General features: G+C 73.5%; 62 protein-coding genes, 1 pseudogene and 1 riboswitch (1 of these 64 running past the window's edge). Of the genes and pseudogenes, 24 read left to right on the plus strand and 39 right to left on the minus strand.

The genetic code is table 11. The features are described 5' to 3' along the window. Positions 1-67 precede the first annotated feature (67 nt). The 4 genes from dusB to I8N68_RS27145 all read right to left on the minus strand — a co-directional run bounded on the left by dusB (position 68) and on the right by I8N68_RS27145 (position 3723). A complete protein-coding gene (dusB, locus tag I8N68_RS27130; protein ID WP_200215336.1) occupies positions 68-1240 on the minus strand; it encodes a tRNA dihydrouridine synthase DusB in 1173 nt (390 codons plus the stop codon). Positions 1241-1303: 63 nt separating this feature from the next. After that, positions 1304-2683 carry a glycine--tRNA ligase gene (locus tag I8N68_RS27135; protein WP_200215337.1) on the minus strand — a complete coding sequence of 460 codons (1380 nt, stop codon included), beginning with the start codon at positions 2681-2683 and terminating at the stop codon, positions 1304-1306. Between the two features lie 112 nt (positions 2684-2795). Continuing rightward, positions 2796-3356 (minus strand): Rv0361 family membrane protein, encoded by a 561-nt coding sequence (locus I8N68_RS27140; protein ID WP_234040687.1) that lies wholly within the window; start codon positions 3354-3356, stop codon positions 2796-2798. Between the two features lie 25 nt (positions 3357-3381). Further along, a complete protein-coding gene (locus tag I8N68_RS27145; RefSeq protein WP_200215338.1) occupies positions 3382-3723 on the minus strand; it encodes an antibiotic biosynthesis monooxygenase family protein in 342 nt (113 codons plus the stop codon). Positions 3724-3750: 27 nt separating this feature from the next. On the opposite strand from I8N68_RS27145, the gene I8N68_RS27150 reads away from it, so the two are divergent. The 8 genes from I8N68_RS27150 to I8N68_RS27185 are packed head-to-tail and all read left to right on the plus strand — an operon-like array spanning position 3751 to position 8194. Next, the gene (locus tag I8N68_RS27150; RefSeq protein WP_200215339.1) at positions 3751-4008 is read left to right on the plus strand and encodes a DUF6703 family protein; all 258 of its coding nucleotides are present in this window, start codon (positions 3751-3753) and stop codon (positions 4006-4008) included. A gap of 54 nt (positions 4009-4062) precedes the next feature. Further along, positions 4063-5007: a metal ABC transporter substrate-binding protein gene (locus I8N68_RS27155; RefSeq protein ID WP_200215340.1), complete on the plus strand. Its 945-nt coding sequence runs from the start codon at positions 4063-4065 to the stop codon at positions 5005-5007. After that, positions 5004-5765 carry a metal ABC transporter ATP-binding protein gene (locus I8N68_RS27160; RefSeq protein ID WP_200215341.1) on the plus strand — a complete coding sequence of 254 codons (762 nt, stop codon included), beginning with the start codon at positions 5004-5006 and terminating at the stop codon, positions 5763-5765. Before I8N68_RS27155 ends, I8N68_RS27160 begins: the two co-directional genes overlap by 4 nt. A gap of 1 nt (position 5766) precedes the next feature. Beyond that, the gene (locus tag I8N68_RS27165) at positions 5767-6633 is read left to right on the plus strand and encodes a metal ABC transporter permease (RefSeq protein WP_200215342.1); all 867 of its coding nucleotides are present in this window, start codon (positions 5767-5769) and stop codon (positions 6631-6633) included. A gap of 43 nt (positions 6634-6676) precedes the next feature. Then, a complete protein-coding gene (locus tag I8N68_RS27170) occupies positions 6677-6976 on the plus strand; it encodes an ArsR/SmtB family transcription factor (RefSeq protein WP_200215343.1) in 300 nt (99 codons plus the stop codon). Further along, complete coding sequence (locus I8N68_RS27175; protein ID WP_200215344.1) at positions 6973-7365, plus strand: Fur family transcriptional regulator; 393 nt, start codon at positions 6973-6975, stop codon at positions 7363-7365. The genes I8N68_RS27170 and I8N68_RS27175 overlap by 4 nt, the downstream gene beginning before the upstream one ends. Before the next feature lie 46 nt (positions 7366-7411). After that, the gene (locus I8N68_RS27180) at positions 7412-8017 is read left to right on the plus strand and encodes a hypothetical protein (RefSeq protein WP_200215345.1); all 606 of its coding nucleotides are present in this window, start codon (positions 7412-7414) and stop codon (positions 8015-8017) included. A gap of 9 nt (positions 8018-8026) precedes the next feature. Next, positions 8027-8194, plus strand: coding sequence for a hypothetical protein (locus I8N68_RS27185; RefSeq protein ID WP_200215346.1), 168 nt, complete (start codon positions 8027-8029; stop codon positions 8192-8194). A 627-nt stretch (positions 8195-8821) separates the two neighbouring features. Here I8N68_RS27185 and I8N68_RS27190 read toward each other — a convergent pair. The 5 genes from I8N68_RS27190 to I8N68_RS27210 all read right to left on the minus strand — a co-directional run bounded on the left by I8N68_RS27190 (position 8822) and on the right by I8N68_RS27210 (position 14006). Further along, positions 8822-10771, minus strand: a complete 1950-nt coding sequence (locus I8N68_RS27190; protein ID WP_200215407.1) for an acyl-CoA dehydrogenase family protein — start codon at positions 10769-10771, stop codon at positions 8822-8824. A 261-nt stretch (positions 10772-11032) separates the two neighbouring features. Next, positions 11033-11536, minus strand: a complete 504-nt coding sequence (locus I8N68_RS27195; RefSeq protein ID WP_200215347.1) for a DUF6328 family protein — start codon at positions 11534-11536, stop codon at positions 11033-11035. A 90-nt stretch (positions 11537-11626) separates the two neighbouring features. Next, a complete protein-coding gene (locus tag I8N68_RS27200; RefSeq protein ID WP_200215348.1) occupies positions 11627-12376 on the minus strand; it encodes a sugar isomerase domain-containing protein in 750 nt (249 codons plus the stop codon). Then, the gene (locus tag I8N68_RS27205) at positions 12373-13185 is read right to left on the minus strand and encodes an AAC(3) family N-acetyltransferase (RefSeq protein ID WP_307812995.1); all 813 of its coding nucleotides are present in this window, start codon (positions 13183-13185) and stop codon (positions 12373-12375) included. Before I8N68_RS27205 ends, I8N68_RS27200 begins: the two co-directional genes overlap by 4 nt. After that, a complete protein-coding gene (locus I8N68_RS27210) occupies positions 13182-14006 on the minus strand; it encodes an alpha/beta fold hydrolase (protein ID WP_200215349.1) in 825 nt (274 codons plus the stop codon). The genes I8N68_RS27205 and I8N68_RS27210 overlap by 4 nt, the downstream gene beginning before the upstream one ends. Before the next feature lie 85 nt (positions 14007-14091). Further along, positions 14092-14197: riboswitch (TPP riboswitch) on the plus strand. Between the two features lie 70 nt (positions 14198-14267). Between I8N68_RS27210 and I8N68_RS27215 the strand changes: the two genes are divergently transcribed. The 3 genes from I8N68_RS27215 (at position 14268) to I8N68_RS27225 (ending at position 17230) form a co-directional block, all read left to right on the plus strand. Further along, on the plus strand, positions 14268-14849 hold the full coding sequence (locus tag I8N68_RS27215; protein ID WP_200215350.1) for an ECF transporter S component: 582 nt from the start codon (positions 14268-14270) through the stop codon (positions 14847-14849). Between the two features lie 109 nt (positions 14850-14958). Continuing rightward, on the plus strand, positions 14959-16374 hold the full coding sequence (locus I8N68_RS27220; RefSeq protein ID WP_200215351.1) for an ABC transporter ATP-binding protein: 1416 nt from the start codon (positions 14959-14961) through the stop codon (positions 16372-16374). A 55-nt stretch (positions 16375-16429) separates the two neighbouring features. Then, positions 16430-17230: an energy-coupling factor transporter transmembrane component T family protein gene (locus I8N68_RS27225; RefSeq protein ID WP_200215352.1), complete on the plus strand. Its 801-nt coding sequence runs from the start codon at positions 16430-16432 to the stop codon at positions 17228-17230. A gap of 91 nt (positions 17231-17321) precedes the next feature. Here the strand turns inward: I8N68_RS27225 and I8N68_RS27230 are convergent, their stop codons facing one another. Further along, the gene (locus I8N68_RS27230; RefSeq protein WP_200215353.1) at positions 17322-17591 is read right to left on the minus strand and encodes a hypothetical protein; all 270 of its coding nucleotides are present in this window, start codon (positions 17589-17591) and stop codon (positions 17322-17324) included. A 277-nt stretch (positions 17592-17868) separates the two neighbouring features. Here I8N68_RS27230 and I8N68_RS27235 point away from each other — a divergent pair, with 277 nt between their 5' ends. Together I8N68_RS27235 and gnd are read left to right on the plus strand one after the other, a co-directional pair. Beyond that, positions 17869-18165: an MTH1187 family thiamine-binding protein gene (locus I8N68_RS27235; RefSeq protein ID WP_200215354.1), complete on the plus strand. Its 297-nt coding sequence runs from the start codon at positions 17869-17871 to the stop codon at positions 18163-18165. A 194-nt stretch (positions 18166-18359) separates the two neighbouring features. After that, positions 18360-19802 (plus strand): NADP-dependent phosphogluconate dehydrogenase, encoded by a 1443-nt coding sequence (gene gnd, locus I8N68_RS27240; protein WP_200215355.1) that lies wholly within the window; start codon positions 18360-18362, stop codon positions 19800-19802. Between the two features lie 85 nt (positions 19803-19887). Here the strand turns inward: gnd and I8N68_RS27245 are convergent, their stop codons facing one another. The 5 genes from I8N68_RS27245 to recO form a co-directional block, all read right to left on the minus strand. Then, positions 19888-20655 (minus strand): pirin family protein, encoded by a 768-nt coding sequence (locus I8N68_RS27245; protein WP_200215356.1) that lies wholly within the window; start codon positions 20653-20655, stop codon positions 19888-19890. Continuing rightward, on the minus strand, positions 20652-20873 hold the full coding sequence (locus I8N68_RS27250) for a thioredoxin reductase (protein WP_234040688.1): 222 nt from the start codon (positions 20871-20873) through the stop codon (positions 20652-20654). Before I8N68_RS27250 ends, I8N68_RS27245 begins: the two co-directional genes overlap by 4 nt. 137 nt (positions 20874-21010) lie before the next feature. Next, complete coding sequence (locus tag I8N68_RS27255; protein ID WP_091664863.1) at positions 21011-21196, minus strand: hypothetical protein; 186 nt, start codon at positions 21194-21196, stop codon at positions 21011-21013. A gap of 68 nt (positions 21197-21264) precedes the next feature. Next, the gene (locus I8N68_RS27260) at positions 21265-22041 is read right to left on the minus strand and encodes an isoprenyl transferase (RefSeq protein WP_200215360.1); all 777 of its coding nucleotides are present in this window, start codon (positions 22039-22041) and stop codon (positions 21265-21267) included. Between the two features lie 32 nt (positions 22042-22073). After that, a complete protein-coding gene (recO, locus tag I8N68_RS27265) occupies positions 22074-22916 on the minus strand; it encodes a DNA repair protein RecO (protein WP_200215362.1) in 843 nt (280 codons plus the stop codon). Between the two features lie 101 nt (positions 22917-23017). Here recO and I8N68_RS27270 point away from each other — a divergent pair, with 101 nt between their 5' ends. Further along, complete coding sequence (locus I8N68_RS27270) at positions 23018-23824, plus strand: DUF4097 family beta strand repeat-containing protein (RefSeq protein ID WP_200215364.1); 807 nt, start codon at positions 23018-23020, stop codon at positions 23822-23824. On the opposite strand, the gene I8N68_RS27275 is transcribed toward I8N68_RS27270, so the two are convergent. From I8N68_RS27275 to I8N68_RS27310, 8 genes are all read right to left on the minus strand, one after another. After that, positions 23805-25049 (minus strand): acyltransferase family protein, encoded by a 1245-nt coding sequence (locus I8N68_RS27275; RefSeq protein WP_200215365.1) that lies wholly within the window; start codon positions 25047-25049, stop codon positions 23805-23807. The genes I8N68_RS27270 and I8N68_RS27275 overlap by 20 nt on opposite strands. Before the next feature lie 180 nt (positions 25050-25229). Further along, entirely contained in the window at positions 25230-26138 is a 909-nt protein-coding gene (era, locus tag I8N68_RS27280; protein ID WP_200215366.1) for a GTPase Era, read from the minus strand. After that, positions 26135-26521, minus strand: a complete 387-nt coding sequence (locus I8N68_RS27285) for a cytidine deaminase-like protein (RefSeq protein WP_200215367.1) — start codon at positions 26519-26521, stop codon at positions 26135-26137. Before I8N68_RS27285 ends, era begins: the two co-directional genes overlap by 4 nt. After that, positions 26514-27923, minus strand: coding sequence for a hemolysin family protein (locus I8N68_RS27290; RefSeq protein ID WP_200215410.1), 1410 nt, complete (start codon positions 27921-27923; stop codon positions 26514-26516). Before I8N68_RS27290 ends, I8N68_RS27285 begins: the two co-directional genes overlap by 8 nt. Next, the gene (ybeY, locus tag I8N68_RS27295) at positions 27899-28372 is read right to left on the minus strand and encodes an rRNA maturation RNase YbeY (RefSeq protein ID WP_200215368.1); all 474 of its coding nucleotides are present in this window, start codon (positions 28370-28372) and stop codon (positions 27899-27901) included. Before ybeY ends, I8N68_RS27290 begins: the two co-directional genes overlap by 25 nt. A gap of 18 nt (positions 28373-28390) precedes the next feature. After that, positions 28391-29449 carry a PhoH family protein gene (locus tag I8N68_RS27300; protein WP_200215369.1) on the minus strand — a complete coding sequence of 353 codons (1059 nt, stop codon included), beginning with the start codon at positions 29447-29449 and terminating at the stop codon, positions 28391-28393. A 135-nt stretch (positions 29450-29584) separates the two neighbouring features. Continuing rightward, positions 29585-30973, minus strand: a complete 1389-nt coding sequence (locus I8N68_RS27305; protein ID WP_200215370.1) for a serine hydrolase domain-containing protein — start codon at positions 30971-30973, stop codon at positions 29585-29587. A 20-nt stretch (positions 30974-30993) separates the two neighbouring features. After that, positions 30994-31344 carry a histidine triad nucleotide-binding protein gene (locus I8N68_RS27310; protein WP_200215371.1) on the minus strand — a complete coding sequence of 117 codons (351 nt, stop codon included), beginning with the start codon at positions 31342-31344 and terminating at the stop codon, positions 30994-30996. 69 nt (positions 31345-31413) lie between these two features. Between I8N68_RS27310 and I8N68_RS27315 the strand changes: the two genes are divergently transcribed. Beyond that, on the plus strand, positions 31414-32175 hold the full coding sequence (locus tag I8N68_RS27315) for an SDR family NAD(P)-dependent oxidoreductase (protein WP_200215372.1): 762 nt from the start codon (positions 31414-31416) through the stop codon (positions 32173-32175). Between the two features lie 103 nt (positions 32176-32278). On the opposite strand, the gene I8N68_RS27320 is transcribed toward I8N68_RS27315, so the two are convergent. The 3 genes from I8N68_RS27320 to hrcA all read right to left on the minus strand — a co-directional run bounded on the left by I8N68_RS27320 (position 32279) and on the right by hrcA (position 35256). Continuing rightward, entirely contained in the window at positions 32279-33013 is a 735-nt protein-coding gene (locus tag I8N68_RS27320) for a 16S rRNA (uracil(1498)-N(3))-methyltransferase (protein WP_200215373.1), read from the minus strand. Between the two features lies 1 nt (position 33014). Then, a complete protein-coding gene (gene dnaJ / locus I8N68_RS27325; RefSeq protein WP_200215411.1) occupies positions 33015-34160 on the minus strand; it encodes a molecular chaperone DnaJ in 1146 nt (381 codons plus the stop codon). A 73-nt stretch (positions 34161-34233) separates the two neighbouring features. Continuing rightward, positions 34234-35256 (minus strand): heat-inducible transcriptional repressor HrcA, encoded by a 1023-nt coding sequence (hrcA, locus tag I8N68_RS27330; RefSeq protein WP_200215374.1) that lies wholly within the window; start codon positions 35254-35256, stop codon positions 34234-34236. Between the two features lie 230 nt (positions 35257-35486). Here hrcA and I8N68_RS27335 point away from each other — a divergent pair, with 230 nt between their 5' ends. Then, a complete protein-coding gene (locus tag I8N68_RS27335) occupies positions 35487-36128 on the plus strand; it encodes a DUF4870 domain-containing protein (protein ID WP_200215375.1) in 642 nt (213 codons plus the stop codon). Between the two features lie 43 nt (positions 36129-36171). Here I8N68_RS27335 and hemW read toward each other — a convergent pair whose 3' ends face one another. After that, positions 36172-37395, minus strand: coding sequence for a radical SAM family heme chaperone HemW (gene hemW, locus I8N68_RS27340; protein ID WP_200215376.1), 1224 nt, complete (start codon positions 37393-37395; stop codon positions 36172-36174). 19 nt (positions 37396-37414) lie between these two features. On the opposite strand from hemW, the gene I8N68_RS27345 reads away from it, so the two are divergent. Beyond that, positions 37415-38224, plus strand: coding sequence for an enoyl-CoA hydratase-related protein (locus tag I8N68_RS27345; RefSeq protein WP_200215377.1), 810 nt, complete (start codon positions 37415-37417; stop codon positions 38222-38224). 117 nt (positions 38225-38341) lie between these two features. Further along, positions 38342-39205 carry a hypothetical protein gene (locus tag I8N68_RS27350; protein WP_200215378.1) on the plus strand — a complete coding sequence of 288 codons (864 nt, stop codon included), beginning with the start codon at positions 38342-38344 and terminating at the stop codon, positions 39203-39205. Positions 39206-39229: 24 nt separating this feature from the next. Here the strand turns inward: I8N68_RS27350 and I8N68_RS27355 are convergent, their stop codons facing one another. The 8 genes from I8N68_RS27355 to I8N68_RS27390 all read right to left on the minus strand — a co-directional run bounded on the left by I8N68_RS27355 (position 39230) and on the right by I8N68_RS27390 (position 46899). Next, positions 39230-39874, minus strand: a complete 645-nt coding sequence (locus I8N68_RS27355) for an MOSC domain-containing protein (RefSeq protein WP_200215379.1) — start codon at positions 39872-39874, stop codon at positions 39230-39232. A gap of 44 nt (positions 39875-39918) precedes the next feature. Further along, positions 39919-40749, minus strand: a complete 831-nt coding sequence (locus I8N68_RS27360; RefSeq protein WP_200215380.1) for a carbohydrate ABC transporter permease — start codon at positions 40747-40749, stop codon at positions 39919-39921. After that, positions 40746-41732 (minus strand): carbohydrate ABC transporter permease, encoded by a 987-nt coding sequence (locus I8N68_RS27365; protein ID WP_200215381.1) that lies wholly within the window; start codon positions 41730-41732, stop codon positions 40746-40748. Before I8N68_RS27365 ends, I8N68_RS27360 begins: the two co-directional genes overlap by 4 nt. Continuing rightward, positions 41729-43021 carry a sugar ABC transporter substrate-binding protein gene (locus I8N68_RS27370; RefSeq protein ID WP_200215382.1) on the minus strand — a complete coding sequence of 431 codons (1293 nt, stop codon included), beginning with the start codon at positions 43019-43021 and terminating at the stop codon, positions 41729-41731. The genes I8N68_RS27365 and I8N68_RS27370 overlap by 4 nt, the downstream gene beginning before the upstream one ends. A 215-nt stretch (positions 43022-43236) precedes the next feature. Continuing rightward, positions 43237-43521 carry a GlsB/YeaQ/YmgE family stress response membrane protein gene (locus I8N68_RS27375; RefSeq protein ID WP_200215383.1) on the minus strand — a complete coding sequence of 95 codons (285 nt, stop codon included), beginning with the start codon at positions 43519-43521 and terminating at the stop codon, positions 43237-43239. Between the two features lie 210 nt (positions 43522-43731). Further along, entirely contained in the window at positions 43732-44019 is a 288-nt protein-coding gene (locus tag I8N68_RS27380; protein WP_130339075.1) for a GlsB/YeaQ/YmgE family stress response membrane protein, read from the minus strand. Positions 44020-44325: 306 nt separating this feature from the next. Continuing rightward, positions 44326-46203 (minus strand): translation elongation factor 4, encoded by a 1878-nt coding sequence (lepA, locus tag I8N68_RS27385; protein ID WP_200215384.1) that lies wholly within the window; start codon positions 46201-46203, stop codon positions 44326-44328. A 159-nt stretch (positions 46204-46362) separates the two neighbouring features. Next, positions 46363-46899 carry a DUF4240 domain-containing protein gene (locus tag I8N68_RS27390; RefSeq protein WP_200215385.1) on the minus strand — a complete coding sequence of 179 codons (537 nt, stop codon included), beginning with the start codon at positions 46897-46899 and terminating at the stop codon, positions 46363-46365. Positions 46900-46977: 78 nt separating this feature from the next. On the opposite strand from I8N68_RS27390, the gene I8N68_RS27395 reads away from it, so the two are divergent. Then, positions 46978-47988: a phosphotransferase gene (locus tag I8N68_RS27395; RefSeq protein WP_200215386.1), complete on the plus strand. Its 1011-nt coding sequence runs from the start codon at positions 46978-46980 to the stop codon at positions 47986-47988. A 117-nt stretch (positions 47989-48105) separates the two neighbouring features. Continuing rightward, entirely contained in the window at positions 48106-48372 is a 267-nt protein-coding gene (gene rpsT, locus I8N68_RS27400) for a 30S ribosomal protein S20 (protein ID WP_200215387.1), read from the plus strand. 111 nt (positions 48373-48483) lie between these two features. On the opposite strand, the gene I8N68_RS27405 is transcribed toward rpsT, so the two are convergent. Both I8N68_RS27405 and holA read right to left on the minus strand, forming a co-directional pair. Continuing rightward, positions 48484-48981: a hypothetical protein gene (locus tag I8N68_RS27405; protein ID WP_307812996.1), complete on the minus strand. Its 498-nt coding sequence runs from the start codon at positions 48979-48981 to the stop codon at positions 48484-48486. Next, positions 48978-49958, minus strand: a complete 981-nt coding sequence (holA, locus tag I8N68_RS27410; RefSeq protein WP_200215388.1) for a DNA polymerase III subunit delta — start codon at positions 49956-49958, stop codon at positions 48978-48980. The genes I8N68_RS27405 and holA overlap by 4 nt, the downstream gene beginning before the upstream one ends. A 436-nt stretch (positions 49959-50394) precedes the next feature. Between holA and I8N68_RS27415 the strand changes: the two genes are divergently transcribed. Beyond that, a complete protein-coding gene (locus I8N68_RS27415; RefSeq protein WP_200215389.1) occupies positions 50395-51501 on the plus strand; it encodes a hypothetical protein in 1107 nt (368 codons plus the stop codon). 47 nt (positions 51502-51548) lie between these two features. On the opposite strand, the gene I8N68_RS27420 is transcribed toward I8N68_RS27415, so the two are convergent. Both I8N68_RS27420 and I8N68_RS27425 read right to left on the minus strand, forming a co-directional pair. Next, positions 51549-51758, minus strand: a complete 210-nt coding sequence (locus I8N68_RS27420) for a helix-turn-helix transcriptional regulator (RefSeq protein WP_200215390.1) — start codon at positions 51756-51758, stop codon at positions 51549-51551. 16 nt (positions 51759-51774) lie between these two features. Continuing rightward, positions 51775-53364: pseudogene (locus I8N68_RS27425) on the minus strand (ComEC/Rec2 family competence protein); the annotation flags it as partial. Positions 53365-53461: 97 nt separating this feature from the next. On the opposite strand from I8N68_RS27425, the gene I8N68_RS27430 reads away from it, so the two are divergent. The 3 genes in view from I8N68_RS27430 to I8N68_RS27440 are tightly spaced (at most 11 nt apart) and all read left to right on the plus strand, a layout consistent with a single transcriptional unit that may run on beyond the window. Beyond that, positions 53462-54043 carry a helix-turn-helix domain-containing protein gene (locus I8N68_RS27430; RefSeq protein WP_234040690.1) on the plus strand — a complete coding sequence of 194 codons (582 nt, stop codon included), beginning with the start codon at positions 53462-53464 and terminating at the stop codon, positions 54041-54043. Beyond that, positions 54040-54207, plus strand: a complete 168-nt coding sequence (locus tag I8N68_RS27435) for a hypothetical protein (RefSeq protein WP_200215392.1) — start codon at positions 54040-54042, stop codon at positions 54205-54207. The genes I8N68_RS27430 and I8N68_RS27435 overlap by 4 nt, the downstream gene beginning before the upstream one ends. Before the next feature lie 11 nt (positions 54208-54218). Next, positions 54219-54965 carry the 5' portion of a DUF2637 domain-containing protein gene (locus I8N68_RS27440; RefSeq protein WP_200215393.1) on the plus strand. 6 nt of this gene lie beyond the right edge of the window, so the window shows 747 of its 753 coding nt (coding positions 1-747); the start codon lies at positions 54219-54221; the stop codon falls past the right edge of the window.

The following is a 54965-nucleotide window of genomic DNA, read 5'->3' on the forward strand; positions in this document are numbered from 1 at the left end:
GCCTCCTGACCCAACCGGAAGGGCCGGCCCCATACGGGGCCGGCCCTTTCGTCGTCTCGGTAGCCGATCAGCCGCCGGAGTCGTCCAGCTCGGCGCCGTCGGGCACGGTGTCGTCGTCCCGGCTGGCCAGCCAGCCGTCGGGCAGGAAGACCTTGCCCGGGGAGTTGGTCCGGCCGCGCGGCTGACCGAGGGTGGCCACCGGGAAGGGCTCGGCCGGGTCGAGCTTGCCGAGCAGGTCGTCGAGCTGGGCCAGGCTCTCGATCATGGCCAGGGAGCGACGGAGCTCGCTGCCGACCGGGAAGCCCTTGAGGTACCAGGCGACGTGCTTGCGGAAGTCGGTGCAGCCGTCCCGCTCCCCCCGCGCCGGGTTGCGCGCCCCGGCGACAAACTGGTCGACCAGCAGTTCGGCGTGCCGGCGCATGGTCAGCGCCACCTCGCCGAGGGTGGGCAGCCGCCGCTCCGGCCGGCCGTGGAACGCGGCCTCCAGGTCGGCGAAGAGCCACGGCCGGCCCAGGCAGCCTCGCCCGATCACCACGCCGTCCACGCCGGTGTGCGCGACCATCCGCAGCGCGTCGTCGGCCTCCCAGATGTCGCCGTTGCCCAGCACCGGCACGTCGAGCGCCTGCTTGAGGGTGGCGATCGCGTCCCAGTCGGCGGTGCCCGAGTAGCGCTGCGCCGCCGTACGCCCGTGCAGGGCCACCGCCGCGACGCCGGCGTCCTGGGCGGCGAGCCCGGCCTCGACGTACGTCAGGTGGTCGTCGTCGATGCCCTTGCGCATCTTCACCGTGACCGGCACCCCGGCCGGCGACGCGGCGTCCACCGCGGCCTTCACCAGCCGGGCGAAGAGCCGGCGCCGCCAGGGCAGCGCCGATCCGCCGCCGCGCCGGGTCACCTTCGGCACCGGGCAGCCGAAGTTCAGGTCGATGTGGTCGGCGAGGTCCCGCTCCACCACGATCCGCACGGCGGCGGCGGTGATCTCCGGGTCGGTGCCGTAGAGCTGGAGGCTGCGCGGCTGCTCGTCGGCGCCGAAGGCGATCATGCGCAGGGTCTTCGGGTTCCGTTCGACCAGCGCCCGGGTGGTGATCATCTCGCAGACGTAGATGCCGCCGCCCTGCTCGCGGCAGAGCCGGCGGAAGCCGACGTTGGTGATCCCGGCCATCGGCGCCAGCACCACCGGCGGCCACACCTCGTGCCGCCCGAGGGTCAACGGGCGCAGCGCGGGCAGGGTCGGGGCAGTCACCGGACAAGTGTACGGGGCCCTGACCGGCACTCCTCCCGCGCCGGTCAGGGCCCCGTCGGCGACTCAGCAGCCGGGCAGGCGCTCGATCAGGTAGCGCTCGACCTGGTCGAGCGCGACGCGCTCCTGCGCCATGGTGTCCCGGTTCCGCACGGTCACCGCGTTGTCGTCCAGGGTGTCGAAGTCGACCGTCACGCAGAACGGGGTGCCGATCTCGTCCTGCCGGCGGTAGCGGCGGCCGATCGCCTGCGAGTCGTCGAACTCGACCACCCAGCGCTTGCGCAGGTCGGCGGCGAGACCCTTGGCCTTCGGCGACAGCGCCTCGTTGCGGGACAGCGGCAGCACCGCGACCTTCACCGGGGCCAGCCGCGGGTCGAAGCGCATCACCGTCCGCTTGTCGACGCCGCCCTTGGTGTTCGGGGCCTCGTCCTCGTCGTACGCCTCGAGCAGGAAGGCGAGCACCGCGCGGGTCAGGCCGGCGGCCGGCTCGATCACGTACGGCATCCAGCGCTCGCCCTTGGTCTGGTCGAAGTACGACAGGTCGACGCCGGAGTGCTTGCTGTGCGTCGACAGGTCGAAGTCGGTCCGGTTGGCGATGCCCTCCAGCTCGGCGAACTCGGTGCCGCCGAACTGGAACCGGTACTCGATGTCGACGGTGCGCTTCGAGTAGTGGGAGAGCTTCTCCTTCGGGTGCTCGTAGAAGCGCAGGTTCTCCGCGGACAGGCCGAGGTCGAGGTACCAGTTCCAGCGCTCGGAGAGCCAGTACTCGTGCCACTGCTCGTCGGAGCCCGGCTCGACGAAGAACTCCATCTCCATCTGCTCGAACTCGCGCGTGCGGAAGATGAAGTTGCCCGGGGTGATCTCGTTGCGGAACGACTTGCCGGTCTGCGCGATGCCGAACGGCGGCTTCTTGCGGGCGACCGTCTCCACGTTCTTGTAGTTGACGAAGATGCCCTGGGCGGTCTCCGGGCGCAGGTAGTGCAGGCCCTCGTCGCTCTCCACCGGGCCCAGGTAGGTCTTCATCAGGCCGTTGAACATCTTCGGCTCGGTGAAGGTGCCCTTGTTGCCGCAGTTGGGGCAGTTCAGCTCCGACAGCGAGGTCAGCGGCTTGCCGTGCTTCTCGGCGTACGCCTCCTCCAGGTGGTCGGCGCGGAACCGCTTGTGGCAGAACTGGCACTCGGTCAGCGGGTCGACGAACTCGGCGATGTGGCCCGACGCCTCCCAGACCTTGCGGGCCAGGATGACCGCGGAATCCAGGCCGACCACGTCGTCGCGCTGCTGAACCATGTTCTTCCACCACTGCCGGCGGACGTTCTCCTTGAGCTCCACGCCGAGCGGACCGTAGTCCCACGCCGACCGGGTGCCCCCGTAGATCTCGCTGGAGGGGAAGACGAAGCCTCGGCGCTTGGCGAGGCTGACGACGGCGTCGATACGGTCGGCTGGCATGTTTCCTCCTACGCCGGCTGGCGGTCGGCGGGGGCGATATGGATGGAACGGTCAGTTCGGGACAACGGTACGACCACCGCAGGCCCGAGCCCAGCAGAATACCGGGGGCGGGTCAGCTCACCCCGCAGACCTCCATGCCGCCGGTCTGCGGATCCGCCGCCAGGGTCACCTGCTGGGCCTCCCGCCGCCCGCTGCCGAGGGTGACGTCCACCGGCACGGTGAGGGTCTGGGCGTCGACCTTGCCCACCCGGTAGCCGGAGATCGTCGGCTCGGCGGCCACCCGCTCCTCGAACTCCGGCCGGGACTCGCGCCGCTGGGCGTCGTCGCAGAGCGTGTCGTACGCCCGGGACCAGTCCTTCTCCACCAGGGCGTGGTAGTAGTCGTCGGTCACCGTCCGGCCCTGCTCCTCGATCGCCTGGACGTTGCTGACCGCGAGGCCGACGACGGCCGCACCGCCCCCGCCGCAGCAGAGCAGCACGGCGAGCGCCCCGACGCCGAGGCCGAGCCAGAGCCGGGTCCGGCCGCCCTCGGTGGGCGGGGCGGCGAAGGGCGGCGCCACCCCCGGGCCGGCCGGAACCCCGGGCTCGGCCGGCGAACCGGGCACCGGCGGCGCGCCACCGGCGCCGGGCCGCACGGGGTGAGGGGGCGGGGCTGCCGGTCCGGGAGCGGTCATACGCCAGAGGGTAGTGCCCCGAAGGTCAGCGGTAAGGACCCGCGGCCCGATCACTGGCGACGACGACGATCTCCCCGTCCGGCGCGGCACTGGCCAGCGTCTCGTACGCCGACGGCTCGTCGACCGACTCGGCGAGCAGGGGCACCGCCGCGATCTTGACGTCGAAGCCACCCAGCGCCCGCCGGTACGCCCCGACCGACTCCCACTCGGTGAGCAGGCACCAGTGCGTCGGGTCGTCCAGCGCGCGCAGTAGTTCTCCGCGCAGATAGCCGGGGCGGTTGGCGAGCGCCGTGAGGGCGGCGTGGGCCCGCTCGGTGAAGTCGGGCGCGACCTCGGCGTCGACCACGAACCGGTTGGTCACCAGCACCGGCGTCCTCCTCGTAGAGTCTGTGGGATGCAGCGTACGCAGAGCCCCCTGCTCGCCCGCCTGGCCCGGGTCAATCCGACGACAGTGTTCCTGGCCACGCTCGTCCTGGTGCTGGTGGCGCTCTTCGCGCCGGGCCCGGTGGGCGGCCTGCTGTTGCTGGTGCTGGCCGCGGTGCTGGTGTGGCTGATGGTCACCACCTGGCCGGTGCAGGCGGCGGCCACGCGGGTGATCCGGCTGGTGATGCTGACCCTGCTGATCGCGGTGGCCCTGGCCAAGCTGCTGTGACATGCAATCATGCGTTTTTGACAATCAATTTCGTTATCGCGGACAGTTGCTGACATGACCATCCGCTCCGCTCCGCGCGTCCTCGCCGCCGCCACCGCCGCGCTGCTCACCCTGGGCGGCCTCGCCGCCTGCTCCGACGACGCTCCGGCCGGCGCCGACCCGGACCGGGTCGACGTGGTGGCCGCCTTCTATCCGCTGCAGTTCCTCGCCCAGCGGATCGGCGGCGACGCGGTCCGGGTCACCAACCTGGCCAAGCCCGGCGCCGAGCCGCACGACCTGGAGCTCAACCCGCGCCAGGTCGGACAGGTCAGCGACGCGGAGCTGATCGTCTACCTCAAGGGTTTCCAGCCGGCGGTGGACGAGGCGGTCGACCAGAACGGCGGCGATCGGGGATTCGACGTGGCAGGCGTGCAGCCGCTACGCGACGCGGCGGCCGGCGGGCACGAGCACGAGGGCGAGGCCGGCCACGAGGAGGAGAAGACGGGCGGTAAGGACCCGCACGTCTGGCTCGACCCGACCCGGCTGGCCACCATCGGCGACCGGCTCGCCGAGCGGCTCGGCACGGCCGACCCGGACCGGGCCGCCGACTTCACCGCGCGGGCCAGGACGCTCCGGGCCGAGCTGGGGCAGCTCGACGCCGACTACGCGCAGGGGCTGAAGACCTGCCAGCGCCGGGAGATCGTGGTCAGCCACACCGCGTTCGGCTACCTCGCCGAGCGCTACCAGCTCGAACAGGTCGGCATCACCGGCCTCACCCCGGACACCGAGCCCGCCCCGCAGCGCCTCGCCGAGGTGGCACGGGAGGCCCGGGAGCACCGGGCCACCACCATCTTCTTCGAGACGCTGGTCAGCCCGAAGGTCGCCGAGACGGTGGCCCGCGAGGTCGGGGCGAAGACCGCCGTGCTCGACCCGATCGAGGGCGGCCCGGCCGGCGGCGACTACCTCTCGGCGATGCGCGCCAACCTCCAGACCCTGCGAACCGCGTTGGACTGCTCATGAACGCACCCGTGATCCAGGTCGACCACGCCGCCGTCGGCTACGACGGCCGCCCCGTGCTGCGGGACGTCTCGCTCACCGTCACCGCCGGGGAGGTGGTCGCCGTGCTCGGCGCCAACGGCTCCGGCAAGTCCACCCTGATCCGCGCGGTGCTCGGGCTGGTGCCGCTGGTGTCCGGGTCGGTCACCCTCTTCGGCACCCCGCAGCGCCGCTTCCGCCAGTGGCGCCGGATCGGGTACGTCCCGCAGCGCCTCGGCGCCGGCAGCGGCGTACCGGCCACGGTGGGCGAGGTGGTGGCCTCGGGGCGGCTGGCGCGCCGGGGCGTACTGCGGCCCGCCGGGCGCGCCGACCGCGAGGCGGTGGCCGCCGCGCTGCGGGCCGTCGGGCTCGCCGACCGGGCCGATGACCCGGTGGCCACCCTCTCCGGCGGCCAGCAGCAGCGCACCCTGATCGCCCGGGCCCTGGCCGGGGAACCCGAGCTGCTGGTCCTGGACGAGCCGACCGCGGGGGTCGACGCAGCCAGCCAGGAGGCGTTCGCCGAGGCGCTGCGCGGCTTCCTGGCCGGCGGCGGGACGGTGCTGCTGGTGGCCCACGAACTGGGCCCGCTGCGGTCGCTGATCAGCCGGGCGATCGTCGTGCACGAGGGAGGCATCTGCCACGACGGCGCGGTGCCGGAGCCGGCCGGGCACCACGCGGAGCCCGATCACGAGCACGTGCACCCGCACTGCGACGAGGAGCCCGCCGGGCTGTGGAGCATCTGACATGGACCTCTTCCAGTACGACTTCATGCTGCGCGCCCTGGTCGGCGCGCTGGTCATCGGGCTGGCCGCGCCGGCGCTCGGCATCTACCTGGTGCAGCGGCGGCTGGCGCTGATCGGCGACGGGATCGGGCACGTGGCGCTCACCGGCGTCGGCGCCGGGTTGCTGCTGAACCGCTCCCCGGTGCTGGTGGCGGTGATCGCGGCGACCCTGGGCGCGATCGTCATCGAGCTGGTCCGCTCCCGCGGCCGTACCTCCGGCGACCTGGCCCTGGCGCTGCTGTTCTACGGCGGCATCGCCGGCGGCGTGATGCTGGTCGGGCTCTCCGACGCCGGCAGCGCCTCGCTCAACTCGTACCTGTTCGGGTCGCTCACCACCACGTCGCCGGCCGACCTGACCACGATCCTGGTGCTCGGCGCGGCGATCCTGGTCCTGATGCTGGCGCTGCGCCCGGCGCTCTTCGCGGTCTGCCACGACGAGGAGTACGCCCGGGTGTCCGGGCTGCCGGTCCGGGCGCTCAACCTGCTGCTCGCGGTCACCACCGCGGTGACCGTGACGATCGCCATGCGGGCGGTCGGGGTGCTGCTGATCAGCGCGCTGATGGTGGTGCCGGTGGCCACCGCCCAGCAGGTCACCCGTGGGTTCCGCAGCACCATGGCGGCCGCCATGGTGCTCGGGCTCTTCGCCGCCGGGGCGGGCGTGTGGGTCGCCGCCACCGCCGACACCGCGCCGGGCGCCTCGGTGGTGCTGCTGGCCATCGCCTCGTTCCTGGTGGTCGCGCTGGCCGCCGCGGCCTGGCGGGCGCTGCGCCGACGTACCACTCCGGCGACCGTACCGGCCTACGAGCCGCACGAGGTGGTGCTCCGGTGAGCCGCCCCCGGCCGGTCCTGCTGGCATTGGTTACCGTTACGGGGTGACGGGCACAAACGGGTACGACGCCTTCGAGGGCGCGGGTGACCTGCTGCGTGCGCTGTCCGCGCCGATCCGGCTGGCGATCGTGACCGAGCTGGCGCAGGGCGAGCGGTGCGTGCACGAGCTGGTGGAGAAGCTGGGCGCCCCGCAGCCGCTGGTCTCCCAGCATCTGCGGGTGCTCCGCGGCGCCGGCGTGGTCCGCGGCTCCCGGCGCGGCCGGGAGATCGCGTACGCCCTGGTGGACGAGCACGTCGCGCACATCGCTGCGGACGCGGTCAGCCACGCCGGGGAGGGACCATGACCGAGGGGTCGCTGCGGAACACCCGGCAGCGCAGTGCGGTGAGCGCGCTGCTGGCCGAGGTGGACGGCTTCCACAGCGCGCAGGACCTGTACGCGATGCTGCGCCAGCGGGGCGAGCGGGTCGGCCTGACCACCGTCTACCGGACGCTGCAGGGGTTGGCCGACGCCGGCGAGATCGACGTGATGCGCCCGCCCGGCGGCGAGCACCTGTACCGGCGGTGCAGCGAGGGACACCACCACCACCTGGTCTGCCGGGCCTGCGGGCGGACGGTGGAGGTGGCCGGGCCGGCGGTGGAGAACTGGGCGGAACGGGTCGCGGCGCAGCACGGGTACGCCGAGGTCAGCCACACCCTGGAGATCTTCGGGACCTGCCCGGCCTGCGCCGGCTGAAAATCGCCCCGTGCCTCGACGGCCGGACCGTGGCACGCTGTCCGGCGTGAAGATCTACGCCGACCGTTTTCCGATCGCCCTCCGCCAACTCCTCACGGATCTGCTCGTGGTCGTCTGGGTCTACGCGGCGATCCGCTTCGCGCTCTGGCTGCACGACCTGGTGCAGAAGCTCGCCGTACCCGGACGGAAGCTGGAGGGGGCCGGCAGCGGCCTTGCCGACAACCTGGCCGACGCCGGCGGCAAGGTCGGCCGGGTGCCGCTGGTCGGCGACGAGCTGACCGCACCCTTCAACCGGGCGGCGGAAGCCGCCCGGTCGGTCGCCGAGGCGGGCCGCGACCAGCAGGAACTGGTCGGCCAGTTGGCCCTCGCGCTGAGCATCGCGGTGCTGGTCTTCCCGCTCGGCCTGGTGCTCTTCGGTTGGCTGCCGCTGCGGGTCCGCTGGATGCGCCGGGCCGGCGCGGCGAAGGCGCTCGCGACCCTCCCCGCCGGCCGGGACCTGCTGGCGCTGCGGGCCCTCGCCGGCCAGCCGATCGGTCGGTTGACCCGGATCGGGCCCGACGTGGCCGAGGCGTGGCGCCGCGGCGACGATGCCACCGTCGACGCGCTCGCCGCGCTGGAGCTGCGCAGACTCGGGCTCCGGGCCGGCCGCTAAGGTGGGGCGGTGCTGTACTTCCTGATCGTCGTCGCCGTGCTGCTGCTGGCGTACGCGGGCGTCCTGGTGAGCTTCGTCCGCCGGGGCCGCAAGATCCCACCGCAGGCGTACCTGGTGCTGGCCGGTCTCAACGGCGTCATCCTGGCCGCGGTGCTGGCCTGGGCCATCGCCCGCTGACCCCGGCCGTCCGGGTCTCCGCTCCCGCCTTCCGGCGCCCGACCTCCGGCGCTGCACGCCTCGCGCCCGACTCCCGGTACCGCAAACCTGCCCCGGGCGCTGCCCGCCGGCTGACGGGCTCCGGCGGCTGGCGGCCGACGGACTCCGGCGGTTGGCTGCTGGCAGCTCTGGCGGCTGGTAGCCCGATGGCTGGCGGCTGCCGGCTGGCGGCTGGCGGGCTGGCGGCTCCCACGGCTCCCACGGCATATTCCGGCTGAGCGATATACCTGGTAGTCATATTTATGCCTCTCCGGCATATCGCTCGGTGCGGTATCACTCGGGCCAGCACGAGCCGGCGGCGCTCGGTACCGGCCTCTCGGCGAGCAGTAGGCAGCAGCCGGCGGCGGGAAGCAGTAAGGGGTAGCGGGTAGCGGCCGGCGACGGGGAGCAGCGGGCGGCGCCGGGGACCAGTAGGCAGCGGGCCGCGGTGGCGGGCGGCGCGGACGGCGGCGGGCGGCGCGGACGGCGGCGGGCGGCGGGGCCGGTGGCTCGTCGGGGCAGGCGGCGGCGGACGGCCCACGGCGGGACACGCCCGCCGCGGGCCGGTGCCAGCTGTCGCCGGGAGTCCGGCGGATCAGCGCGCCGAGATCAGTGCGCCGGCGGGATGCGGCGGCGGACGTCCGGCTCAGTGGACGGGCCGGGGGTCCAGCGGGCCACCCACGGAGCGTCCGCCGGCGGGGTGGCCACGCCCTCCTCGACGGCGGCGTACCGGCCGGCGAGGATCCGCTTCGCCGCCGCCACGTCGACCGAGTCGGTGTTGGACCAGAGCCCGGTGAACAGCTCCTCCACCCGCAGCCGGGCCTGCCGGCAGAACAGGTCGGCCAGCTCCACGTTCTCCGGGCGGGTGTCCCGCTCGGCGTACGCCCGGACGCAGACCGCGGACATCGCGAACAATTCCGCGCCGATGTCCACCACACGACCCAGGAACGCCTGCTTGCGCTCCATCTTGCCCTGCCAGCGGGACATCGCGTAGAACGTCGACCGGGCCAGCTTGCGCGAGGTCCGCTCGACGTGCCGCAGGTGCCCGGCGAGCGGGCCGAACTCGGCGTACGCCCCGGGGGCCTGGCCCTTGCCGACGGCAAGGGTGGGCAGCCACCGCGCGTAGAAGGCGCCGGCTCGCACCCCGGCCTTCGCCTTGCGGCCGAGCCCGGCGTCCGGGTCGATGATGTCGCCGGCCACCGAGAGGTGCGCGTCGACGGCCTCGCGGGCGATCAGCAGGTGCATGATCTCGGTGGAGCCCTCGAAGATCCGGTTGATGCGCAGGTCGCGCAGGATCTGCTCGGCCGCGGCGGGGCGCTCGCCCCGGGCGGCGAGGGAGTCGGCGGTCTCGTAGCCCCGGCCGCCCCGAATCTGGATCAGCTCGTCGACGATCTTCCAGGCCATCTCGCTGGCGTAGAGCTTGACCAGCGCCGCCTCGATCCGGATGTCGTTGCGGTCGTCGTCGGCGAGCAGGCAGCAGAGGTCGAGCATGCTCTCCATGCCGTACGTGGTGGCGGCGATGAAGGCGAGCTTCTTCGCGACCGCCTCGTGCTCGCCGACCGGCCGGCCCCACTGGACCCGGTCGGCGGCCCACTCGCGGGCCACGTTGAGCGACCACTTGCCCGCCCCGACGCACATGGCCGGCAGCGACAGCCGTCCGGTGTTCAGCGTGGTCAGGGCGATCTTCAGCCCCTTGCCCTCGCCGCCGATCACGTTCGCCTTCGGCACGAAGACGTCGTGGAACCGGGTCAGGCTGTTCTCCAGGCCGCGCAGGCCGACGAAGGCGTTGCGGCGTTCGACGGTGATGCCGTCGCTGTCGCCCTCCACCACGAAGGCCGTGATCCCGCCGCGCCGACCCTCGGCCGCCGGCACCCGGGCCATCACCACCAGCAGGGTGGCGACGGTGCCGTTGGTGGCCCAGAGCTTCACGCCGTTGAGCCGGTAGCCCGTGCCGTCGGGGGTGGGCTCGGCGGTGGTGGCCAGCCGGGCCGGGTCGGAGCCGACGTCCGGCTCGGTGAGCAGGAACGCGGAGACCTCCCCGCCCGCGAGCCGGGGCAGGAACCGTTGCTTCTGCTCGGCGGTGCCGAACATCTTGAGCGGCTGCGGCACGCCGATCGACTGGTGGGCGGAGAGCAGCGCCCCGATGGCCGGGCTGATCGAGCCGGCCCGCATCAGCGCCCGGCAGTAGTGCAGGTTGCTCAGCCCCAGCCCGCCGTACTTCCGGTCGATCTTCATGCCGAAGGCGCCGAGCCGGGCCAGGCCGTGGAAGACCTCGTCCGGGATGGACGCGTCGCGCTCGATGGCCGCGCCGTCCACCTCGGAGTCCAGGTACGCCCCGAACGCGCCGAGGAACTCCTCGGCCCGCGCGACGTCGTCCGGGTCGGATCGGGGCCAGGGATTGATCAGGTCGAGCCGGAACCGGCCGAGGAACAGCTCCTTGCCGAAGCTGGGCCGGTCCCAGGCCGATTCCCGGGCCGCCTCGGCGACCTGGCGCGCCTCCTTCTCCGAGACCTGCCCCGCCTCGGCGACCAGCGGCGCCGCGCCACCCGCCTCGCCGATCGCGGCCGCCGTACCGGCCGCCTCGCCGGCAGCCGCGGCGGGCCCGGTGTCGGGGTCGTCGATCGGCGCCTCCCGGCCGGTGGGGCCGCCCGCTCCGGCGGCGCCCGTTCCGTCGGGTCGGCTGTTCTGTGTCGTGGTCACGGCTGCCCCCTCGAACCTCGGTCCGGCTGCGTCAACGTGCGCGACGGATACGACGCTACCCCCGGGTGTTACCCAGGGGTAGCCTTCTTCGCACGTCCGATTTGGCGGGACGCCAGTGGGTCAGTCGCCGGTCAGCACCCGCGGGTCGTCGTCATCGTCGTCGATCTCGTCCTCGCCCCAGTTGCGCCGGACGAACGGCAGGATCACCCAGAACACGAGGAACCAGAGCGCGGTCAGCGCGGTGAGCACGATGGCCATCGCCCGGCTGAGCACGAAGTCGGTGATCAACAGCACGGCGCTGACCATCGAGATCAGCATGAAGGCCAGACCGCCGCTGGCCATCCGGTGGGCGAACCGGACCAGCTCCGGCTTGCGCCCCTGCCGGAACAACGCCCGGTGGAAGGCGACCGGCGAGATGATCATCGCGGTGGCGGCGGCCGCCGACAGCAGCGCCACGATGTAGACGTCCTTCTGGAACTCCGTGGTCCGGGTGAAACCGTTGCTGAAGGGCAGGGTGAGCAGGAAGGCGAAGAGGATCTGCACTCCCGTCTGCGCCACCCGCAGCTCCTGGAGCAGATCGGCGAAGTTGCGCTGCCAGCGCTGCTTCTCGGTTTCCTTCGACACGCGGCTACCTCCGGATGAGACGCTACTGCCGGCGGGCAGCGCCCGTCGGCAGCAACGCCAGTGCCCGAGGTGGGTGAGCGCGAAACCGCCTCACGCCCCCCGGCGGATCCGGCCGGCGTACCGGGCCTCCAGCTCGGCGTTGTGCTCGTCGCCGCCGGCGATGTTGGCCGACAGGTAGACCGGGGGCCGCTCCCCCGCCGCCAGCAGCCGGGCCACCACCTCCGCCACGATCTGCTGGGCCAGCAGCGCGGCGGTGATCGAGGAGACCGCGCCGACCGCGCCGCCGCCGGGCAGCGGCAGGGTGGCGTCGCCGTACGGGGCACCGTTGTCGAGCACCACGTCGGCGAAGTCGGCGAGCTTGCGCCCGGACGGGTGGCGGGAGGTCATCCGCCCCGAATGTTCCGCCGAGGTGATCGCCACCAGGCCGTGCCCGTGCTCCTTGGCCAGGGCGGCGAACTCGACCATCGCCCCGTTCACGCCCGAGTTGGAGGCGAGCACGAAGACGTCCTGCGGGCGTACCGGGGCCAGCTCGTAGAGGCGGTGCGCCACCGCCGGCTCGCGTTCCAGCTTCGGGCCGAGGACGTCGACCGGCGCGCCGCCGTGCAGCACCAGGTCGCGCAGCGCGATCCGGTTGGTCGGCACCAGCCCGCCGGCCCGCCCGGCGATCTCCATCGCGAGGGCCTCGGAGTGCCCGGTGCCGAACGCGTGGATTACCCCGTCGGCGCGCAACGACCCGGCGATCAGGTCCGCGGCCCGCCCCACCACCTCGCGCTGGGTGGCGGCCACCCGGCCGATCGCCTCGGTCACCACCGCCAGGTACGCCTCGGCGCTCACCGTCATGCTTCCTCCGTCCGTCGGTTACGGGCCAGCCAGTCCACCGCGAAGTCGACCGCCGCCCGCTGCCTCATCAACCGGCCCGTGCCGTCGCCGACCGGCCCCTGCCGCACCGCGCCGGTGGCCTCGAGGTCGTCGCCGAGCCGGGCCAGGTCGGTCTCGTCCAGGTCCACGTCGTCCCACCACACCCAGTCCCGGCCGCCGTCACCGGTCAGCACGGCCGCGCCGCAGCGCTGCCGGGGCGGCGCCGGCTGCCGGTACTCGGCCAGGTGCAGCGAGGTGTTCGAGCCGTGGTCGATGCCGAGCAGCAGCACGTCGGCGTCGAGGTCGTACAGCCGGGCCAGCGGAGAGGTCTCGCCCAGCATGTCGGTCAGGGCATGGTCGGCGACGACGCGGTCGGCGGCCGGGCCGAGCGCGGCGAAGGAGAGCTGCGGGTGGTCGCTGCGCCGCGCCCCGGGCCAGGTGCGCACCTGCTCGGCCAGCGCGCCCATGAACCGGCTCGGCGTCCGCGCCGGGTCGAAGCCGGGCAGCTCCGCCCGGATCACCGGCCACCAGTCCGCCGGCACCGGCGGGTTGTTCCAGCCGGCCGGGTCGCTGTTCTCCGGGGTGTGGGTGGGCACGACGACCGTCCCGTCCGGCCCGAGCACGTCGCGCAGGGCCAGCACCACCGCCTCCGGGCCGCCGCAGAGGAAGCCCAACGGGCGCAGCGCCGCGTGCACCAGGACCACCCCGCCGGGGCGTACGCCGAGGTCGCGGAGCTGCGCGGCGAGCGACGCGCGGGTGTGTGGCCGGGGCGTCGCGGGCGTCGCGATCACCCGCCGACCCAGGCCAGGATGGCCTCGGCCAGCGGGGCGGGTGCCTCGTCGGGGATCCAATGGGTGACGCCGGGGAGCGCGACGAAGCGGTACTCGCCGCTGACGTGGGCCGCGCACGCCTCGGCGGCGGGCCGGCCGATCGCGACGTCCTTCTCGCTCCAGACGAAGGTGGTCGGCACGCCGACCGGGCCGACGGCCTTCATGTCGCCCCCCGACATCGCCCGGTACCAGTTCAGCGCGGCGGTCAGCGCGCCCGGCTCGCGCATCGGGTCGGCGTAGCGGGCCACCCGCGCCGCGTCGCCCACCCCACCGAGCAGCTTGCGCAGCGCGGCGGCGTTGAGGGCGAGCAGCACCTTCTCGGCCTTGCCGGGCTTGCGGAACAGCGCGATGTAGGACGACCGGGCCTTCTGCCGGGGGTCGGTGGCGAGCGCGTGCCCCATCGCGGCCGGGTGCGGCACCGAGACCGCGGTGAGGGTGCGCACCCGCTCCGGGTGCGCGGCGGCCAGACCCCACGCCACGATCGACCCCCAGTCGTGCCCCACCACGTGGGCGGACGCCACCCCCAGCGCGTCGAGCACGCCGGCCGCGTCGGCCACCAGCTCCGGGATCCGGTACGCCTCGACCGCCGCCGGCCGCGCGCCGGGCGAGTATCCCCGCTGGTCCAGCGCGTACGTGCGCAGCCCGGCGGCGTGCAGCGCGGGCACCACGTCGTCCCACTCGCCGGCGTGCTGAGGGAACCCGTGCAGCAGCAGGACGGGCACGCCGTCCGCCGGACCGCCGGTGCGTACCTCGAACGTCAGACCTCGCGCGTCGACCCGCATGATCGTCACCCTACCCAGCCGCCGGGACGGCGACCGCCTGCTGGGCCGGGGGCCCGGGTGGTGCTAGCGTCTGCCGAGACAACTTCACATCCGACAGGGGAGCGCACAGCGCTGAGAGTGCGGGCACCGCCCGCAGACCCTCGAACCTGATCTGGGTAATGCCAGCGCAGGGAGTTCGGTCGACCTCCAGCCGCGCCGCCGTCCGGTGACACCGGGCGCGGCGTGCGTCTTCTCCTGGTTCGCACTGGACTGGGAGCAACCATGGACAACACCGCCAACCGGTGGCGCACCATCGACATCGTCATCGCCTCCGTGCTCGGGGTGGCCTTCGGCGTCATCTTCTGGGCCTGGGGCCTGCTGTGGAACGGGCCGGCGGACGCCATCCCGCTGCCCGGCCGGGCCGTCCTGTACGGCGTCTGGCTGGTGCCGGCCGTGCTTGGCGCGCTGATCATCCGCAAGCCCGGCGCCGCGTTCTTCACGCTCACCTTCGCCGCCCTGGTCTCCGTGGCGCTCGGCAGCAGCTGGGGCTGGACGCTGGTGGTGCAGGGCCCGCTGGAGGCGGCGGCGGCGGAACTCGCCTTCGCGGCGTTCGGGTACCGCAACTTCCGGCTGCCGGTGGCGCTGCTGGCCGGCACGCTCGCCGGCCTCGCCGCGTCGATCTACGACGTCTTCATCTGGTACCCGGGCACCGCGTGGGGCAGCTTCCGGCTCCCCTACATCCTGATCACCGCCGTCAGCTCCCTGCTCGTGGCCGGCCTCGGCAGCGTCGCCCTCACCCGCGCCCTCGCGGGCACCGGCGTTCTCGACCGCTTCCCCGCCGGCCGCGAACGCGCCACCGTCTGACCGCCACCGCGCACCCGGATTCCGCGTTGATCATGAAGGTGTTGTCGTCCGGCGCGGCGTGCCGCGACAACAACTTCATGATCGATGAACCGGGAGGGGGTGAGGGCCGGTGGGTGCCGTGACGCTGCGGGGGTTCGGGTGGCGGCACGCCGGGCGGAAAGCCTGGGCGGTGCGGGGGGTGGACCTGCGCGTCGAGGCCGGCGAGCGGGTGCTGCTGCTCGGGGCCTCCGGGGCGGGGAAGAGCACCCTGCTGGCGGCGCTGGCCGGGCTGCTGCCCGGGGACTCCGGCGAGCAGGAGGGCACCGTCGAGATCGACGGGCTCGACCCGCGCAAGGCCCGGGAACGGGTCGGCATCGTCTTCCAGGACCCCGAGACCCAGCTGGTGATGGCGCGTTGCGGCGACGACGTCGCGTTCGGGCTGGAGAACCGCGGCGTACCGGCCGACGAGATCTGGCCCCGGGTGGACGAGGCGCTGCACCGGGTCGGGTTCCCGTACCACCGGGACCGCCCCACCGCCGCGCTCTCCGGCGGCGAGCAGCAGCGCCTCGCCCTGGCCGGGGCGCTGGCCCTGCGGCCGGCGCTGCTGCTGCTCGACGAGCCCACCGCCAACCTCGACCCGGCCGGCGCGACGCTGGTCCGGCAAGCCGTCGCGGGCGCCCTGGACGCCGACACCACGCTGATCCTGGTCGAGCACCGGGTCGCCGAGGCGCTGCCGCTGGTCGACCGGGTGGTCGTCCTCGAACCGGGCGGCGGCGTGCGCGCGGACGGCCCGCCCGCCGCGGTCTTCGCCGCGCACGGCGACGCCCTCGCCGCGGACGGGGTCTGGGTGCCGGGCCGCACCGTGCCGCCCCGGCACGCGACCGCGCCGGCCGGCGACCTGCTGCTCACCGCCGACCGGCTCGGCCTGCCACCCCGGTCGGCCCCCACGGACCTGTCCGTACGCGCCGGCGAGGCGCTCGCCGTCCTCGGCCCGAACGGCGCCGGCAAGTCCACCCTCGCCCTGCTCCTCGGCGGGCTGCTCCGCCCCGGCACCGGCACGGTCACCGCCAGCACCATCCTGGCCGGCCGGGACTCGGGCACTCCCCCGCACCGCTGGCGGGCGCCCGCCCTGGCCCGCCGGATCGGCTCGGTCTTTCAGGACCCGGAACACCAGTTCGTCACCGGCACCGTCTTCGACGAGCTGGCCCTCGGTCCGCGCCGGACGGGCCAGTCGGAGGCGGCGGTCAAGACCACCGTGGACGCGCTGCTCGACCGGCTCCGGCTGGCGAAGCTGGCCGGCGCGAACCCGTACACCCTCTCCGGGGGCGAGGCGCGGCGGCTGAGCGTGGCGACCGCCCTGGCCACCGCGCCCCGCCTGCTGATCTGCGACGAACCCACCTTCGGCCAGGACCGGCGGACCTGGCGGGAGCTGGTCGACCTCTTCGCCGAGGTGCGCGACGCCGGCCACGGCGTCGTCACGGTCACCCACGACCCGGACTTCGTCGCCGCGCTCGCCGACCGCACGCTCAGCCTGGAGCGCCCGTGACCGCCAGCGCCGCACCCCGGACCGGCACCGACCACACCGGCACCCGGGAGCGCCCGTGATCGTGGTGGAGCCGGTCGCGGCGTCCGGCGCCCCGCTGGCCCGGCGCAACCCGGTGGCGAAGCTGGTCGCCGCGTTGGTCTTCTCGCTCGCCCTGATCGCCACCCTCGACCCGGTGGCGCCGGCGCTGGCGATCGCGGTCGAGCTGGCCGTGCTGCCACTGTTCGGCATCCGGTACCGGGTGCTGGCCCGGCGGGCCTGGCCGCTGCTGGCCAGCGCCGCCGGCATCCTGATCACCCTGGTGCTCTTCGCCGCCGACCGGTCCGGTCGGGTGCTGGTCGAGGCCGGGCCGGTGCTGGTCACCTCCGGGGTGCTGCTCACCGCCCTGGGCCTGGTGCTCCGGACGATCGCAGTGGCGCTGCCCGGCGTGATCGTCTTCGCCACCACCGACCCGACCGACCTGGCCGACGCGCTGATCCAGAACGCCAGGGCACCGGCCCGCTTCGCCATCGGCGCGCTGGCCGCGTTCCGGCTGGTCCCGCTGCTCGGTCAGGAGTGGCAGATGATCAGCATGGCCCGCCGGGCCCGGGGCGTGGACGCCGGCCGGAACCCGCTGGCCAAGCTGCGGCTCTTCGTCTCGACCGCGTTCGCGCTGCTGGTCGGCGCGATCCGCCGAGGCACCCGGTTGGCGGTGGCGATGGACGCCCGCGGCTTCGACGCGGGCACCCCCCGGACCACCGCCCGCCGGCAGCGCTTCACCACCGCCGATGCGCTGCTGATCGCGGGGGCCGCGGTGCTGGGCGGCGGCGCGCTGGCGGCCAGCATCCTGCTGGGCACCTTCCGCCCGCTGATCGGCTGAGACCCCGGCCCGATCGAGGGCTCTGTCGAACAGACCCCCGCCTTCGGGTGCGGTTGTCGTCGCGCCAGCGACGACAACCGCACCGGTCTGGTCAGCTCCGGCGGAAGGCGTACCGGCGGGTCTGGCCCGCGCGCTGGGAACGGCCGGCGAACCGCGGGTCGCGGCCCGGCGGCGGGCCGGCCTTCGGCGGCGGCGGGGTCTCGACCACCGGGAGCACCGGCGGGGCGACCGGGGCGACCCCGAGGGTGTCGAGGTCGGGCGGGCCCGGCTCGAGGGTGTCGAGGTCGGGCGGGGCCGCCGCCACGGTGGACGGCCGCGCCGTGGGCTTACGGGACTTCTTGGGACTGCGCTTGGCGGGCATACGCTGCCTCCTTCGGCCGGGGACCGGCTGCTGGGGACCGGCCGCGGCACCGCGATCCGGTCGGACGAGCACCGAAACGGGTCCGCTCGGGCGACGGGTCCGGCCAGGAAGGGGCGCCGCGGTTGCGGCGGCGGGAGAAGGCGGACACCCGGGAGCGGACAGGCCCGCGGCCGGAGGCGGCGGACCAGGCTCTTCGCTGGGGCGTCAGTTACGCATGCCCGCACGCTAACCGACCGGTGGGCCGACCCGCACCCGATTTACTGGCACGATCGGCGACATGCTGATCGCGTTCTCGATCACCCCGCTCGGCGTGGGTGAGTCCGTCGGCGACCTGGTCGCCGACGCCGTCCGGGTGGTCCGGGAGTCCGGACTGCCCAACCGGACCGACGCCATGTTCACCACGGTGGAGGGCGAGTGGGACGAGGTGATGGCGGTGGTGAAGGCGGCCGTCGACACCGTCGCCGCCCGCGCGCCCCGGGTCAGCCTGGTGCTCAAGGCCGACCTGCGACCCGGGGTCACCGACGCGATGACCGCGAAGGTCGCCCACGTCGAGGCCCGCCTCGCCGAGGGCTGACCGCCCGGTGGCCCAGCCGCGCCGCCGCCCCGCCGGACCCGGGCGCCGACCGGATCGGTCAGCGCCCGCGCGACGCGCGGCCCGCCACCACGACGTGCGGTAGCCCGCTCACCCGGCGTCGACGACCCGGCCCGGCCCGCCCCCGACCGCGATACGGTCGCAGGACGGGCAGCCGACGAGAGGTGGCGGTACGGATGGCACAGCAGGCGACGGCGCAGATCGGCGTGACCGGGCTGGCGGTGATGGGCCGCAACCTGGCCCGGAACCTGGCCCGCAACGGCTTCACCGTGGCGGTGCACAACCGCTCGCCGGAGCGCACCCGCAGCCTGATGGCCGAGCACGGCGACGAGGGCGCGTTCGTGCCGTCCGAGTCCGTCGCCGACTTCGTCGCCTCGCTGGAGCGGCCCCGCGCGGTGATCGTCATGGTGAAGGCGGGCGCGCCCACCGACGCGGTGATCGACGAGCTGGTGCCGCTGCTCGAGGCCGGCGACATCGTCGTCGACTGCGGCAACGCCCACTTCGCCGACACCCGCCGCCGGGAGGAGGCGCTGCGCGGACACGGCCTGCACTTCGTCGGCACCGGCGTCTCCGGCGGCGAGGAGGGCGCGCTGCGCGGCCCGAGCATCATGCCGGGGGGCTCGGCCGAGTCCTATCAGAAGCTCGGCCCGATGTTCGAGAAGATCGCCGCGCAGGTCGAGGGCACCCCGTGCTGCCGGCACATCGGCCCGGACGGCGCCGGCCACTTCGTCAAGATGGTCCACAACGGCATCGAGTACGCCGACATGCAGCTCATCGCCGAGGCGTACGACCTGTTGCGGGCCGGGCTGTCGGCGGGCCCGGCGGAGATCGCGGAGATCTTCCGGGAGTGGAACGGCGGCGAACTGGAGTCGTTCCTCATCGAGATCACCGCCGACGTGCTGGCACACACCGACGCGGCCACCGGCAAGCCGTTCGTGGACGTGGTGCTCGACCAGGCCGAGCAGAAGGGCACCGGTCGCTGGACCGTGCAGAGCGCCCTCGACCTGGGCATCCCGATCACCGGCATCGCCGAGGCGACCTTCGCCCGGTCGCTGTCCGGCCACGCCGACCAGCGCGAGGCCGCCCGCCGCGCCTTCGCCGACGCGGGCGAGAAGTGGCAGGTCGACGACCGGGAGACGTTCGTCGAGGACGTCCGGCGCGCGCTGCTGGCCAGCAAGATCGTCGCGTACGCGCAGGGCTTCGACCACATCCGGGCGGGCAGCCGGGAGTACGACTGGGACATCGACCTGGGTGGTACCGCCACCATCTGGCGGGGCGGCTGCATCATCCGGGCCCGCTTCCTGGACCGGATCCGGGAGGCGTACGACGCCGAGCCGGACCTGTCGACGCTGCTGGTGGCGCCGTGGTTCGCCGACCGGGTGCGCGACGGGGTGCCCGGCTGGCGGCGGGTGGTGGCCGACGCGGCTCGGGCCGGCGTACCCACCCCGGGGTTCTCCTCGTCGCTGGCCTACTTCGACGCGCTGCGTGCGGAGCGGCTGCCGGCCGCGCTGATCCAGGGCCTGCGGGACAACTTCGGCGCGCACACCTACCACCGGGTCGACCGTCAGGGCACCTTCCACACCGTCTGGGCCGGCGACCGCTCCGAAGTGGAGGCGTGAGGCGGCTCAGTCCGCCAGCAGGCCGGCCGGGCGCGCGCCCAGGCCGGTGGCGCGCAGAGCGCGGCCACCCCCGGTGCCGGCGTCCTCAGGCGAGGGTGGCGTGCATCTCCCAGACCAGGATCTCGGCCGGCTCGGCGGCGGCCACCCGTTGGCCACCGGTCATCGTGATCCGGGCCGCGTCGCCCTCGCCGAGCCGGCCGGTGCCCTCCAGGGTGACCGCGCCGGTCGGCACGTACAGGTGCAGGAACGGCGCGTCGGGCAGGGTCACCTCGTCACCGGGGGCGAGCCGGGCGGCGTGCAGGGCGGCGTACCGGTTGCGGATCCGGATGGCCGAGGCGCCGTCGTGCCGGTCCATCCCGGAGGCGACCGGGACGAGGCCGCCGCGGAGCAGCTCGTCGCCGATCTCCAGCTGCTCGTACCCGGGGTCCACCCCCTCCTCATCGGGCAGCACCCACATCTGGACGAAGTGCACCGGGTCGGTGTGCGGGGTGGTGCCGGACAGCCGCCAGGAGTCGTTCTTCTCCGAGTGCAGGATGCCGGTGCCGGCGCTCATCCGCTGAGCCAGGCCGGGGTAGATGACGCCGGAGTGGCCGGTGGAGTCCTGGTGCACCAGCGAGCCGCGCAGCACCCAGGTGACGATCTCCATGTCCCGGTGCGGATGCGTCTCGAAGCCGGTGCCCGGGTGCACCACGTCGTCGTTGTTGACCAGCAGCAACCCGTGGTGGATGTTCGCCGGGTCGTAGTGCCGGGAGAACGAGAAGGAGTGTTTCGAGTCGAGCCAGGACAGCTTGGTGGCGAACCGGTCGGCGGCCCGGCGGACGTCCACCGCCGGCGTCGGTGCGACGGCGGTCACCAGGCACGCTGCCCGGTCTCGGTGGGCGCCCAGGTCAGCGCCGGCTCGCCGGTGGCCAGCTCGGCGATCTCGCCGGAGCGCACGCTCGGCGTGTGCCCGAACTCGGCGCAGTGCTGCTCGGCGATCTCCGCGCAGATCCCGGCGACCTGCTCACAGATCGGGCTGCCGAGGTCGGCCGCGTTCAACGCCATGATCATCTTGTACCGGAGATCCCGCATCCCCACCCCCGTGTCGGAACGGCGCTCCCTGCGCCGATCGTACGCGCGGGCGCCCCGCACGCCGGCCGGAAAGCCGGATGCGGGGCGCGGTCCGCGGCCCGGTCCGCGCCGCGACGCTGCGGCGCCGACCGTCGACGTCAGAAGAACCGACGACGCTTGGCCTTCTGCGGCCGCAGCATGTCCGCGCCCTTGGTGAGCAGCCGGCTCACCCCGGTCGGCCCGCGCCGGGCCTCGAGAGAGTGGCTGAGCCGCCGGGCACCGGCCGCCGCCAGCGGCACGGCGACCGCCATGACCGCCCACTGGGCAATCCGCTTCTGAATCATGTGGGTTCACCTCCGCGATTGGCTGTTGTCCGGATTGGTACCCAGCCCGCCGCGTCGGTAAGCGTGCCTCAGCGCCCCGGCGCGACCGGGTTGGGCAGCGCGCCGCCGAACCGGCGGTCCCGCTGTGCGTACAACTCGCAGGCGTACCAGAGGTGACGGCGGTCGAAGTCCGGCCAGAGCGTGTCCAGGAAGACCAGCTCGGCGTACGCGCTCTGCCAGAGCAGGAAGTTGGAGGTGCGCTGCTCGCCGGAGGGGCGCAGGAAGAGGTCCACCTCGGGGACCTCCGGGTGGTAGAGGTACTTCCCGATGGTCTTCTCGGTGACCTTGCCCGGGTCGAGCCGGCCGGCGGCCACGTCGCGGGCGATCGCGGCGGCGGCGTCGGCGATCTCCGCCTGGCCGCCGTAGTTGACGCAGAACTGGAGGGTCAGCGTCGAGTTGCCACGGGACATCTCCTCGGCGGTCTGCAGCTCGGAGATGACGCTCTTCCACAGCCGGCCGGCCCGGCCCGACCAGACCACCCGGACGCCGAGGTCGACCAGCTGGTCCCGGCGGCGCCGGATGACGTCCCGGTTGAAGCCCATCAGGAAGCGGACCTCGTCCGGCGAGCGCCGCCAGTTCTCGGTGGAGAAGGCGTACGCCGACAGGTAGGGGATGCCCAGCTCGATCGCGCCCTCGATGGTGTCGAAGAGGCTGTGCTCGCCCTGTTCGTGACCCTTGGTGCGGGGCAGGCCGCGCTCCTTGGCCCATCGGCCGTTGCCGTCCATCACCACCGCGACGTGCTTCGGCACCGCGTCGGCGGGCAGCGCCGGGGGCCGGGCACCCGACGGGTGCGGAGTCGGTGGCATCGGCGCGCGCCGGCCAGCCCTGGTCGATCGGATCACTCGGTCTTCTCCCTGTTCACACCGTCCGCGCGCGGGCCGCCGCCGACCGGCGGCGGGACCGCGGTGGTCGCCGGGGCACCCCGGTCGACCAGCGGCAGCGAGCGTAGCGCGCGCTCCAGGTGCCACTGCAGGTGCGCCGCGACCAGGCCACTGCACTCCCGGCGTACGGCGGCCTCGGTGGCGTCGGCGAGCACCCAGTCGCCGGTGGTCAGCGCGGACATCAGGTCGACGGTGGCCGGCGCGGGGTGGGCCGCGCCGGGTGGCCGGCAGTCCGGGCAGACCGCGCCCCCGGCCGGTACGGAGAACGCCCGGTGCCGCCCCGGCGTGCCGCAGACCGCGCAGGCGGTCAGGGCCGGCGCCCAGCCCGCGAGGGCCATCCCGCGCAGCAGGTACGCGTCGAGCACCAGCGTGGTGGCGTGCTCGCCGCGCGCGAGCGACTTCATCGCGCCGAGGGTGAGCTGGAACAGCCGCAGCGACGGCTCTCGCTCGACCGGGGTGAGCCGCTCGGCGGTCTCCGCGATCGCGCTGGCCGCCGTGTAGCGGGGGTAGTCGCCGAGGAACCGCTTGCCGTACAGGTCGATCCCCTCGACCTGGCTGACGCTGTGCAGCGAGCTGCCGTGCTCGCCCTTCGGGTCGCCGGCCAGTTGCAGGTCGACGTGGCCGAACGGCTCCAGCCGGGCGCCGAACTTGCTGGTGGTGCGCCGGATCCCCCGGGCCACCGCGCGCAGCCGGCCGTGCCGCCGGGTGAGCAGGGTGATGATCCGGTCGGACTCGCCGAGCTTCTGCACGCGCAGCACCACCGCGTCGTCGCGGTAGAGCTGTCGGCGGTACCCGGCCATCCGGTCATTCTCCTCGGGGTGGGATCTCAGGGTCGGTTCGGGGTGGCGGGGCGGAGGAACCCGGATGTGCGCCGGCCCGCCCCGGTCGTAGCGTGCTGGCCATGGCTCTGCACCGGACCACCGCCACCACCGGACCCGTCTGGCGGACGGGGGCCGCCGCCGCCGCGGCCACCGCCCTCATCCTGCTCGCCGGGTGTGACACCCTGTCGTTCCGCCGGCTCGACTACGACAACACCGAGGCGGTGAAGATCAACACGGTCACCGTACTGCCGGGCGCCGGCGACGTGACCGTGCGCGGCTCCGGCACGGCGGCCGAGGTACGGATCAAGCGTACGGTGCGCTACCAGGGCGGCCAGCCGGAGGCACGGTACGAGGTCAAGGGCGACGAACTGGTGCTGAAGACGGACTGCGGCAGCCGGTGCAGCGTCTCGTACGAGGTGACGGCCCCGCAGGGCGTGACCGTGCGGGGCGAGACCGGCTCCGGCAACATCGAGCTGATTCGGGTCGGGACGGTGGACATCCGGCTCGGCTCCGGCGACGTCACGGTCTCCCGGGCGACCGGCGACGTCGGCGCGGAGACCGGCTCCGGCAACATCGAGGTGACCGACGTGACCGGTAAGGCCACCCTGCGGGCCGCCTCCGGCGACGTCCGGGCCCGCCGGCTGACCGGCCAGGTGGACGCGGAAACCAGCTCGGGCAACGTCACCGTCGAGCTGGACGAGCCGGCGTCGGCCCGCGTCCACGCCGGCAGCGGCGACGTCACGCTGCTGGTGCCCGCGGCGCGCTACCGGGTCCGGTCGCACACCGGCTCCGGCGACGCCAACCTCGCCGTGCCCGACGACCCCGCCGCGACGCTGGTGATCGATGTGAGCACCGGCAGCGGCAACGTCAGGGTCGCTCAGCGCTGAGCTCGACGGTCGCGACCTGCTCGACGCCGTTCCCGGCGGGCCCGCCCGGCCTGGTTGAACCGGCCGGGCGACGCGGGGCCGGCAGCCGGCCCGCCGCCCCGGCGGGCCGCGCCGAGCCGACGCCCGCCCCGACCGGCTCGCGGCCGATCCGGCTCGGCCCTCCGGCGGCGCCGGCCGGCGCCGGGCTGGCGGGGGCCGCCGCTGCCCGGGCGGCCACGGTCCGGGGCCGGCCGCCGGGCAGCAGCTCCGGCCCGCGCCGGGCGGCCACGTCCTCGACCCAGCCGACCAGCACGGTGACCAGGCCCACCAGGGCGAAGACCAGCACCACCCGGATCGCCAGGCCGACCGGGTCCCGGTGGGACCAGCCGACCACGTCCACCAGCGGGGTGAGCGCCACCACGAACGGCATGTGCCAGAGGTAGATGGTGAGCGCCCGCCGGTTCAGCAGGGTGATCACCCGGCCGGGGAGGGCGGCACGGTCCGCCCGCGCGGCTCGCGCCGGCGCGCAGCCGATCGCCACCAGGATGAACGCCGCCGACCAGAGGGCGTTGCCGAGGTGGATGTCGTTGAGGTCGTAGCCGCGCGGGCCGGGATGGGTGCGGATCCAGGCCAGCCCGGCGGCGCCGAGGACGAGCGCGGCCGGCGTCAGGACCCGGGCGCCCAGCCGGCGCAGCCGGCCGTCGTGGTGGGCGAAACCGAGCAGCCAGGCGCCGAAGTAGAGGCCGAACTCGCGCAGCACGGTCGGCGCGTCCGGCAGGACGCCGAACTCGATCGCCCCGAGCAGGGCGTACGGGGCCAGGAGGGTGGGCAGCGGGGCCCGGCGGAACAGCCACAGGGCCAGCGGCGAGGCGAGCACGAACCACAGGTAGTCCCGGAGGTACCAGATCACGCTCAACGCCAGCGCTCCCCAGCCGTTGGCCGGCGGGTCACTGACCGGGAAGAGCCAGAGCAGCACCTTCGGGGTCAGCGGCAGCCCGGTGAGCAGCATCGCCGGCACGAACACCGCCGCGAGGACCCAGAGCGAGGGCAGCAGGCGACGCAGCCGGCGCAGGACGGCGGTCGGGCCGCTCCGGTCCAGCGAGGCGGCCAGCAGCGAGCCGGCGAGCGCGAACATCACCGACATCGCGGGAAAGATCAGGGTGAGCGTCGCCCAACCGGTGACGTGGTAGACGACGACGCGGACGATGGCCAGGGAGCGGAGCAGGTCGAGGTATCGATTTCGCATCAGCCTGCATCTATGTCGGGGGCGGGGGCAACCGTCCCCTACCCTCCGACCCGTCGTCAGGAAACGGCGGGCGGGCGGGGCGAAAAGTGAGACTTGCCATACACCCGACCGATCCGGACCATTCCCGCCGATACGCGCGGCCGCCGGCCCCCATCCGGGAGCCGGCGGCCGGACGTACGGTCAGAAGCCGAGCTTGCGCAGCTGCTTCGGGTCGCGCTGCCAGTCCTTCGCCACCCGGACGTGCAGGTCCAGGTAGACCCGGCTGCCGAGCAGCTCTTCGATCTGCTTGCGGGCGGCGGTGCCGACCGCCTTCAGCCGGCTGGCCCGGTGGCCGATGACGATCGCCTTCTGGCTGGGCCGCTCGACGTAGAGGTCGGCGTAGATCTTCATGACCTGGCCCTCGGGGATCATCTCCTCCACCACGACCGCGATGGAGTGCGGCAGCTCCTCGCGGACCCCCTCCAGAGCCGCCTCCCGGATCAGCTCGGCGACCAGCACCTGCTCCGGATCGTCGGTGAGCATGTCGTCCGGGTAGAGCTGCGGCGACTCGGGCAGGTAGCCGGTCATCACGTCCACCAGGATGTCCACCTGGTGCCCGGAAACCGCGCTCACCGGCACCACGTCGGCGAACTCGCCCATCTCGCTCACCGCGAGCAACTGCTCGGCCAGCCGCTTCTTGTCCACCAGGTCGGTCTTGGTGACCACGGCCAGCACGGTCGCCTTCAGCTCCGCCAGCTCGCCGGTGATGAACCGGTCACCGCGGCCGACCGGCTCGTCCGCCGGGATGCAGAGACCGATCACGTCGACCTCGCTCCAGGTGGAGCGGACCAGATCGTTCAGGCGCTCACCGAGCAGCGTCCGGGGGCGGTGCAGGCCGGGAGTGTCGACCAGCACGAGCTGCGAGTCGGGACGGTGCAGCACGGCGCGGATGATGTGCCGGGTGGTCTGCGGCTTGTTCGAGGTGATCGCGATCTTCGTACCGACGATCGCGTTGGTCAGCGTCGACTTGCCGGCGTTCGGCCGCCCGACGAAACAGGCGAACCCGGCCCGGTACGGACGCGACTGCTCGGGGTCCGGAACGCTGGTCACTCGACCACCGTGCCGAGGATCGTGCCGTCGGGGGCGGCCACGTGGACCGGCGCGTCGGCGGAGAGGTCGCGGACTGCGGCGTGCCCGGCGCCGTCCAGCGTCGAGGCCTCGGTCACCACGACGGCGGCCTCCAGCCGGCTGGCGCCGGCGGCCACCGCCGAGGCGACCGCCAGCTGGAGCGCGGTCAGCGTCAGCGACGGCAGCGAGACGCTGGCCGCGGCGTACGTCCGGCCGTCCTGGTCGCGGACCGCCGCGCCCTCCACGGCGCCGACCCGGCCGCGCGCGCCCCGGGCCAGGATGATCAGCTTGCCGTCCTCGGCGGTCAGCTCGGCCGGGTCGGACGGGGTGGGCCGGGCCGCCGGCACGGCGGGTGACTCAGGCATCGGCGGGTTGCCTCTCCTCGGATCGGTTCTGGTTGCCGCGGGACTCGGCGTGGTCGCCGCGTCCCCCGTTGTCCTGCGCGTCGGTCGGCGCCATCCGGCTCACCAGTACGGTGTCGATCCGGTTGCGCCGCCCGGTGGTGCCCTCGGCGATCAGCCGGAGCCCGGACACCTCGGCCTCCGCCCCGGGGATCGGGACCCGGCCGAGCGACTGGGCGAGCAGGCCACCGACGGTCTCCACCTCGTCGGTGGGGAGCTCGGTGTCGAACAGCTCGCCCAGATTCTCCACCGGGAGGCGGGCGGCGACCCGCACGGCCCCGTCGTCCAGGCGTTCGACCGGCGGGCGCTCGACATCGTACTCGTCGGTGATCTCGCCGACGATCTCCTCGAGGATGTCCTCGATGGTGACCAGGCCGCCGGTGCCGCCGTACTCGTCGACGACGATGACCAGGTGGTTGCGCGCGGCCTGCATCTCCGACAGCAGGTCGTCGACCGGCTTGGACTCCGGCACGAAGGTCGCCGGGCGCATCAGCTCCGACACCGGCAGCTCCTCGGCGCGCGGGTCGCCACCCTGGGTACGCCGGATCAGGTCCTTCAGGTAGAGCACGCCCAGCACGTCGTCGACGCTCTCCCCGATCACCGGGATCCGGGAGAAGCCGGAGCGGAGGAAGAGCGCCAGCGCCTGGGAGAGCGTCTTGCCCTCCTCTATCCAGACCATCTCGGTGCGCGGAACCATCACCTCGCGGGCGATGGTGTCACCCAGGGCGAAGACCGAGTGGATCATCTGCCGCTCGCCGTGCTCCACCACCCCGCGCTGCTCGGCCAGGTCGACCAGCTCGCGCAGCTCCACCTGGGTGGCGAACGGCCCCTCCCGGAAGCCGCGCCCCGGGGTGACCGCGTTGCCGATCAGGATCAGCAGCGAGGCGAGCGGGTTGAGCGCCCGGCCCAGCCAGCGCACCAGCGGCGCGACCGCGCGCCCCACCGCGTACGCGTGCTGCCGGCCGAGGGTCCGCGGCGCGACACCGACCACCACGAAGCTGACCACGGTCATCGCGCCGGCGGTGACCAGGGCGGCGCGCCAGCCGGCGCCGAAGGTGTCCACCGCGACCAGCGCCACCAGGGTGGTGGCGGTCAGCTCGGCCAGCAGCCGGAGCAGGAGCAGGAGATTGAGGTGGCGGACCACGTCGCCGGCGACCGCCTGGAGGGCGCGGGCACCACGTGCCCCGTCCCGGCCCAGCTCGGCGGCCCGGGCCGGCGAGACGGCGGCCAGCGCCGCCTCGGTCATCGCGATGAGACCGGCGAGCACCACCAGCCCCGCCGCGAAGACGATGAGCTGAAGATCGGGGAGGCCGGCGGCTGGGCTCGCGGCCAGGGTGGTCATCACTTGGACCGGGTCGACCGCCAGCTGGCCAGCAGTCGGGCCTGGAGCGCGAACATCTCCCGCTCCTCCTCCGGCTCGGCATGGTCGTACCCGAGCAGGTGCAGCACGCCGTGCACGGTGAGCAGGTGCAGCTCGTCGGCGGGCGAGTGCCCGGCGGTGGCCGCCTGCTTGGCCGCCACCTCCGGGCAGAGCACGATGTCGCCGAGCAGGGCCGGCTCGCCACCGGCCGGGGCGGTCTCGCCCGGGCCGTGGTCGACGCTGCCCTCGTCCATGGGGAAGGCGAGCACGTCGGTGGGACCGTCGCCGCCCATCCAGCGATGGTTCAGCTCGGTCATGTAGTCGACGTCGACCAGCAGCACGGAGAGCTCGGCGAGGGGGTTGACCCCCATCTCGTCGAGGGCGTGCCGGGCGACGGCGAGCACGGCGTCGGTGTCGACCTCGACACCGGACTCGTTGGCGATCTCGATGGACAACTGTCTTCCCTTGATGAGTTAGCGGCGCCGGCCGGCGCGACCGCCCTGGGCGGTCCGCCCGGGCACGGCGTGCACGCTCTGCGCCTGCTGGTTCTCCCGCTCGGCGTCCCAGCGGGCGTACGCGTCGACGATCTCCCCCACCAGCCGGTGGCGGACCACGTCCGAGCTGGAGAGCTGGGCGAAGTGCACGTCCTCGACGTTCTCCAGGATGTCCCGGACCACCCGCAGGCCGCTGGTCGTCCCGCCGGGCAGGTCCACCTGGGTGATGTCGCCGGTGACCACGATCTTGGAATTGAAGCCGAGCCGGGTGAGGAACATCTTCATCTGCTCGGGCGTGGTGTTCTGCGCCTCGTCCAGGATGATGAACGCGTCGTTGAGCGTACGACCCCGCATGTACGCCAGCGGCGCCACCTCGATGGTGCCGGCCGCCATCAGCTTCGGGATGGTCTCCGGGTCGAGCATGTCGTGCAGCGCGTCGTAGAGCGGGCGCAGGTACGGGTCAATCTTCTCGTTCAGCGTCCCGGGCAGGAAGCCCAGCCGCTCCCCCGCCTCGACCGCCGGCCGGGTCAGGATGATCCGGTTGACCTGCTTGGCCTGCAACGCCTGGACGGCCTTGGCCATGGCCAGGTAGGTCTTACCGGTACCGGCGGGGCCGATGCCGAAGACGATGGTGTGCGCGTCGATGGCGTCGACGTAGCGCTTCTGCCCGAGCGTCTTGGGACGGATGGTGCGCCCGCGCCGGGAGAGGATGTTGAGGGTCAGGACCTCGGCGGGCCGCTCCGCGCTGCCCTGCTCGAGCATGCCGACGGTACGCCGGACGGCGTCAGTGGTCAGGGTCTCGCCTTTCTCGACCAGTTCGAGGAGTTCGCTGAAGAGGCGCTCGGCGAGAGCGTTGTCCGCGGGGGCGCCGGTGATGGTGATCTCGTTGCCACGCACGTGGACGTCGCTGTTGACCGAGCGTTCGACGAGTCGCAGGATCTCGTCGCCCGCGCCGAGCAGGTTCACCATGATCTTCGGGTCAGGGACCGTGATCCTGGTCTGCACCCGGGGCAGGCCGGGAGGTGGGGTGCCGGTCATAGATCGGGCCCGTCGGGCCCTGCGCCACCTGCTCTCGATCTCGGCGCCGGGCCCTGGTGGCGCGGCGGCTGGACGTTCTACCCATCGTATCGGGTCAACACCGCCCGCACCCCGCCCATTTCCGCTGCTGAGAGATCAACTCCCGGCGCGAAAGTCGTACCGGTCGAAGGTCTCCTGGGCGCGGGTGAAGCGGTAGGTGGCCCAGTGCATCCGGACCACCACGCCGCGCTCGTCCCGGGTGAGCCGCAGCAGCTCCCCCACCTCCCGACCGGCGACCGTCCGGAACACGTCCGGCCGCTCGGCCAGCGGCGCGAAGACGGCCGGCGGCCGGCCCGCCGGGTCGTCCGCCCCGCGGGCCCGCAGCGCGCCGTCGTGCCAGGAGAAGACGTACTCGAAGCCCTCGCCCCACCAGCGGCCCAGCACCCCGCGCAGGTGGTCCGGGGCGGGCGGGCCGGGCCGCCACGGCTCGACGTCGGCCGGGTCGTGCTCGGCCGCGGCGGCGAGCAGCTGGTGCGACAGCTCGAAGACCGGCACGCCGGTGCCGGACGAGCCCAGCACCGCGCACCCCATCGCGCCCGCGGTGCCGTCCCCGCCCCGCCGGCCGTACACGGCGGCCAGGAAACCGGGCATCGCGCCGTCGTGCCCGACGTGCAGCACCCGCTGCGGCTGCGGCTGCGGCTGCGGCACGAGGATCAGGCCGAGCCCGAACCCCGCCGCCCACAGGGTCTCGTCGGTGGTGGTCAGCGGCCAGCGCATCTCGTCCAGGGTGGCCGGGGCGAGCACCGCGCCGGTCGGATCGAGCGCCACCGGGTCGGCCAGGAAGGCCGCCCAGCGGGCCATGTCCGACGCGGTGCTCCAGAGCTGAGCCGCCGGGGCCACCGCGCCGAAGTCGGTCGGCGGCTCCGGGTGGGCCTCGTCGGAGTACGCGTCGACCAGGAAGCCGGTCGCCGCCCGGTCGCCCGGCGTCGGGCCGGTGGCGGTCAGCCCCAACGGGGCCAGCACCCGCTCCGCCAGCACCTCCGCCCAGCTGCCGCCGCGCAGCCGGGCGACCAGCTCACCGAGGAGCGCCATGCCGAGGTTGGAGTAGTGGTAGCGGCGGCCGGTCGGCAGCACCCGCTCGACCCGGTCCAGGTCGGCGAGGAGCTCCGCCACGCCGGGGGCCCGCAGGCTGTCCCACACATCGCCGTGCGGCTCCCGCTGCAGGCCGGCGGTGTGCGACAGCAGCCGGCGGATGGTCAGCTCCCCGTGTGCCGGCAGGTCGAGGTGCCGCCCGATCGGGTCGTCCAGGTCAAGCAGGCCGTCGTCCCGGCACTGCATCACCAGCACGGCGGTGAAGGTCTTGGTGACCGAGCCGATCCGGAACACGGTCTCCGGACCGAGCGGGGTGTCGTTGCCCGTGTCGCCCACCGTGCAGCTCCAGAGCGGGCGGTCGGCCCGGTGCAGGGCGGCCGAGACCGCCGGGACCCGACCTCCGGCCTGGGCCTGCCGCACCATCCGGCCCAGCCGGTCGTTCACCGTGATCATGGGTGCAGTCTAGAGATCGGTCAGCGGCAGAGCATCGGGCCGAGCGGGGCGCCGCCGAACAGGTGCGCATGCACGTGGAAGACCTCCTGGCCCGCGTACGGCCCGGTGTTGAACATCAGCCGGAAGCCGTCGGCGAGCAGCCCCTCCTCCTCGGCCACGACGGCGGCCGTGGCCAGCAACTCCCCGGCCAGTCCGGGGTCGCCCTGCGCGAGCGTGGCCACATCCGCGTAGTGCTCCTTCGGGATGACCAGCACGTGGACGGGCGCCTTGGGGTCGATGTCCCGGAAGGCGACGGTGGTGGCGGTCTCCCGCACGATGGTGGCCGGGATCTCCCCGGCGACGATCCGGCAGAACAGGCAGTCGGTTCCCATTCGGGCATGCTAAGCGCTGAGCCGGACCGCGCCGCGCCGCCACCGCCCGGGCCGGGCATGATGTCCGGCGTGACTTCTCGGGCGGTACTGGTGACGGGGGCCTCGCGCGGCATCGGCCGCGCCGTGGCGCGAGCGTTCGCGGCGGGCGGGGACCGGGTGGCGATCCACCACCGGGACTCGGCGGAGCTGGCCGAACAGCTCCGTGCCGAGCTGCCCGGCGACGGCCACGTGGTGGTCCGCGCCGACCTGGCCGACCCGGACGCGGTCCGGGCGATGGTGGACGCGGCCGCGGAGCGTCTCGGCGGGCTGGACGTCCTGGTCAACAACGCCGGGGTGTACGGGCCGCGGGACCTGCCCCACCCGGTCTTCGGCAACACGTACGCGCAGTGGCGCGCGCAGTGGCGGCTGGTGCTGGAGACCAATCTGACCGGCGCGGCCAACGTGACCTGGTGCGCCGCCCAGCACATGCGGGAGCGGGGCGGCCGGATCGTCAACGTCTCCTCCCGGGGCGCGTTCCGGGGCGAGCCGCAGCAGCCCGCGTACGGGGCGAGCAAGGCGGGGCTGAACGCGCTCGGTCAGTCGCTCGCGCTGGCCCTGGCCCCGTACGGCATCGCGGTGGCCACGGTGGCCCCCGGCTTCGTCGAGACGGACATGACCACCGAGCACCTCACCGGCGAGCGCGGCGACGCCATCCGCGCCCAGAGCCCGTTCAACCGGGTCGCCCGTCCGGAGGAGATCGCCGCCGCCGTCCACTGGCTGGCCAGCCCCGCGGCCGAATGGGCCTCCGGCACCATCGTCGACCTCAACGGCGCCTCCTACCTCCGCACCTGATCCCGCCCCGACCGTCGCCGGCCGAGCAGCGGCTCGGCGCCACGAGCCCTCCCCGGCGGGCGCCACGACTCGGCCGAGCTACCGGCGCCCGGCGAGCTGGCGGCTACCAGCGGTCGAGGCGGGTGGAGAGGACGCTGAGGGCCGCCACGCCGGCCGTGGAGGTGCGCAGCACCGAAGAGCCCAGCCGGACCGGGCGGGCCCCGGCCTCGCGGAAGGCCGACAGCTCGGCCGGGGCGATGCCGCCCTCCGGGCCGACCACCAGCACGATCTCGCCAGCACTCGGCAGCTCGGCGGCGGTCAGCCGCTCCTCGGCCTCCTCGTGCAGGACGAACGCGGCGGCGGCGCCGGCGATCCGCCGGACCACCGTCTGGGTGGACTCGTCCGGGGAGCCGGCCACCACCGGCAGCCACGCCCGGCGGGCCTGCTTGGCCGCCTCCCGGGCGGTCGCCGCCCACTTCTCCCGGGCCCGTACGCCCCGGTCGCCGCGCCACTGGGCCACCGAGCGGGACGCCGCCCAGGGGACGATCTCGTCCACCCCGACCTCCGTCATCGCCTGCACGGCCAGCTCGCCCCGCTCGCCCTTGGCGATGCCCTGCACCACCACGAGCCGCGGGACGGACGCGTCGACGTACCCCCGGGAGGTGATCCGGAGATCGAGGGTGCCCCTGCCGACGGCGGTGACCACGGCGGCGGCCGTGCCCCCGCGGCCGTCGGCGAGCAGCAGTTCCTCGCCGAGCCGCAGCCGCTGCACCGTCGCGGCGTGGTGCCCCTCCGGGCCGTCCAGGATCAGCGTGTCACCGGTGGGCAGCGCCTCGACCAGGAACAGCGGGGCGGACACCTCAGGCGTGCCCGTTGAAGGCGTCGCGCATCCGGGAGAAGAAGCCGCCCTGCTTGGTCAGCTCGGCGACCTCCTCGCCCCGGGTCTTGGCGAAGTCCCGCAGCATCTTCTCCTGGTCGGCGTCGAGCTTGGTCGGGGTACGCACGTCCAGGTGGACGTAGAGGTCACCCCGGCCGGTGCCGCGCAGGTGCGGTACGCCCCGGGCGCGCAGCCGCAGCGTGCTGCCCGGCTGGGTGCCGGCCTTGACGTCGACCGTCTCCTCGCTGTCGAGGGTCTTGATGCTCAGCCGGGTGCCCAGCGCGGCGGCGGTCATCGGCACGGTGACCCGGCAGTGCAGGTCGTCGCCCTTGCGGGAGTAGACGTCGTGCGGCCGCTCGTGGATTTCCACGTAGAGGTCACCGGCGGTGCCGCCACCCGGGCCGACCTCGCCCTGCTGGGCCAGCCGGATCCGCATGCCGTCCTCGACGCCGGCCGGGATCTTGACGGTCAGCGAGCGGCGGGTCCGCACCCGGCCGTCGCCGGCGCAGGTCGGGCAGGGGTGCGGGATCGTGGTGCCATAGCCCTGGCAGACGGTGCACGGCCGGGCGGAGACCACCTGGCCGAGGAAGGTCCGCTGCACCGACTGGACCTCGCCGCGACCGCCGCACGCCTCGCAGGTGGCCAGGTGGGTGCCGGCCGCGGTGCCGGCGCCGGCACAGGTGGTGCAGAGCACGGCGGTGTCGACGGTGATCGGCGCCTCGACGCCGAACGCGGTCTCGTGCAGGTCCAGCTCCAGGCGCAGGATCGCGTCCGCGCCCGGCCGGGTCCGCGGGCGCGGGCCCCGGGCACCGCCGGCCGCGCCGCCGAAGAAGGCGTCCATGATGTCCTGGAAGCCGACGAACGGGCCGGCCCCGCCGGGGCCACCCGGACCGCCGGCGCCCCCGCCGCCCGGCGCGAGCGGGTCGCCGCCCAGGTCGACGATCTGCCGTTTCCGGTCGTCCGAGAGGACCTCGTACGCGGCGTTGATGTCCTTGAACTTCTCCTGTGCCTCCGGGTCCGGATTGACGTCCGGGTGGAACTGTCGCGCCAGCTTGCGGTAGGCGCGCTTGATCTCATCGTCGGAGGCCTCCCGGCTCACACCGAGAATGCCGTAGTAGTCCCTGGCCACTGCGTTCCGTGTCCTCATGTTCGTCTCGCGTTGCGCCGGTCGGCGGCCGGAGCCGGCCGTCGGCCCTGACTGGTCAGTTCTGGGCCAGCAGCTCGCCCACGTAGCGTGCCACGGCTCGCACCGTGGCGATGGTGCCGGGGTAGTCCATTCGGGTCGGCCCGAGCACCCCGAGGCCGCCGACGATGGTGGCGCCCGGGCCGTACCCGGTGCTGACCACGGAGGCGGCCCGGAGATTGTCGATCTCGTTCTCGTCGCCGATCAGCACCCGGGTGGTGCTCGGCTCGGCCTCGCCGATGAGCTTGAGCAGCACGACCTCCTCCTCGAGCGCCTCCAGGATGGGGCGCAGCGAGCCCTGGAAGTCGAGCAGTCCGCCGCGGGTCAGGTTGGCGGTGCCGGCCAGCGCGATCCGCTCCTCGTGCCGCTCCACCAGGGTCTCCAGCAGCACGGTGGAGAGCGTGGTCATGGCGCCGCGCAGGTGCGGCGCGGCCTCGTCGACCAGCGCCTGGACCAGCGGCGGGGTCTCCGAGAGCCGGCTGCCGACCAGCTTCTCGTTGACCAGCCGGCGCAGGTCGGTGACATCGTCGGCCGGGATCGGCGCGGGCAGCTCGACCAGCCGCTGCTCGACCCGCCCGGTGTCGGCGATCATGACCAGCATCAGCCGGGTGGTGGAGATCGGCACCAGTTCCAGGTGGCGGACCGTGGAGCGGGCCAGCGACGGGTACTGCACCACGGCGACCTGCCGGGTCAGCTGGGCCAGCAGCCGCACCGTGCGGTGCACCACGTCGTCCAGATCGACCGCGCCGACCAGGAAGCGCTCGATGGCCCGGCGCTCGGCCGGGCTGAGCGGCTTGACCCGGGAGAGCCGGTCCACGAAGAGCCGGTAGCCGCGGTCGGTGGGCACCCGGCCCGCGCTGGTGTGCGGCTGCCGGATGTAGCCCTCCTCCTCCAGCACCGCCATGTCGTTGCGCACGGTGGCCGGGGAAACGCCCAGCTGGTGCCGCTCGACCAGGGCCTTGCTCCCCACCGGCTCCTGCGTGGCGACGTAGTCCTCGACGATCGCGCGCAGCACGGCGAGCTTGCGGTCGTCGAGACCCATCTCCCCACCTCCTGAAGCACCTCGACCCACCGGCGGTCCGGCACCGGCCGGGCACCTGGCACTCGACTGTAGCGAGTGCCAGTCTACGTCGGCGGCACCCCGGGCGCGATGATCAGCGACGGACCACGGATGGCCCCGCCACACCCGCTCCGCGCCAGGGCCGTTCAGTCGGACATCCCGGGCGGAGTCGCTCTGGTGCCGCGTTGCGGGCAACCCCTACCGTGACGTTCATGACTGAACCACCTCGCCCTCCCGGAGCGGGGGACGCCGGCGCCCAGCCGCCGGACCCGACCCCGCCGTCGGCACCGTACGGCTCGTCGGCGGACGAGCCGCCCACCGCACCACTGTCCGGGGCACCGGGCGCGGGCGGGTATCCCCCGCCCGGTGGCTATCCGCCCCCCTCCGGCGGTCAGCCGCCGTCGGGCGGCTACCCGCCGTCGGGCGGCTACCCGCCGCCGGGCGGCTACCCGCCGCCGGGTGGCGGCTATCCGACCGGCGGCGCGTACGGCGCCCCGAGCGGCGGCTGGGCCAACAACGAGGACAAGACCTGGGCGCTGATCGCGCACTTCGGCGGCGCGGCGGCGATGTTCGTCAGCGGCGGCGTGCTGGGTTGGCTGCCGCCGCTGGTCGCCATGCTGGCCCGGGGCAACCAGTCGCCGACGGTGCGCCAGCACGCGGTCGCGGCGCTCAACTTCCAGCTGCTCTGGTCGATCGTCGGCCTGGTCGGCTGGATCCTGGCCTGCATCGCGATCGGGTTCGTCGCGATCGCCGCGGCGGTGATCCTCGGCGTGGTGTTCGGCGTCCTCGCCGGCGTCAAGGCCAACGAGGGCCAGCTCTACCGCTATCCGATGAGCTTCAGCCTGGTGAAGTGACGCCCCACCCGGCCGGCCCACGGGTCGGCCGGGTGCCCGGTGGTCAGGGCAGCAGGTCGCGGACCACCGCGTCGGCCAGCAGCCGGCCGCGCAGGGTGAGCACCGCCCGGCCGGCCGCGTACTCCGGCGCGGCCAGCAGGCCGCCGGCCAGCGCCCGCTCCGCCCCGGCCCGGCCGGCATCGTCGAGCACGTCCAGCGGCAGCCCGGCGGCGAGCCGCAGCCGCAGCATCACGTCCTCCATGTGCGCCTCGTCGGGCGTGAGCAGCTCCCGGGCCAGACCGGGCGACTCCCCGGCGGCCAGCCGCTGCGCGTACGTGGTGGGGTGCTTGACGTTCCACCAGCGCACCCCGCCGACGTGGCTGTGCGCCCCCGGGCCGAGGCCCCACCAGTCCGCGCCGGTCCAGTAGAGCAGGTTGTGCCGGCACCGGGCCGCCTCCGACCGGGCCCAGTTGGAAACCTCGTACCAGGAGAAACCGGCCGCGTCGAGGGCGGCCTCCGCGGCCAGGTAGCGGTCCGCCGCCACGTCGTCGCTCGGGTACGCCAGCTCGCCGCGCCGCATCCGCGCCGCCAGCCGGGTGCCGTCCTCGACGATCAGGGCGTACGCGCTGACGTGGTCCACGCCCGCCGCGACGACCTGGTCCAGCGAGGCGGCGAAGTCCTCGGCGCGCTCCCCCGGCGTGCCGTAGATCAGGTCCAGGTTCACGTGGTCGAACCCGGCGTCGCGCGCCTCTGCGGCGGCGGCGGTGGCCCGACCGGCGCTGTGCGTGCGGTCGAGGATCGCCAGCACCCCGGGCGCGGCGGACTGCATGCCCAGCGAGATCCGGGTGTAGCCGGCGGCCCGCAGCGTCTTCAGCGATTCCGGGGTGACGGACTCGGGGTTGGCCTCGGTGCTCACCTCGGCGTCGGCGGCCAACCCCCAGGTGCGGTCGATCCCGTCGAGGATCCGGGCCAGGTCGTCGGCGGGAAGCAGGGTCGGCGTGCCGCCGCCGACGAAGACGGTGTCCACCCGCCGCGGCGGGGTGTCGCCCAGCACCCGGCGCGCGAGGGCCAGCTCGGCCAGCACGGTGTCGGCGTACGACTCACGGCTGGCCCCACCACCCAGCTCGGCCGCCGTGTAGGTGTTGAAGTCGCAGTACCCGCAGCGGCTGGCGCAGAACGGGACGTGCACGTACACGCCGAAACCGCGCGCGCCGACCGCGCGGGTGGCGGCAGCGGGCAGCGATCCGTCGCGCGGGACGGATTCGCCTTCTGGAAGAGCGCCGGGCATGGCAACTAGTGTGCCCGGCATGACCTCTCCGGACGCTCTCGTGCGGGTCGCCACGGCCCGTGGGGTGACCACCCTCACCCTGGACAGCCCGCACAACCGCAACGCGCTCTCCACCCCGCTGATGACCGAGCTGCTGGCCGGGCTGGCCGCGGCGGTCGCCGACGACACCGTCCGGGCGGTCGTGCTCGACCACAGCGGCCCGGTCTTCTGCTCCGGCGCGGACCTGAAGGAGACCGCCGCCGCGTACGCCAGCGGGACCGTGCCGGCCGGGATGCTCGGCGACGTGCTGGTGGCGGTGCGGGAGTGCCCGAAGCCGGTGCTGGCGAAGGTCGCCGGGCCGGCGCGGGCCGGCGGGCTGGGCCTGATCGCCGCGGCCGACCTGGCGGTCTGCGCCGAGGAGGCGACGTTCGCCTTCACCGAGGTGCGGATCGGGGTGATCCCGGCGGTCATCTCGGCGACCGTGCTGCCCCGGCTGCACCCCCGGGCCGCCGCCGAGCTCTACCTGACCGGGGACACCTTCGACGGCCGCCGGGCCGCGGAGATCGGCCTGGTCACCGCGGCGGTGCCGGCGGACGGGCTGGACGCGGCGGTGGCCCGGTACTGCGACTCCCTGGTCCGGGGCGCGCCGCGGGCCCTCGCCGGCGCCAAGGAACTGCTGCGCCGGCCGGCCGCCACCAACCTGCGCGGCGAGATCGCCGAGTTGGCCGCGCTCTCCACCGCATACTTCCTCTCCGCTGAGGGCCGGGAGGGCGTGCTCGCCTTCCGCGAGAAGAGACTGCCCGGCTGGGTGGCCGCTCTGAACGGCGGTCCGGCAGAGAGCGCGAGCTAGGACGGGCCGCGGCCGGACGCTCCCCGTGGTCACTCGGTGACGGAACGGGAGGCAACCGGTCGGACGACCCGACCGGCGCGACGGGGGACGTACGCTTGGCGGACTGTCGAACAGGGGGTGCGGGTGCGAACTCGGGCAATCGTGGCAGCCGGTGTGGTGGTGGCCGTCGTCGCCCTCCTCGGGATCTGGTTCGTGGCGAAGCAGTTCGGGCGCGAGCTTCGTCTGCCGACGGCCAGCCGCACCTGCACCGTCTCCGCGGACGGTCGGGTCGTGCTCGGCGCCGACCAGATGGCCAACGCGGCCACCATCGCGGCGATCGGGGCGCAGCGGCAGATGCCCGAGCGGGCCGTGGTGGTGGCCCTGGCGACCGCGTACCAGGAGTCGCACCTGAAGAACCTGGCGCACGGCGACCGGGACTCGCTGGGCCTGTTCCAGCAGCGCCCGAGCCAGGGTTGGGGCACCGCGGAGCAGATCCGGGACCCGCGGTACGCGGCGAACCGGTTCTACGCGGCCCTGAAGAAGGTCAAGGGCTGGCAGGAGCTGCGGGTCACCGAGGCCGCCCAGCGGGTGCAGCGGTCGGCCTATCCCGAGGCGTACCAGAAGTGGGCGGACGAGTCCCAGGTCCTCACCCGCGCGCTGCTCGGCCATGCGACCGGCGCGGTGGCCTGCACGGTGGGGCCGACGCCGGCGATGCGCGGCCAGGCCGCGGCGGCCGCGCTGATCCAGGGGCTGACCCTGGACTGGGGGCTGCCGGGCGTCGCCGCGCCGACCGACCTGACCGGGCTGGCGGTGTCGGCGACGGACAGCCGCAACGGCTGGCGGTACGCGCACTGGCTGGTGTCACACGCCGACGACCACGGCGTGAAGCGGGTCCGCTTCGGCGACCTGGAGTGGACCGCCGAGCAGGGCACCTGGGCGCGGGTGGCCGACGGCCGGGCGGCGCCGACGCAGGTGCTGGCGGAGGTCTTCGCCGACACGTAGGCCCGACGGCGTGCCGGGCGGGGGTCAGGGGCGGCTGCCGGCGACCCGGCGGCGGACCTTCTCCCGGATCGACTCGGGCAGTTCCGGGACGTCGAGCAGCCGGGGCAGCAGCTCCGGCTCCAGGCTCGTCGCCCGGAACACCTCGCCGATGGTCACCCCGTGCGCCGGTCGTGCCACCACCTCGACCGGGTCACCGGCGCCGACCGTGCCCTCTCGCAGCACCCGCAGGTACGCCCCGGGCGCGGCCCGCGCGGTGAACCGCTTGATCAGGTCGGGCATCCCCCAGAAGCCGGCGAAGGTGGCACACGGCGTGCGCGGCTTGGTCACCTGGAGCAGCGCGTCCCCGATCGCCCACTCCTCGCCGATCACCGCGCCGGTGACGTCCACCGCGTAGGTGGTGAGGTTCTCGCCGAAACCGCCGGGCCGGATGCCCCGACCCAACTCGGCCGCCCACCAGTCGGCGTCCTCCGTGGCGTACGCGTAGACGGCCTGGTCGGGGCCGCCGTGGTGGGCCCGCTCGCCGATGAAGTCGCCGGCCACCCCGTCGGCGCGCAGCAGCACCGGCCCGTCGACCGGCCGCTTGTCGATGCCGCTGCGGCCGCTCGCGTCGCCCGCCCATTCCGCCTCGGTCACCACGCCGAGGTTCACCGCCGCCAGCCTGCCCGTCATGGCCGTGAGCCTAGTGCGGGACGGACCGGCGGGACACCCGGTGATCAGCCCTTGACGGCGCCCGCCACCAGGCCGGAGACCATCCGGCGCTGCACCAGCAGGAAGAAGACGATCACCGGCAGGGTGAACAGCGTCGAGGCGGCCATCACCGAGCCCCAGGCGGTGTCGTCCCGGCCGAAGAAGAAGGTCATCGCCACCGGCAGGGTGTACCGGTCCTGGTCGTTGATGAAGGTCAACGCGAAGATCAATTCGTTCCAGGCGGTGATGAAGGAGAAGATGCTGGTGGCCACCAGCCCCGGCGCGACCAGCGGGAAGAGGATCCGCCGGAAGGTCTGGAACCGGTTGGCGCCGTCGATGGCCGCGGCCTCCTCCAGTTCCTTCGGCACCGCCGCCACGAAGCCGCGCAGCATCCACACCGCGAACGGCAGGGAGAAGCCGAGGTAGGTCAGGATCAGGCTGGGCAGGGTGTTGTAGAGCCCGAGCCGCTGGATCATCAGGAAGAGCGGGATGACCAGCGCCTCCAGCGGGATCATCTGCACCACCAGCAGCAGGATCAGGAACGTGGTGCGCAGCCGGAACCGGAACCGGGCCACCGCGGTCGCCGCGAGCAGCGCGACCAGGCCGCTGAGCAGCACCGTCGCCAGCGCGACCAGGGCGCTGTTGAGGAAGAAGTCGGCGAACGTCACGCCGGGGATCAGGTTGCCGGTGAGGATCTCCCGGTAGTGCTCCAGGGTGGGCTCCGCCGGCACCGGGCGCGGCGTGGCCGAGAAGATCTCCCGGTTCGGCTTCAGCGAGGTGGCGATCATCCAGTAGACCGGGAAGGCCGCGAAGAGCGCGACCAGCAGGCCGGCGCCGTTGAGGGCGATCTTCTTCACGACTCGTCCTCCTGCCGCAGCACCATCCGGACGTAGACACCGGTCACCACGAGCAGGATCAGGGTGAGGATGACCGCGATCGAGGCGCCGAGGCCGTACTTGGGCGGCGGCGAGAACGCCTCCGCGTACGAGTAGATGGAGAGCATGAACGTCGACCGGTCCTGGGTGCCGCCGGCCAGCACGAACTGCTGGGTGAAGACCTTGAAGTCCCAGATCGTGGAAAGCACCACCAGGATGCCGAAGACCGGTCGCAGGCTCGGGAAGGTGACCGACCAGAAGACCCGCCACGGCCCCGCCCCGTCGACCCGGGCCGCCTCCTGCAGCTCACCCGGCACGCTCTTCAGCCCGGCCAGCACGCTGACCGCGATGAACGGGAACGAGTGCCAGACCACCACCAGGGTGAGGATCGAGAAGAACAGCAGCGGGTCGTTGAACCAGCCGTAGCCGGTCCAGTCGCTGCGTCCGAAGAGCGCGCTGGACAGCCCGTCGGGCAGGGCGTTGAAGAGCCAGGTGACCAGGCCGCTGGTGTCGTCGAAGATCCACTTCCAGACGATGGTGCCGGTCAGCGCCGGGGTGGCCCAGGCCAGCATCACGCAACTGCCGACGAAGGTGGCCATCCGCTTGCCCAGCCGGTTGAGCAGCAGCCCGACCAGGGTGCCGAGGACCATCGTGAGCAGCACGTTGGCCGCGGCGAAGAGCACCGTGTTGCGCAGCACCGTACGGAAGAACGGGTCGCCGAGGATCTGGGCGTAGTTGGCCAGGCCCACCCAGGGCCACTCGCGGTCGCCGCGCAGCTGCCGGACGCTGTCCAGCTTGTAGAAGGACATCGCCACCACCTGGCCCAGGGGCCAGAGCAGCAGCACCCCGATGATCACCAGGCAGGGCAGCAGCAGCAGGTACGGCAGGTGGTCCACCCGGGGCCGCCGCCGCGCGGGGGTCTCCCGCGCGGCGGCCGTCCCGGGGGCCTCGATCAGGGTGCTCACTTGGCGTTGAGGATGCTTTCCATCTCGGTGGCCGCGTCGGCGGTGGCCTTCTCGACCGTCTTCTGGCCCTTGATGACCGAGCTGTTCATCGCCTGGGTCACCGTCTTGGTCCGGCTGACCTCGACCCATTTGGGGGTGAGCGGCGTCAGCTTGGTGTTCTGCATGGTGGTCGCGAACGCGGCCATCACCTTGTCGTTGGCGTAGTTACCGCCACCCACCAGGTCCTGGTAGACCGGGAAGAAGTTGAGGCTGCTGGCGAACTCCTGGTCCTTCTGCTTGCTCAGCAGCACGGTCAGGTAGTCCCAGGCCAGGTCCTGCCGCTTGCTGTCCTTCCACAGGGCGATGTCGGAGCCACCGGCGAAGGCGGGGGCCGGCTTGCCGTCCGGGCCTGGGATGGGGAACGTGCCCCACACCTTCTCGATCTCCGGGTTGTCCTTCTTCATCGCGCCGCCCTGCCAGCTGCCGGCGAACGCCATCGCCGCCCGGCCGGTGGCGAACTGGGTACGGGCGTCGACCTCGTTCCAGCCGGCGGCGGCCGGCGGGGCGACCTTGTGCACGGTGACCAGGTCGGTCCAGAACTTGACCGCCTTCTGCGCCTCCGGCGTGCGGTAGCCGGACTTCCAGCTGTCGCCGTCCTTGGTGGCGATCTCGGCGCCGGCGGCCCAGAGGAAGGAGTAGAAGGGCAGCTCGGAGTTGCCCGGCAGGGCGATGCCGTAGGTGCCCGGCTTCTTGGCCTGGACGGTCTTCGCGGCGGCGACCAGCTCGTCCCAGCTCGTCGGCGGCTTCACGCCGGCCTCGGCGAACCAGTCGGTGCGGTAGTAGATGGCGCGCACCCCGGCGTACCACGGCACGCCGTACTGCTTGCCGTCGAGCTGGGCGTTCTGGACCAGGCCGGGAAGGATGTCCTTGCCCTCGGACCAGCTGCCGAACCGCTCGGTGACGTCGGCGAGGGCCTCCTGCGCCGCCCAGCCCTGGGTCTCGGTGTTGCCGAGCTCGGTGAGGTCCGGTCCCTCCCCACCGGCGAGCGCCGCCTGGAACTTCTTCGGCGCTTCCAGCCAGGGGATGTACTGGACGACCACGTCGGTCTCGGGGTGCTTCTTCTTGAACTCGGCCTCGACGCCGTCGAGGAACTTCGTCTGGGCGTCGCCGCCCTCGCCCATCATCCAGACCGTCAGCTTGCTGTTGTCCGCTGCCTTGTCGTCGTCACCCGAACCACCGCAGCCGGCGAGCACCATCGCGGCCGAGGCCACGATGGCGGTGACCGGCGCAAGCCGCTTCCACCTGTTCACGCCCATATCTCCCTCGCGCCGTTTGGCACTAACCTTCTCCGCCGCACCTTAGTAGGAAAAATTCCTTTACGACAGGGGGCAGTCGCGAGGTTGGGCGTTGGCGACCGTATCGCAGGTGGTGGGAGCGGGGGCAAGGCCGGCGTCGCGGGCGGAAGCGCGTATGCGAGCGGGCGCCCGACCTTCCGGTCGGGCGCCCGCTTCAGCAGTTCGGTGCGTCAGTACCGGGAGACGCTCCGGCGACGGCCGACGCCGGCCACCAGGGCCACGGCGATGGCGGCGAACAGGACCTGCAGCAGCAGCTCCCGCCAGTCGATGCCGGCCGTGTTGGCGAAGCCGGACGCCCGGGCGACGATCGTGCCGAGCAGCGCGGCGCCGACGCCGATCAGCATGTGCAGCCACATCGGCATGTTCTGGCGGCCCGGAACGACCAGGCGGCCCAGAGCGCCGACGATGAGACCAACGATGAGCGCGGTGATGATGCCCCAGACGGTGAGCTCCACGGTCGCTCCTCCTTCAGTAATCGAGTCACACGAGGTCGTGTGGTTCCTGTCGTGACCGCTAAGTGCCCGACCCGCCAAAATCCCAAACCGACTTCGGTGACAAACTGCGCGACAAGCCCCCTGAACAGGACTTTCCCTCGGATCCCGGGGCACGACGCGAACCGGGCGCCCGACCTTTCGGTCGGACGCCCGGTTCGGCAGTTCGGGGTGTCAGTACCGCGAGACGCTGCGGCGACGGCCCACGCCGGCCACCAGGGCCACGGCGATGGCGGCCAGCACGACCTGGACCAGCAGTTCCATCCAGTCGATCCCGGCGGTCTCGGTGGCGATGCCCAGCGCGCGGGCGAGGACCGTACCGAGCAGCGCGGCGCCGATACCGATCAGCATGTGCAGCCAGATCGGCATGTTCTGGCGACCCGGAACGACCAGGCGGCCCAGAGCGCCGACGATGAGACCAACAACGATGGCGGTGATGATGCCCCACACGGTGAGCTCCACGGTCGCCCTCCTTCTCAAGAAGTTTCCACACGGTCGGTGGTTCCTGTGGTGACCGCTAAGTGCCCGACCGGCGCGAAACCCAAACCGACTCAACCGCCGACAGGTCGCGCCACGTCGATTTCCGGGCCGCGCGTCGGTTCGGCCGGGAAGCACGATCCCGCAGGTGGCGCCCGGTGCCGGCGGGTCCGGGACCGGGCCCGCCGGCGGCGGAAAATTCATCGACAGGTACGCCCGTGAACGCCGGCGCCCCGCGCGGAGGACCCGGTGCGGGTCGCTCCGGCGGGGCACCGGATCGCTGCGGCGGAGCTACTTCTTGCCGGGGGGCTTGCCGTCTCCCGAGTCGGAGGAGAGGGCGGCGATGAAGGCCTCCTGCGGCACCTCCACCCGGCCGACCATCTTCATCCGCTTCTTGCCTTCCTTCTGCTTCTCCAGCAGCTTGCGCTTCCGGCTGATGTCACCGCCGTAGCACTTGGCCAGCACGTCCTTGCGGATCGCCCGGATGGTCTCGCGGGCGATCACCCGGCTGCCGATCGCGGCCTGGATCGGCACCTCGAACTGCTGGCGCGGGATCAGGTTGCGCAGCTTCGCGGCGATCGTGACGCCGTAGTTGTACGCCTTATCCTTGTGCACGATCGCGCTGAACGCGTCCACCGGCTCGCCGTGCAGCAGGATGTCGACCTTCACCAGCTCGGACGCCTGCTCGGCGGAGGGCTCGTAGTCCAGCGAGGCGTAGCCCTTGGTGCGGCTCTTGAGCTGGTCGAAGAAGTCGAAGATGATCTCCGCGAGGGGCAGCGTGTAGCGCAGCTCCACCCGGTCCGCGGAGAGGTAGTCCATGCCGAGCAGGCTGCCCCGGCGACCCTGGCACAGTTCCATGACGGCGCCGACGTAGTCGTTCGGGGTGAGCACGGTGGCCCGGACGACGGGCTCGTACACCTCGGCGATCTTGCCGGTCGGGTACTCGCTCGGGTTGGTCACCACGATCTCCTGGCCGTCCTCCGTGATGGCCCGGTAGACCACGTTCGGCGCGGTGGAGATCAGATCGAGGTTGTACTCCCGCTCCAGCCGCTCCCGGATGATCTCCAGGTGCAGCAGGCCGAGGAAGCCGCAGCGGAAGCCGAAGCCCAGCGCCCCCGACGTCTCCGGCTCGTAGTCGAGCGCGGCGTCGTTGAGCTTGAGCTTGTCCAGCGCCTCGCGCAGGTTCGGGTAGTCCGACCCGTCGATCGGGTAGAGGCCGGAGTAGACCATCGGCTTCGGGTCCTTGTAGCCGCCGAGGGCCTGGGTCGCCGGCCGCGAGTTGATGGTGACGGTGTCACCGACCCGGGACTGGCGGACGTCCTTCACGCCGGTGATCAGGTAACCCACCTCGCCGACGCCGAGCGCGTCGGCCTTCACCATCTCCGGCGAAATGACGCCGATCTCCAGCAGCTCGTGCACCGCGGCGGTGGACATCATCTTGATCCGGTCGCGGGCGCTGATCCGCCCGTCGATCACCCGGACGTAGGTGACCACGCCCCGGTAGACGTCGTACACCGAGTCGAAGATCATCGCCCGGGCCGGGGCGTCGGCGTCGCCGACCGGGGGCTGGAACTGCCGGACGATCTCGTCCAGCAGGTACGGCACGCCCTCGCCGGTCTTGCCGGAGACCCTGATGCAGTCCGCCGGGTCGCCACCGATCAGGTGGGCGAGCTCCTCGGCGTACTTCTCCGGCTGGGCGGCCGGCAGGTCGATCTTGTTGAGCACCGGGATGATGCGCAGGTCGTTCTCGAGCGCCAGGTAGAGGTTGGCCAGGGTCTGCGCCTCGATGCCCTGCGCGGCGTCGACCAGCAGGACGGCCCCCTCGCAGGCGGCCAGCGACCGGGACACCTCGTACGTGAAGTCGACGTGCCCCGGGGTGTCGATCATGTTGAGCACCGCGTGCTCACCGGCCCGCTCACCCTCGCGGATGGTCCACGGCATCCGGACGGCCTGGCTCTTGATGGTGATGCCGCGCTCGCGCTCGATGTCCATCCGGTCCAGGTACTGGGCACGCATCTGCCGGGGGTCGACCACGCCGGTGAGCTGCAACATCCGGTCGGCCAGGGTCGACTTCCCGTGATCGATGTGGGCGATGATGCCGAAGTTCCGGATGCGACCGGGGTCGGTGGCACCAGGAGCATTCGCGCCGGGATCGAGCTTCGGTGGCACAGCGGTCCGTTCTGGTCGGCTGACGTGAGCGGGCCGGCACACGCCGGCCCCCTCTATGCTCCCACGTCGCCCCGGACGCGGTCCGATCACTCCTCGGGTGCCCGCCGGCTCACCCGGCGGCACCCTCACCCGGCGGCACCTCACCCGGCGGGCGGCACCTCACTCGGCGGGCGGCTCGACGAAGAGGGCGGCCAGGCGGGGCAGCCGGCGGCGGGCCTCCTCCTCGTCGTCGAAGTCCCAGAAGTCGTTGAGGTCCGGCACCGGCACCGGGTCGCGGTCCGCCGGCAGCTCGGCCGCAGTCGCCTTCCGGTACGCCTCCCAGGGCACCACGAGCATGGCCTCGCACTGGAACTCCTCGCCGCTGAGCGAGGCGGCCCGGACCCGCGGCAACTCGGCAAGGGAGTCGGGGTCGGCGACCGCCCTGGCGAACACCGCCCGGCCCTGGGTCATCAGCCAGCCGCGAAAGTACTCGAAGCCGTCGGCGGAGGCGCCCCCGTTGATCAGGTAGGCCGCGCCCCAGAGATCCACCCGGTAGGAGGCCGCGAGCACCCGCTGCTGGTGGTGGGCGTACCCGACGATCTCGTCCGGGTCCCGCTCGGCCAGCAGGGCGACCGCCCGGGCGGCGACCGCGTCGGACTCTCCCCCGCCGCCCTCCCGGGCCCGGTCGATCAGCTGCCAGAAGTCCTCGGTCCGCATGGCTCGCAGTCTGGCAGAGCCGACCGACACCCGGCCGCCGGCACCGCCGGGCCGGTGCGGGTCGGGCAACATGGGCGGGTGCCCGCGATCTCACTCCCCCCGGTGCCGTACGACGCGACCGCGGTCCGCCCCGATTGGGCCGCGCTGCCGACGGGCCTGCGGGACGCGGTCGTGGCGCGGCTCGGCGCCCCGCCGGTCGCGGTCCGGGTGGCCGGCGCCGGCTTCACCGGGGGCTTCGCCGCCGTGCTGGAGACCGCCGACGGCGCGCGCACCTTCGTGAAGGCGGCGTCGCTGGCGCAGCAGCGGCACCTGGTCGACTGGTACGCCCACGAGGCGCTCGTGCTGGCCCGGCTCCCGGCGGGCCTGCCGGTCCCCCGGCCCCGGTGGGCGCTGACCGCGGCCGGTTGGTACGCGCTCTGCCTCGACGCTGTCGACGGCGCCCCGCCCCGGCTGCCGTGGAAACCGGACGAGCTGGCCGCCACCCTCACCGCGTACGCGCAGGTCGCCGCCGCCCTCGCCGACCCGCCCGGCGAGCTGGTCGGGCTCGGGCTGCCCCGCCTGTCCGACCTGGCCCGCGACGACATTCTCTGGTGGGGCGAGGTGGCCGCCGGCCGGGAACCGGCACCGGAGCTGCCGGACCGGGCCCGGAGCCGGCTGCCGGAGCTGGTCGCCCTGGAGTCCCGCCTCCCCGCGTACGCGGACGCCCCGCCCGCCGGGTCGGACCGGCCGGCGACCGGGTTGATCCACTGCGACCTGCGGGTGGACAACGTGCTGATCGACACCGCCGGCCGGGCCTGGATCTGCGACTGGAACTGGCTCTGCCACGGGCCGGCCTGGTTCGACCTGGCCAGCCTGCTGATCACCGCGTACGCCAGCGGCCTGGACGCGGACGCGGCGTTCGCCAGCCACCCGGCGGCGGCCGGCGCGCCGCCGGACGCGCTCGACGTGACCCTGGCCGCGCTGGCCGGATACCTGCTCACCAGCGCGGCCGCCGGCCCGTCGTCGGCGTCGCCACACATCCGCGCCCACCAGCGGTGGAGCGGCGAGCAGGCGCTGGGCTGGCTCGCCGCCCGGCGGAGCTGGGGCTGAGCCGTTTTGGCTCGTCCCGGCCGACCTGGTAACCTGGCTCTTCGCGCAGCGATGACGCATGCTCGTCGTCGCGCGTGAGAAGCAGACCAAACCGAGCTATCAAGACGAGGCTGTCGCGTGGCGAACATCAAGTCCCAGATCAAGCGCAACCGGCAGAACGAGAAGCGCCGGCTGCGTAACAAGTCGGTCAAGTCGTCGCTGAAGACCGCCATCCGCAAGTTCAACGAGGCTGCGGAGGCCGGTGACGCCGAGAAGGCCGCCGTCCTGATGCGTGACGCCGCCCGCAAGCTGGACAAGGCCGCCAGCAAGGGCGTCATCCACGCCAACCAGGCGGCGAACCGGAAGTCGGCGATCGCCAAGCGCGTCGCCTCGTTCTCGGCCTGACAAGCCGGTAGATCTGCCGGAAGCCCCGGGCATCGACCCGGGGCTTCCGGCTGTCTGCGTATCGGACGGGCGCCGCTGAGCCGGTGCCGCACCGGTCAGCGCCCGGCCGGATCAGCGCAGCGGGTCGTGCCGCAGCGGGTCCGACCACGACACGCCGTCGTCGGGCCGGGTTCCGTCGTCGGGGCGGGTGATCTGGTCGCCGGGACGGGCGGCGCGCAGCGTGGGGTCGGAGGCGAGGACCACGCCGGGAAGCGTGTGCGACGCCGTCGGCACCCGGGCCCGGCCGACCACCGGCTCCATCTGCCGCCGGAACCGGTCCCGCTCCTGCTCCGGCACCAGCGCCGCGGTGCGGACCACCAGCTCGGCGACCACGTCGTTGAGCTTCACCATCGCCGCCACCGCGATCGGCAGCACCAGCACCGCCCACCAGCTGACCAGCTCCGCGAGGGCGAGCAGCGCGGCGAGCGCGACCGAGCCCTCGAAGAAGAGGAAGCACAGCACCCCGCCCGGGTTGACGAAGCGCAGCCCGAGGATCCGGGCGTAGAGCGGCCGGTACCGCTCCTGGTCCGTCGGCACGGTCGCCCAGGACGCGCGGGGGGATCGGGTCACCGGGCGCCGCCCTCCCGAGCGGCGGCGACCGAGAAGACCGCCCGCTCCAGCGCGTACGCCCGGTCGTCGGCGCCACCCTTGACGGCCGCGTTGCACTCGGCGGCGGCCCGCATCGCCCGCACCAGGCCCTCCGGTGTCCAGCCCCGCGCCTGCCGCTGGGCCCGCTCGATCTTCCACGCGGGCATGCCGAGGCTGCTGGCCAGCTGATACGGGCTGCCCCGCCCGGCGGAGGCCACCCGGGCCACCGTGCGGACCCCGTCGGCGAGCGCGTCGGCGATCGGCACCGGATCGACGCCGACGTGCAACGCCCAGCGCAGCGCCTCCAGCGCGGCGGGAACGTCGCCGACCATGGTCGCGTCGGCGACGGTGAAGCCGGTCACCTCGACCCGACCCCGGTAGTACCGGGCCACCGTGTCGGCCCCGATCCGGCCGTCGGTGTCGGCGATGAGCTGCGAGCACGCCGCGGCCAGCTCGCGCAGGTCGTTGCCGACGGCGGCGATGAGCGCCTCGGCGGCGTCGTCGGTGCACCTCCCCCCGGCCCGGCGGATTTCGCCCCGGACGAAGGCGACCCGCTCCCGGTGCCCCTTGAGCTTGGCCGCCGGCACCACGGTCGCACCCGCCGCGCGCAGCCCGTCGGCGAAGGCCTTCCCCTTGGCGGCGCCGAGGTGCAGCACCACGAGCTGAACCTCGGGATCGGGATTCTTCGCGTACGCCAGCAGCGCGGTGACCAGGTCCTTCCGGGCGTCCTGCCCGGCGTGGAGCACGAGCACCCGCCGGCCGCCGAAGAGCGACGGGCTCAGCATCTCCGCGATCTCCCCCACCGCCACGGCGCTGGCCTGGTACTCCCGGACGTCCACATCCGGGTCGACGGCGCGCGCCGTCGCGACGGCTTCGCTGACCGCGCGCGTGGCGAGCAGCTCCTCGTCGCCGAGGACGAGCAGAATGGGGGGCAGGCTGGCGGGGGTCACGCCGCCCATATTCGCACGGCCCTGGACCGGACCGTGCCTGGTCATCGGCGACTGTGACGGCACAGCCCGCACGCAGCGCGAATCCAGACATTCAACTCGACCCACCTGCTACCGCAACAAGCTGGATCGATTGGCGTCACGGCTGCCGCCCCGGCGTGGTGCCGCGGGTCACCACCGCCAGCCCGTGCCGGTCCCGGACCACGGCGCGCTCGGCCGGTGCCGCCCCCACCGCCGCAACCTGCTCCCGTCGCGGGTGACCGACGCGGAGCGCGCGGCGTTGGACAAGGCGGAGAAACAGGCTCGCGAGCACCTGGAGCAGATGGGCGAGCCGGCCCCGGAGCCGGGCCCGTGGCAAGCGAAGGGCGCAGCCCCGGGGGCTACTGACCGGAGACTGCGCCACCGACGCGGCGGGAGCCGCCTGGACCCGACTCATGGAGGCTTCCCGATGACCATCCACCCGACCGATAAGCGCGTGCGGTACGCCCCATCCCTGGCCGTCTGGATCGTGGACACGCAGGAAAGCCACACGGTGGGCGCGGATCAACTTTTGGCCGCCATGACGGTCCACGCCACCGAGTCCGGGGACATGCCGGAGGGGTGCACCTGCGCGCCGGAGTCCTTCAGCGTCTCCCCCATGAACGGGGTGACCGCCAGCACAGCGCGAGTCCACCGGCTCGGCCAGCAGGGTGGGATCGCCATGTACGGACACGGCACCGTGCCGGAGTACGGCGTGGCAAGGGAGCAGGGCAACGCGCACCAGTGCCCACACGCGAGCGGGGACGGAGAGCGGCGCGCCAAAGCGCTGGCGCGCGCCGGCCAGTGGGATGAGCTGTGGGACCTGACAGAGCCGTTCCCGGCCGCGCCGGGCACCCTCCTGCCGGCCGCCACGCCGAGTAGCAAGGCTCCGGCCGCGTGGCAGGGTGAGCCGATGTCCGTGCCCGGGGTGGGTGTGATCCCGGACCGGCACGTCCACCCGGCCACCCGGGCGGACCTGGCCAGGCTTGGCACGCTCGCGACGGAGGCCACCCGGCTCGGCAGCAAGGCGCGCAAGGCGCAGGCCGCAGCGGCACAGGGACCCATGGAGGTCCGGCGGCTCGCGACGGAGGCTGCCATGTCTGGCAAGGCGCTGGACGCGGCGGAGGTGACCCGGATGGTCCGCGAGCGGCAGGAAGCGGCGGAAGCCGCGCAGGCGGAGGCGGACGGCACCCGGGACGCGGTGGACAAGGTGCGCCGCGAGGTGGCTGCCGGGATCGCGGAGCGCCGGGACGAGTGGCTGACCTACCTCCACGGCCAGGCCGCGGCCGGGCTGGCGCGCCTGGACCTTGTGGTGGCGGAGCTGGAGGCTGCGGTGGAGAACCTGGCAGAGATCGATCGGGTGCGGCAAACCGTGGAGCAGGCCAACTCCGGCCGCCTGTTCTCCGCCGGATCCATGATCGTCGGTAACGCCGTGGAGGCGGTCCGGCGGAGCCGGGAGCGCGCGGCCACGGCGCTGGCCGGGCTGGAGCGGCACGCGGCGAAGGCCAGCAAGGTGAAGACGGCTCAGAAAGCCTGAGCCACCTGGACGAACGGCCCGGACCCTGCGGAGGGGTCCGGGCCGTTTCACTGCGCGTCCGGGTCAGCGCCTCGCGCCTGGTGCGGCCGGTGCTCCGTGATCCACGCTTCCACGTCCTCCACGAGCCACACCGCTCCCCCGGCCAGCCGATCGAACGGCTCCGGGAAGTCGGGCCGGCTCGTGATCTGCACGACCCGGGCACGGGACACCTGGAGGCGTTCCTGTAGCTCTGCGCTGCCGTACAGCTTCCGGACCATGGATCGACTCGAGGCGTCAGGGCTGCCGCCCCGGTCGGATACCCCGGGCCACCACCGCCAGCCCGTGCCGGTCCCGGACCACGGCCACGTCCCCGTCGGTGTCGGTCCGCAGCACCCGCGCGCCGGCCCGGGAGAGCCGGGCCAGCAGACCGGGGTTGGGGTGCCCGTAGTCGTTGCTGACCCCCACCGACACCAGCGCGACCGACGGCCGGACCGCGTCGAGGAACTCCGGATCCTGGTACGCCGAGCCGTGGTGGGCGACCTTCAACACGTCGGCCCGGAAGGCGCCCGACGGTAGCGCCTCCAGCAACGCCCGCTGCTCCTCCGTCTCGGCGTCGCCCGGCAGCAGGATCCGCACCCCGGCCACGGTGGCGGCGAGCACCAGGGAGTTGTTGTTCGGGTCCGACCGGCTGCCCCGCATCGGGTACGGCGGGCCGAGCGCGACCAGCTCCACTCCCCCGGCCCGCCAGCTCCAGCCCATCCCCGCGGTACCCGGAGCCGCGGAGCCGGCCAGCGCGGCGGCACGTACCTGGGCAGCGCCGAGCGCCGGCTCGGACCACTGCGGGATCAGCACGGCCGCCACCCGGCGGCCCCGGAACACCCCGGTGACCCCGGCGACGTGGTCGGCGTGGAAGTGGCTGACCACCAGCAGCGGCACCTCGCGTACGCCGAGCCGGCGCAGACAACCGTCCACGCCGGCCGGATCGGGGCCGGCGTCGACGACCACCGCCCGACCGGCGGCGACCGAAAGCACCAGCGCGTCCCCCTGACCCACCGCGCAGGCCACCACCACCCAGCCGGGCGGGGGCCAGCCGCCGGCCAGCAGCCGGACCGGCAGTGTGCCCAGCACCACCGCGACGGCGCCCACCGCGACGAGTCGCCGGACCAGCGGGCGCCGAGTGGCGAGCAGCAGCGCCACGGTGAGCCCGGCCAGCAGCAGCGCCCCGGTCACCCCGCCGGGCCAGGGCAGCGTCCCGGCCGGCAGCCCCGCCCCGTGCCGGGCCACCGCCACCAGCCAGCGGGCCGGCCAGCTCGCCAGCCAGGCGGCGAACTCGGCGCCGGCCGGCCACACCGGCGAGATCACGGCGGCGACGACGCCGAGCACCGTCGCCGGTGCGATGGCCGGCACGGCCAGCAGGTTGGCGGGCACGGCGACCAGGCTGACCGTGCCGGAGAGGCCGGCGACCACCGGGCCGCAGGTGAGCTGGGCGGCCGCCGGCACCGCCAGCGCCTCGGCCAGCCCCACCGGTACGCCCCGACGGCGCAGCGCGTCCCGCCAGCCGGGAGCGACCAGCAGCAGCCCGGCGGTGGCGAGCACGGACAGCGTGAAGCCGGCGTCACCGGCCAGCTCCGCGTCGAGCAGCACCAACACGGTCACCGCGGCACAGAGCGCGGGCAGCGCGGCCCGGGATCGGCCGGCGGCGAGCGCGGCCAGCCCGATCGCCCCCATCGTGGCGGCCCGGACCACGCTCGGGGACGGTCGGACCAGGACGACGAAGCCGATCATGGCCAGCCCGCACAGCGCCGCGGCGGTCCGCGGACCGGCCCGGGCCCAGCGGGCGAGCAGCAGCACCGCACCGACGACGATGGCGACGTTCGAGCCGGAGAACGTCCGACAGGGAGGTGAGTACAAGAACGGCCCCGGCAGGTGCGCCAACACCTGTAATCCGGGGCCTTGACGGACAACGGAGGTCCGCCCACCCATGAGTGTAGCTGTCAAGCAAGCCCTGCTCGCGACCCGTGATCTCGGGAAGAACGAGCGTGCCGTGGCTATCGCCATCGCTGCTCACGCCAACCACGACGGCAACGCCTGGCCGTCTGTCGCCACCCTCGCCGAGTACGCCGGCTGTTCCGAGCGGACGGTACAGCGGGCGCTCGCCAAGCTGGTGCAGCTCGGTCGCCTGGTCGTCACCAAGGTTGCCGGCATCGCCACCCGCGTCTACCGCCTGGTCCTCGGTCAGGGGGTGTCATCCGCTTCGCAAGGGGTGACGAACCAGCCGGCCGGGGTGACAGATCAGGGCACCGGGGGTGACAGCCAGGGTGACACCCGAAGTGTTGAAGACCAAGGGAAGTTGAAGAACCGCGCTGGCGCGCGGGACTGGCGTCGCTTCCTTCCCAAGAACAAGAACAACACCACCCCCCGCCCGAGCGGCTACCCGTACCCGGAGCGTCGAGGGGCGGCGCTGCCGCCCGTCACCGGCACCGAGCAGTGCCCGCGTCACCGGGGATCGCTCGCCCACAACTGCGGCCCGTGCCGCAGCGAGGCACTGGCGGGTGACCGGTGAACGCCACTGCCGCCTACGCCCTGGTCCTGGTCCTGATCGGCGGACCCGTCGCGATGCTCGCGCCGTTCGTCATCGCTCGCCGACTGGCTGAGCGGCACGCAGAGCAGGTCGCCGACGACATCGCCCACCTCTCGGACGTTCCCAACGTCCCCACCCGCTTCTGAGGAGCCTCGCCGTGTCCCGTACTGCCATCACCTCTCGGCTCACCACCGGCCTGGTCGCCCTGGTCGCCGGCTACGCCTCGTTCTCGCACATCTTCAAGGTCGCCCGGCAGGCTGGCGAGCACGTCTCGGTTGCGTCGGTGCTCCCCCTGTCCATCGACGGACTCATCCTGGTCGGCACGCTGGCGATGCTCGACGACAAGCACAGCGGCCGGAAGCCTCGCCTGTCCGCTCGGCTGGCTGTGGCGTTCGGCATCGTCGCCACGCTGGCTGCCAACATCGCGTCGGCTCACCCGACGTGGACTGCCCGTGCCGTTGCCGCCGTTCCGCCGGTCGCCTTCCTGCTCGCCGTCGAGGTGCTGTCTCGGCGAGGCAAGCTGATCAACCAGCCTGAGCCGGTGAGCCGCCCGACCATCGCGCCGAGCAAGCCTGAGCCGGTGAGCCTGCCGACCGCTCTGCCGACCGTTGAGCCGAGCAAGCCTGAGCCGGTTGCCGTCGAGCCGGTCAAGGCTCAGCCGGTCAAGCGGACCAGCCAGCCGAGCACCAAGCCTGTCCCCCGCTCGCTCACCTCGGCTGACCGGATCATGTCGGCTCACCTCGCCGAGCCCGAGGCGACGCACGCCCGGATCGCTGAGCTTGCCGGGGTGTCCCTGGCGACGGTGAAGCGGTACCGGCCTACCCGCTCGGCTGGCTCGCCGTCCACCTCGCAGCCTGCGGAGACTGCTGCCAACGGTCGTACGCCTGAGCTTGCGGGGGTGGCG

This window comes from Micromonospora coerulea (assembly GCF_016598485.1).
In the GTDB taxonomy this organism is placed as follows: domain Bacteria; phylum Actinomycetota; class Actinomycetes; order Mycobacteriales; family Micromonosporaceae; genus Micromonospora; species Micromonospora coerulea.

Coding starts and splice junctions, on each gene's coding strand:
- I8N68_RS27135 (WP_200215337.1), bottom strand. CDS start 2,683: ATGCCAGCCGACCGTATCGACGCCGTCGTCAGCCTCGCCAAGCGCCGA.
- I8N68_RS27140 (WP_234040687.1), bottom strand. CDS start 3,356: ATGACCGCTCCCGGACCGGCAGCCCCGCCCCCTCACCCCGTGCGGCCC.
- I8N68_RS27150 (WP_200215339.1), top strand. CDS start 3,751: ATGCAGCGTACGCAGAGCCCCCTGCTCGCCCGCCTGGCCCGGGTCAAT.
- I8N68_RS27155 (WP_200215340.1), top strand. CDS start 4,063: ATGACCATCCGCTCCGCTCCGCGCGTCCTCGCCGCCGCCACCGCCGCG.
- I8N68_RS27160 (WP_200215341.1), top strand. CDS start 5,004: ATGAACGCACCCGTGATCCAGGTCGACCACGCCGCCGTCGGCTACGAC.
- I8N68_RS27165 (WP_200215342.1), top strand. CDS start 5,767: ATGGACCTCTTCCAGTACGACTTCATGCTGCGCGCCCTGGTCGGCGCG.
- I8N68_RS27175 (WP_200215344.1), top strand. CDS start 6,973: ATGACCGAGGGGTCGCTGCGGAACACCCGGCAGCGCAGTGCGGTGAGC.
- I8N68_RS27200 (WP_200215348.1), bottom strand. CDS start 12,376: ATGACGGTGAGCGCCGAGGCGTACCTGGCGGTGGTGACCGAGGCGATC.
- I8N68_RS27210 (WP_200215349.1), bottom strand. CDS start 14,006: ATGCGGGTCGACGCGCGAGGTCTGACGTTCGAGGTACGCACCGGCGGT.
- I8N68_RS27215 (WP_200215350.1), top strand. CDS start 14,268: ATGGACAACACCGCCAACCGGTGGCGCACCATCGACATCGTCATCGCC.
- I8N68_RS27230 (WP_200215353.1), bottom strand. CDS start 17,591: ATGCCCGCCAAGCGCAGTCCCAAGAAGTCCCGTAAGCCCACGGCGCGG.
- I8N68_RS27235 (WP_200215354.1), top strand. CDS start 17,869: ATGCTGATCGCGTTCTCGATCACCCCGCTCGGCGTGGGTGAGTCCGTC.
- gnd (WP_200215355.1), top strand. CDS start 18,360: ATGGCACAGCAGGCGACGGCGCAGATCGGCGTGACCGGGCTGGCGGTG.
- I8N68_RS27250 (WP_234040688.1), bottom strand. CDS start 20,873: ATGCGGGATCTCCGGTACAAGATGATCATGGCGTTGAACGCGGCCGAC.
- I8N68_RS27255 (WP_091664863.1), bottom strand. CDS start 21,196: ATGATTCAGAAGCGGATTGCCCAGTGGGCGGTCATGGCGGTCGCCGTG.
- I8N68_RS27260 (WP_200215360.1), bottom strand. CDS start 22,041: ATGCCACCGACTCCGCACCCGTCGGGTGCCCGGCCCCCGGCGCTGCCC.
- recO (WP_200215362.1), bottom strand. CDS start 22,916: ATGGCCGGGTACCGCCGACAGCTCTACCGCGACGACGCGGTGGTGCTG.
- I8N68_RS27270 (WP_200215364.1), top strand. CDS start 23,018: ATGGCTCTGCACCGGACCACCGCCACCACCGGACCCGTCTGGCGGACG.
- I8N68_RS27275 (WP_200215365.1), bottom strand. CDS start 25,049: ATGCGAAATCGATACCTCGACCTGCTCCGCTCCCTGGCCATCGTCCGC.
- I8N68_RS27285 (WP_200215367.1), bottom strand. CDS start 26,521: ATGCCTGAGTCACCCGCCGTGCCGGCGGCCCGGCCCACCCCGTCCGAC.
- I8N68_RS27300 (WP_200215369.1), bottom strand. CDS start 29,449: ATGACCGGCACCCCACCTCCCGGCCTGCCCCGGGTGCAGACCAGGATC.
- I8N68_RS27305 (WP_200215370.1), bottom strand. CDS start 30,973: ATGATCACGGTGAACGACCGGCTGGGCCGGATGGTGCGGCAGGCCCAG.
- I8N68_RS27310 (WP_200215371.1), bottom strand. CDS start 31,344: ATGGGAACCGACTGCCTGTTCTGCCGGATCGTCGCCGGGGAGATCCCG.
- hrcA (WP_200215374.1), bottom strand. CDS start 35,256: ATGGGTCTCGACGACCGCAAGCTCGCCGTGCTGCGCGCGATCGTCGAG.
- I8N68_RS27335 (WP_200215375.1), top strand. CDS start 35,487: ATGACTGAACCACCTCGCCCTCCCGGAGCGGGGGACGCCGGCGCCCAG.
- hemW (WP_200215376.1), bottom strand. CDS start 37,395: ATGCCCGGCGCTCTTCCAGAAGGCGAATCCGTCCCGCGCGACGGATCG.
- I8N68_RS27345 (WP_200215377.1), top strand. CDS start 37,415: ATGACCTCTCCGGACGCTCTCGTGCGGGTCGCCACGGCCCGTGGGGTG.
- I8N68_RS27355 (WP_200215379.1), bottom strand. CDS start 39,874: ATGACGGGCAGGCTGGCGGCGGTGAACCTCGGCGTGGTGACCGAGGCG.
- I8N68_RS27390 (WP_200215385.1), bottom strand. CDS start 46,899: ATGCGGACCGAGGACTTCTGGCAGCTGATCGACCGGGCCCGGGAGGGC.
- holA (WP_200215388.1), bottom strand. CDS start 49,958: ATGGGCGGCGTGACCCCCGCCAGCCTGCCCCCCATTCTGCTCGTCCTC.
- I8N68_RS27415 (WP_200215389.1), top strand. CDS start 50,395: ATGACCATCCACCCGACCGATAAGCGCGTGCGGTACGCCCCATCCCTG.
- I8N68_RS27420 (WP_200215390.1), bottom strand. CDS start 51,758: ATGGTCCGGAAGCTGTACGGCAGCGCAGAGCTACAGGAACGCCTCCAG.
- I8N68_RS27430 (WP_234040690.1), top strand. CDS start 53,462: ATGAGTGTAGCTGTCAAGCAAGCCCTGCTCGCGACCCGTGATCTCGGG.